At 37.3% G+C, this 56,029-nt stretch carries 57 protein-coding genes; 28 read left to right on the plus strand and 29 right to left on the minus strand.

From position 1 onward, the window contains the following. Nucleotides 1–2,311, plus strand: a 2,311-nt coding sequence (locus ASU31_RS22595) for a SusC/RagA family TonB-linked outer membrane protein (RefSeq protein ID WP_057934527.1), incomplete at its 5' end; no start/stop codon positions are given. A 12-nt stretch (nucleotides 2,312–2,323) separates the two neighbouring features. Continuing rightward, a complete protein-coding gene (locus ASU31_RS22600) occupies nucleotides 2,324–3,916 on the plus strand; it encodes a RagB/SusD family nutrient uptake outer membrane protein (protein ID WP_057934528.1) in 1,593 nt (530 codons plus the stop codon). Between the two features lie 325 nt (nucleotides 3,917–4,241). Here ASU31_RS22600 and ASU31_RS22605 read toward each other — a convergent pair whose 3' ends face one another. Next, nucleotides 4,242–4,931 carry a phosphonatase-like hydrolase gene (locus tag ASU31_RS22605; RefSeq protein WP_209435042.1) on the minus strand — a complete coding sequence of 230 codons (690 nt, stop codon included), beginning with the start codon at nucleotides 4,929–4,931 and terminating at the stop codon, nucleotides 4,242–4,244. 217 nt (nucleotides 4,932–5,148) lie between these two features. On the opposite strand from ASU31_RS22605, the gene ASU31_RS22610 reads away from it, so the two are divergent. From ASU31_RS22610 to ASU31_RS22630, 4 genes are all read left to right on the plus strand, one after another. Continuing rightward, a complete protein-coding gene (locus ASU31_RS22610) occupies nucleotides 5,149–6,231 on the plus strand; it encodes a zinc-binding dehydrogenase (RefSeq protein WP_057934529.1) in 1,083 nt (360 codons plus the stop codon). Next, on the plus strand, nucleotides 6,221–7,456 hold the full coding sequence (locus ASU31_RS22615) for an MFS transporter (RefSeq protein WP_083505491.1): 1,236 nt from the start codon (nucleotides 6,221–6,223) through the stop codon (nucleotides 7,454–7,456). Before ASU31_RS22610 ends, ASU31_RS22615 begins: the two co-directional genes overlap by 11 nt. A 101-nt stretch (nucleotides 7,457–7,557) precedes the next feature. After that, nucleotides 7,558–7,887, plus strand: coding sequence for a hypothetical protein (locus ASU31_RS22620; protein WP_057934530.1), 330 nt, complete (start codon nucleotides 7,558–7,560; stop codon nucleotides 7,885–7,887). A gap of 809 nt (nucleotides 7,888–8,696) precedes the next feature. Next, nucleotides 8,697–9,344: a hypothetical protein gene (locus tag ASU31_RS22630; RefSeq protein WP_057934532.1), complete on the plus strand. Its 648-nt coding sequence runs from the start codon at nucleotides 8,697–8,699 to the stop codon at nucleotides 9,342–9,344. Nucleotides 9,345–9,346: 2 nt separating this feature from the next. Here ASU31_RS22630 and ASU31_RS22635 read toward each other — a convergent pair whose 3' ends face one another. Next, nucleotides 9,347–9,805: a MaoC family dehydratase gene (locus tag ASU31_RS22635; protein ID WP_029274701.1), complete on the minus strand. Its 459-nt coding sequence runs from the start codon at nucleotides 9,803–9,805 to the stop codon at nucleotides 9,347–9,349. A 557-nt stretch (nucleotides 9,806–10,362) separates the two neighbouring features. On the opposite strand from ASU31_RS22635, the gene ASU31_RS22640 reads away from it, so the two are divergent. The 3 genes from ASU31_RS22640 (at nucleotide 10,363) to ASU31_RS22650 (ending at nucleotide 13,968) form a co-directional block, all read left to right on the plus strand. After that, nucleotides 10,363–12,819 (plus strand): TonB-dependent receptor, encoded by a 2,457-nt coding sequence (locus tag ASU31_RS22640; protein WP_057934533.1) that lies wholly within the window; start codon nucleotides 10,363–10,365, stop codon nucleotides 12,817–12,819. 365 nt (nucleotides 12,820–13,184) lie between these two features. After that, complete coding sequence (locus ASU31_RS22645; RefSeq protein WP_057934534.1) at nucleotides 13,185–13,625, plus strand: PaaI family thioesterase; 441 nt, start codon at nucleotides 13,185–13,187, stop codon at nucleotides 13,623–13,625. Between the two features lie 100 nt (nucleotides 13,626–13,725). Then, on the plus strand, nucleotides 13,726–13,968 hold the full coding sequence (locus tag ASU31_RS22650; RefSeq protein ID WP_057934535.1) for a hypothetical protein: 243 nt from the start codon (nucleotides 13,726–13,728) through the stop codon (nucleotides 13,966–13,968). A gap of 110 nt (nucleotides 13,969–14,078) precedes the next feature. Here the strand turns inward: ASU31_RS22650 and ASU31_RS22655 are convergent, their stop codons facing one another. The 6 genes from ASU31_RS22655 to ASU31_RS22680 form a co-directional block, all read right to left on the minus strand. Further along, nucleotides 14,079–15,350 carry a nucleoside recognition domain-containing protein gene (locus tag ASU31_RS22655; RefSeq protein WP_057934536.1) on the minus strand — a complete coding sequence of 424 codons (1,272 nt, stop codon included), beginning with the start codon at nucleotides 15,348–15,350 and terminating at the stop codon, nucleotides 14,079–14,081. A gap of 342 nt (nucleotides 15,351–15,692) precedes the next feature. Then, a complete protein-coding gene (locus ASU31_RS22660; protein ID WP_057934537.1) occupies nucleotides 15,693–18,551 on the minus strand; it encodes a S9 family peptidase in 2,859 nt (952 codons plus the stop codon). Nucleotides 18,552–18,789: 238 nt separating this feature from the next. Beyond that, nucleotides 18,790–20,583 carry a membrane protein insertase YidC gene (gene yidC / locus ASU31_RS22665; protein ID WP_057934538.1) on the minus strand — a complete coding sequence of 598 codons (1,794 nt, stop codon included), beginning with the start codon at nucleotides 20,581–20,583 and terminating at the stop codon, nucleotides 18,790–18,792. Nucleotides 20,584–20,603: 20 nt separating this feature from the next. Further along, the gene (locus ASU31_RS22670; RefSeq protein ID WP_057934539.1) at nucleotides 20,604–22,220 is read right to left on the minus strand and encodes a CTP synthase; all 1,617 of its coding nucleotides are present in this window, start codon (nucleotides 22,218–22,220) and stop codon (nucleotides 20,604–20,606) included. Nucleotides 22,221–22,666: 446 nt separating this feature from the next. Beyond that, the gene (locus ASU31_RS22675) at nucleotides 22,667–23,143 is read right to left on the minus strand and encodes a DinB family protein (protein ID WP_057934540.1); all 477 of its coding nucleotides are present in this window, start codon (nucleotides 23,141–23,143) and stop codon (nucleotides 22,667–22,669) included. A gap of 29 nt (nucleotides 23,144–23,172) precedes the next feature. Next, entirely contained in the window at nucleotides 23,173–23,715 is a 543-nt protein-coding gene (locus tag ASU31_RS22680) for a hypothetical protein (RefSeq protein WP_057934541.1), read from the minus strand. Nucleotides 23,716–23,837: 122 nt separating this feature from the next. Between ASU31_RS22680 and ASU31_RS22685 the strand changes: the two genes are divergently transcribed. After that, nucleotides 23,838–24,791 carry a bifunctional helix-turn-helix transcriptional regulator/GNAT family N-acetyltransferase gene (locus ASU31_RS22685; RefSeq protein WP_057934542.1) on the plus strand — a complete coding sequence of 318 codons (954 nt, stop codon included), beginning with the start codon at nucleotides 23,838–23,840 and terminating at the stop codon, nucleotides 24,789–24,791. Nucleotides 24,792–24,853: 62 nt separating this feature from the next. Here the strand turns inward: ASU31_RS22685 and kdsB are convergent, their stop codons facing one another. The 4 genes from kdsB to trpS form a co-directional block, all read right to left on the minus strand. Next, complete coding sequence (gene kdsB / locus ASU31_RS22690) at nucleotides 24,854–25,609, minus strand: 3-deoxy-manno-octulosonate cytidylyltransferase (protein ID WP_057934543.1); 756 nt, start codon at nucleotides 25,607–25,609, stop codon at nucleotides 24,854–24,856. Between the two features lies 1 nt (nucleotide 25,610). Further along, entirely contained in the window at nucleotides 25,611–25,859 is a 249-nt protein-coding gene (locus ASU31_RS22695; RefSeq protein WP_057934544.1) for a DUF5808 domain-containing protein, read from the minus strand. After that, entirely contained in the window at nucleotides 25,846–26,460 is a 615-nt protein-coding gene (locus ASU31_RS22700) for a deoxynucleoside kinase (protein WP_025144984.1), read from the minus strand. Before ASU31_RS22700 ends, ASU31_RS22695 begins: the two co-directional genes overlap by 14 nt. A gap of 118 nt (nucleotides 26,461–26,578) precedes the next feature. After that, on the minus strand, nucleotides 26,579–27,577 hold the full coding sequence (gene trpS / locus ASU31_RS22705; protein WP_057934545.1) for a tryptophan--tRNA ligase: 999 nt from the start codon (nucleotides 27,575–27,577) through the stop codon (nucleotides 26,579–26,581). Nucleotides 27,578–27,834: 257 nt separating this feature from the next. On the opposite strand from trpS, the gene ASU31_RS22710 reads away from it, so the two are divergent. The 6 genes from ASU31_RS22710 (at nucleotide 27,835) to ASU31_RS27630 (ending at nucleotide 30,981) form a co-directional block, all read left to right on the plus strand. Next, on the plus strand, nucleotides 27,835–28,560 hold the full coding sequence (locus ASU31_RS22710) for a lysophospholipid acyltransferase family protein (protein WP_057934546.1): 726 nt from the start codon (nucleotides 27,835–27,837) through the stop codon (nucleotides 28,558–28,560). Between the two features lie 2 nt (nucleotides 28,561–28,562). Then, complete coding sequence (gene gatC / locus ASU31_RS22715) at nucleotides 28,563–28,853, plus strand: Asp-tRNA(Asn)/Glu-tRNA(Gln) amidotransferase subunit GatC (RefSeq protein WP_057934547.1); 291 nt, start codon at nucleotides 28,563–28,565, stop codon at nucleotides 28,851–28,853. A 115-nt stretch (nucleotides 28,854–28,968) separates the two neighbouring features. After that, nucleotides 28,969–29,727, plus strand: coding sequence for an ABC transporter ATP-binding protein (locus ASU31_RS22720; RefSeq protein WP_057934548.1), 759 nt, complete (start codon nucleotides 28,969–28,971; stop codon nucleotides 29,725–29,727). A 70-nt stretch (nucleotides 29,728–29,797) separates the two neighbouring features. Continuing rightward, nucleotides 29,798–30,346, plus strand: a complete 549-nt coding sequence (locus ASU31_RS22725) for a cob(I)yrinic acid a,c-diamide adenosyltransferase (RefSeq protein ID WP_057934549.1) — start codon at nucleotides 29,798–29,800, stop codon at nucleotides 30,344–30,346. Between the two features lie 85 nt (nucleotides 30,347–30,431). Next, nucleotides 30,432–30,653: a DUF2795 domain-containing protein gene (locus tag ASU31_RS22730; RefSeq protein ID WP_010603503.1), complete on the plus strand. Its 222-nt coding sequence runs from the start codon at nucleotides 30,432–30,434 to the stop codon at nucleotides 30,651–30,653. A gap of 169 nt (nucleotides 30,654–30,822) precedes the next feature. After that, the gene (locus ASU31_RS27630) at nucleotides 30,823–30,981 is read left to right on the plus strand and encodes a lmo0937 family membrane protein (RefSeq protein ID WP_116250957.1); all 159 of its coding nucleotides are present in this window, start codon (nucleotides 30,823–30,825) and stop codon (nucleotides 30,979–30,981) included. A gap of 99 nt (nucleotides 30,982–31,080) precedes the next feature. Here ASU31_RS27630 and ASU31_RS22735 read toward each other — a convergent pair whose 3' ends face one another. Both ASU31_RS22735 and queA read right to left on the minus strand, forming a co-directional pair. Beyond that, nucleotides 31,081–31,746: a 2-C-methyl-D-erythritol 4-phosphate cytidylyltransferase gene (locus tag ASU31_RS22735; RefSeq protein ID WP_057934550.1), complete on the minus strand. Its 666-nt coding sequence runs from the start codon at nucleotides 31,744–31,746 to the stop codon at nucleotides 31,081–31,083. A gap of 74 nt (nucleotides 31,747–31,820) precedes the next feature. Further along, a complete protein-coding gene (gene queA, locus ASU31_RS22740) occupies nucleotides 31,821–32,870 on the minus strand; it encodes a tRNA preQ1(34) S-adenosylmethionine ribosyltransferase-isomerase QueA (protein ID WP_029278727.1) in 1,050 nt (349 codons plus the stop codon). 200 nt (nucleotides 32,871–33,070) lie between these two features. Here queA and ASU31_RS22745 point away from each other — a divergent pair, with 200 nt between their 5' ends. Then, nucleotides 33,071–34,315 (plus strand): ABC transporter permease, encoded by a 1,245-nt coding sequence (locus tag ASU31_RS22745; RefSeq protein ID WP_083505492.1) that lies wholly within the window; start codon nucleotides 33,071–33,073, stop codon nucleotides 34,313–34,315. Nucleotides 34,316–34,715: 400 nt separating this feature from the next. Here ASU31_RS22745 and ASU31_RS22750 read toward each other — a convergent pair whose 3' ends face one another. After that, complete coding sequence (locus ASU31_RS22750) at nucleotides 34,716–35,912, minus strand: pyridoxal phosphate-dependent aminotransferase (RefSeq protein WP_209435043.1); 1,197 nt, start codon at nucleotides 35,910–35,912, stop codon at nucleotides 34,716–34,718. A 113-nt stretch (nucleotides 35,913–36,025) separates the two neighbouring features. Between ASU31_RS22750 and ASU31_RS22755 the strand changes: the two genes are divergently transcribed. Genes ASU31_RS22755 through bioA form a run of 3 tightly spaced genes read left to right on the plus strand, consistent with a single transcriptional unit; the run spans nucleotide 36,026 to nucleotide 38,758 of the window. Beyond that, a complete protein-coding gene (locus ASU31_RS22755; RefSeq protein ID WP_083505493.1) occupies nucleotides 36,026–37,012 on the plus strand; it encodes a cation diffusion facilitator family transporter in 987 nt (328 codons plus the stop codon). Further along, entirely contained in the window at nucleotides 36,999–37,451 is a 453-nt protein-coding gene (locus ASU31_RS22760; RefSeq protein ID WP_057934552.1) for an NUDIX domain-containing protein, read from the plus strand. Before ASU31_RS22755 ends, ASU31_RS22760 begins: the two co-directional genes overlap by 14 nt. A 2-nt stretch (nucleotides 37,452–37,453) precedes the next feature. Beyond that, nucleotides 37,454–38,758: an adenosylmethionine--8-amino-7-oxononanoate transaminase gene (bioA, locus tag ASU31_RS22765; RefSeq protein ID WP_057934553.1), complete on the plus strand. Its 1,305-nt coding sequence runs from the start codon at nucleotides 37,454–37,456 to the stop codon at nucleotides 38,756–38,758. A gap of 114 nt (nucleotides 38,759–38,872) precedes the next feature. Here bioA and ASU31_RS22770 read toward each other — a convergent pair whose 3' ends face one another. From ASU31_RS22770 to ASU31_RS22815, 10 genes are all read right to left on the minus strand, one after another. Next, nucleotides 38,873–39,307, minus strand: a complete 435-nt coding sequence (locus ASU31_RS22770; protein ID WP_057934554.1) for an SRPBCC family protein — start codon at nucleotides 39,305–39,307, stop codon at nucleotides 38,873–38,875. A 2-nt stretch (nucleotides 39,308–39,309) separates the two neighbouring features. Beyond that, entirely contained in the window at nucleotides 39,310–39,627 is a 318-nt protein-coding gene (locus tag ASU31_RS22775; protein WP_057934555.1) for an ArsR/SmtB family transcription factor, read from the minus strand. 87 nt (nucleotides 39,628–39,714) lie between these two features. Continuing rightward, nucleotides 39,715–40,131: a VOC family protein gene (locus ASU31_RS22780; protein WP_057934556.1), complete on the minus strand. Its 417-nt coding sequence runs from the start codon at nucleotides 40,129–40,131 to the stop codon at nucleotides 39,715–39,717. A gap of 294 nt (nucleotides 40,132–40,425) precedes the next feature. After that, nucleotides 40,426–40,761: an MmcQ/YjbR family DNA-binding protein gene (locus ASU31_RS22785; RefSeq protein ID WP_057934557.1), complete on the minus strand. Its 336-nt coding sequence runs from the start codon at nucleotides 40,759–40,761 to the stop codon at nucleotides 40,426–40,428. A 17-nt stretch (nucleotides 40,762–40,778) separates the two neighbouring features. Continuing rightward, a complete protein-coding gene (locus ASU31_RS22790; RefSeq protein ID WP_057934558.1) occupies nucleotides 40,779–42,152 on the minus strand; it encodes an exonuclease domain-containing protein in 1,374 nt (457 codons plus the stop codon). 127 nt (nucleotides 42,153–42,279) lie between these two features. Beyond that, nucleotides 42,280–42,906, minus strand: coding sequence for a hypothetical protein (locus ASU31_RS22795; RefSeq protein WP_057934559.1), 627 nt, complete (start codon nucleotides 42,904–42,906; stop codon nucleotides 42,280–42,282). Between the two features lie 10 nt (nucleotides 42,907–42,916). Next, the gene (locus ASU31_RS22800) at nucleotides 42,917–43,270 is read right to left on the minus strand and encodes a response regulator (RefSeq protein ID WP_057934560.1); all 354 of its coding nucleotides are present in this window, start codon (nucleotides 43,268–43,270) and stop codon (nucleotides 42,917–42,919) included. A 125-nt stretch (nucleotides 43,271–43,395) separates the two neighbouring features. Continuing rightward, complete coding sequence (locus tag ASU31_RS22805) at nucleotides 43,396–44,154, minus strand: LytR/AlgR family response regulator transcription factor (protein ID WP_083505495.1); 759 nt, start codon at nucleotides 44,152–44,154, stop codon at nucleotides 43,396–43,398. Nucleotides 44,155–44,317: 163 nt separating this feature from the next. Further along, on the minus strand, nucleotides 44,318–45,400 hold the full coding sequence (locus ASU31_RS22810) for a sensor histidine kinase (RefSeq protein ID WP_057934562.1): 1,083 nt from the start codon (nucleotides 45,398–45,400) through the stop codon (nucleotides 44,318–44,320). 91 nt (nucleotides 45,401–45,491) lie between these two features. Then, complete coding sequence (locus ASU31_RS22815; RefSeq protein WP_057934563.1) at nucleotides 45,492–46,232, minus strand: LytR/AlgR family response regulator transcription factor; 741 nt, start codon at nucleotides 46,230–46,232, stop codon at nucleotides 45,492–45,494. A 290-nt stretch (nucleotides 46,233–46,522) separates the two neighbouring features. Between ASU31_RS22815 and ASU31_RS22820 the strand changes: the two genes are divergently transcribed. From ASU31_RS22820 to idi, 4 genes are all read left to right on the plus strand, one after another. Then, on the plus strand, nucleotides 46,523–46,798 hold the full coding sequence (locus ASU31_RS22820; RefSeq protein WP_057934564.1) for a hypothetical protein: 276 nt from the start codon (nucleotides 46,523–46,525) through the stop codon (nucleotides 46,796–46,798). A gap of 197 nt (nucleotides 46,799–46,995) precedes the next feature. Next, the gene (locus ASU31_RS22825; RefSeq protein ID WP_057934565.1) at nucleotides 46,996–47,898 is read left to right on the plus strand and encodes a MerR family transcriptional regulator; all 903 of its coding nucleotides are present in this window, start codon (nucleotides 46,996–46,998) and stop codon (nucleotides 47,896–47,898) included. Further along, on the plus strand, nucleotides 47,882–48,718 hold the full coding sequence (locus ASU31_RS22830; protein WP_057934566.1) for a phytoene/squalene synthase family protein: 837 nt from the start codon (nucleotides 47,882–47,884) through the stop codon (nucleotides 48,716–48,718). Before ASU31_RS22825 ends, ASU31_RS22830 begins: the two co-directional genes overlap by 17 nt. Beyond that, nucleotides 48,719–49,261 (plus strand): isopentenyl-diphosphate Delta-isomerase, encoded by a 543-nt coding sequence (gene idi, locus ASU31_RS22835; protein WP_057934567.1) that lies wholly within the window; start codon nucleotides 48,719–48,721, stop codon nucleotides 49,259–49,261. A 199-nt stretch (nucleotides 49,262–49,460) separates the two neighbouring features. Here the strand turns inward: idi and ASU31_RS22840 are convergent, their stop codons facing one another. The 3 genes from ASU31_RS22840 to ASU31_RS22850 are packed head-to-tail and all read right to left on the minus strand — an operon-like array spanning nucleotide 49,461 to nucleotide 50,830. Beyond that, on the minus strand, nucleotides 49,461–50,198 hold the full coding sequence (locus ASU31_RS22840; protein ID WP_057934568.1) for an endonuclease: 738 nt from the start codon (nucleotides 50,196–50,198) through the stop codon (nucleotides 49,461–49,463). 1 nt (nucleotide 50,199) lies between these two features. Next, nucleotides 50,200–50,403 carry a KTSC domain-containing protein gene (locus ASU31_RS22845; RefSeq protein WP_057934569.1) on the minus strand — a complete coding sequence of 68 codons (204 nt, stop codon included), beginning with the start codon at nucleotides 50,401–50,403 and terminating at the stop codon, nucleotides 50,200–50,202. Nucleotides 50,404–50,449: 46 nt separating this feature from the next. After that, complete coding sequence (locus tag ASU31_RS22850; protein WP_057934570.1) at nucleotides 50,450–50,830, minus strand: hypothetical protein; 381 nt, start codon at nucleotides 50,828–50,830, stop codon at nucleotides 50,450–50,452. 113 nt (nucleotides 50,831–50,943) lie between these two features. Between ASU31_RS22850 and ASU31_RS22855 the strand changes: the two genes are divergently transcribed. The 4 genes from ASU31_RS22855 (at nucleotide 50,944) to ASU31_RS22870 (ending at nucleotide 54,825) form a co-directional block, all read left to right on the plus strand. Continuing rightward, nucleotides 50,944–51,132 carry a hypothetical protein gene (locus tag ASU31_RS22855; RefSeq protein WP_057934571.1) on the plus strand — a complete coding sequence of 63 codons (189 nt, stop codon included), beginning with the start codon at nucleotides 50,944–50,946 and terminating at the stop codon, nucleotides 51,130–51,132. 523 nt (nucleotides 51,133–51,655) lie between these two features. Next, entirely contained in the window at nucleotides 51,656–52,468 is an 813-nt protein-coding gene (locus ASU31_RS22860; RefSeq protein WP_425339041.1) for a HipA family kinase, read from the plus strand. Continuing rightward, the gene (locus tag ASU31_RS22865) at nucleotides 52,446–52,829 is read left to right on the plus strand and encodes a DUF3037 domain-containing protein (protein ID WP_057934572.1); all 384 of its coding nucleotides are present in this window, start codon (nucleotides 52,446–52,448) and stop codon (nucleotides 52,827–52,829) included. Before ASU31_RS22860 ends, ASU31_RS22865 begins: the two co-directional genes overlap by 23 nt. An 82-nt stretch (nucleotides 52,830–52,911) precedes the next feature. Continuing rightward, nucleotides 52,912–54,825 (plus strand): AAA domain-containing protein, encoded by a 1,914-nt coding sequence (locus ASU31_RS22870; RefSeq protein WP_057934577.1) that lies wholly within the window; start codon nucleotides 52,912–52,914, stop codon nucleotides 54,823–54,825. Between the two features lie 53 nt (nucleotides 54,826–54,878). Here the strand turns inward: ASU31_RS22870 and ASU31_RS22875 are convergent. Continuing rightward, nucleotides 54,879–56,029 (minus strand): DNA topoisomerase (locus tag ASU31_RS22875; protein ID WP_245224589.1); only part of this gene is annotated, 1,151 nt, incomplete at its 5' end.

Below are 56,029 nucleotides of genomic sequence, written 5' to 3' on the forward strand. Positions count from 1 at the left end.
ATCCAGCTATGGTTCTCGTGGTGCGAACGGGGTAATCGTAGTGACCACTAAACGTGGTGTGCCTGGAAAAGTATCCTTAGTTTATGATGGCTATTACGGCGTACAACATGCCTCAGCGCTACCAGCCACGGTTGATGCGCCTACTTATATGCGCATGTATAATGAGGCAAGTTATAATAACAATCCCACCAATGCATTGCCTTTTACTCAGGAGCAGATTGATAACACCCGAAATGGGATGGATCCGGTAGCCAACAACGGAAAAGCCTTCGCCAATACCAACTGGTTGGATATGCTGATCGATGATGCAGCGCCCATTACGAGTAGCTCATTATCGCTCAGTGGAGGAAGTAGTATTGCCCGTTTTGCCCTTACAGGCAATTATACTTATCAGAAAGGCATAATTCCGCTAAGTAATATGAAGCGTTTCAATATCCGTGCAAATACCACCATTTCGCTAAGTGATAAATTTCAGGTTAACCTGGATCTGCTTGCCATCAAAAGAGACACCCAGCAGCCCAATAGAATTAGCGCAACCGGCAATACCGGAAACAGGCTTCTTGAGGATATGTACCGGGTGCCGCCAACCATTATCCCGAGATTCCCTGAAAAGGATGGAAGAACGTTCTATGGCCAATATGTTGATATCGTAAATCCACTGGCCTATGCCGAAGTGGGCGGTAAACGGGCTGCAGAGTTTGGGCAAACCAGTATTAACCTTCAGCCCAAATGGGAGATGTTCAGAAACTTTAACCTGAAAGGACAGTTTAGCTTCCGCCTGAACAGTGATGTAACACGCGATACCAGAGAGAATTTTAATCACTTCGATTATTTTACCGGCAACCTGCTGCGTACGTGGGCTTTGCAGCGGGCTACCACTATGGCAAGGACTACTTACTATTATGCTGGTTTAACAGCAGATTACACACTTGACTGGGGCGATCATAGGTTATTTGCACTCGGTGGCTATTCGCAGGAAGAAACCAATAGCGGGGCGTGGGAGGTATTCTCCATCATGTCGGGTTATGCAAAATTAAATTATTCTTACAAAGATAAGTATTTGCTGGAGGGAACAATCCGTACCGATGGCTCTTCCCGGTTTGGTCCCGGAAATAAGTTTGGTGTATTCCCTTCTGTTGCACTTGGCTGGAACCTCCACAATGAGAACTTCCTTAAAGAAAGTAGCTTGATCAATAATTTCAAGATCCGGGCCTCATACGGTAAGCTTGGTAACGATAATATAGGTTTGTACCGTTACCAAACGCTGATCAATAATTCGAGCGGAGTAGAAACAACCTATGGTAATCCGGATATTACCTGGGAATCCGTAAACATGCTTGATCTTGGTTTGGATGTAGGACTTTTTAAGAACAATAAACTCGAATTGACCTTCGATTATTATGATAAACTCACTAAAGATATCATCCTTAACCCAACCCTTCCGCTGGTTGGCGGTTTCGAGTCTGATGTTCCTGTAAATGCAGGGGAGGTAAGGAACAGTGGTTGGGAGTTATCAATGAACTACAACGACAGGCTTGGGCAGGACATTAATATTTCGTTCAGACCAGGACTATCTTATAATAAAAACGAAGTTCGCAAGCTTCAGGGTGGCGATATCATTACCACCACAACAATATCAAGAGTGGGTGGGCCTATTAATGGAATTTTTGGCTACCGTACTAACGGCTTGTTGCAGGCTAGTGATTTCGACGCCACTGGAAAACCTTTAATACCGGTTCTGCCTAATTCAAAACCAGGTGATATCCGATACCTGGATATCGACGGAGATAAGGTAATCGGTTTGGGTGATCAAGGGCTTATTGGTAACCCCGTACCCGAACTTACCTATTTTGCCAATTTCCGTATCGCCTACAAAAATTTCGATCTGGAAGCACTTGTACAAGGAACAGGAAAATCAGATGCAGTATTGTATGGTATGTTTGCCTATCCATTCGACTTTAGTGCTGATGGCGGGGTTCCAACAACTTATTATGCTGATAATTACTGGACACCACAGCATACGGATGCCCGTTTCCCGAGGCTGAACATCGCACCGGCCAACAACAAGGTATCTTCTGATTTCTGGTTCCAGAACGGTTCTTACCTAAGGGTGAAATACCTTCAGCTTGGTTATAGTTTTCAGGCTCCGCTGGTAAAAAAGCTAGGCGTAAATTCTATAAGGGCTTATTTCAATGCCCAGAACCCTTTCACCTTCACTTCTGTTAAGATTACAGATCCCGAAAGCAGGGGGTACCAATGGACCTATGGACTGGTAAAACTTTATACTATTGGACTTAGCATTAAATTCTAACTTTTAAAGGACATGAAAAAGATATATTATTTATTCTTCTCTCTTCTGCTGATCATTTTCAGTGGATGCGAAAAATTCCTTACGCACGATAATCCGACAGATGTAGATGATGAAACCTGGTGGAATACCGAAGCAAACATTACTGCAGCATTGAACTCGATATATGCCGGAATTCCCGACGGATCATCTGGCAGGCAATTGATGTTTTTAGATGCACTAAGCGATAACGCTGTAGCCAGACAGAGCCTTCGTGGTGATTATGAATCTTATGTAAAAGGTCTTCAAGGTGCCAATTGGGGTGTGGGAACAGGAATCTGGGATGACGATTACCGTGATATCAGAAGAGCAAACCGCTTTTTGGAAAATATTGATAGGGCTTATATGCCCGTTGAAAAACTAAAAAATCAATATCTGGCAGAAGCCAGGGCATTAAGAGCTTATTACCATATGGAGCTATCGATGTTTTTTGGCGGAATTACCATCATGAAACAATCGGTAACCCCTGCAGGAAGTTATCTTCCGAGGAGTACTGCCAAAGAAGTATACGACTTTGTGGTTTCTGAACTTACCGAATGCGCAAATAGCGGTGCTCTTCCTAATAAATATATAGATAACGTGGATCTTAAACGTATGTCGGCTGCCACTTGTTGGGGCTTGATATCTAAATTTGCATTATATAACAAGGACTATGAACGTGCGAAAAATGCTGCCAAAAAGATTATCGATATGGGAGATTACAGCTTGCGTAAAAGTACCACGATAAAAACCAGTTATGCAGACCTGTTCCTTTATACTGGCGAAATTAACAACGAACGCATCTTTTTTAGGGAAATTACAAGTGCAGGTAACCAATGGAATACCTTTGCACCACAGGGCACTGGTGGTAAAACAGTGGTATCACCTACTGCATCAATGGTTAACGCCTATGAAACTAAACAAGGAAAAACTTTGGCAGAGCTTGGTCCCGATTCATTAGCCATATACACCAAAGAGCCAAACTATAAAAACAATCGCGACCCTAGACTTATCGCTTCTGTTATCCTGCCTGGTAGTACTTACACTGGTGTGGTGCTGAAACCTTTTGAAGCTGGTCTCGATAAATTGGGAGATCAGAACTCTACCGCAACAGGCTATTGGATAAATAAATATCTCGATCCGAAGGATAAGACGGGCACTAGAACTTTGGATTATATGATTATGCGTTACGCTGAAGTATTGTTAAACTATGTGGAGTGTCTGGTAGAACTTAATGATTATAGTAACCCCGATGTAGTTAAATACCTCAATGAGATCAGGAATAGGGCGGGTATGCCTAATGTTAACACGGCGGTATACAATACCCAGGAAAAACTCCGGGAGTTGGTACGGAGAGAGCGGCGGGTAGAACTGGCTTTTGAAGGGGTGCGTTATTATGATATCCGCAGATGGGAAATATTCGAACAGGTAATGAACGGTCAGGTTTACGGTGCTATAGATCCTGTAACCAATCAACCCGTAAATGTAGAGGTTAGGTCTGCAAAGGCCAACCGGGATATGGTATGGCCGATTCCGCAAAAGGAATTGCTGGCTAATCCTCAGATGACCCAGAACCCTAACTATAACTAATAGGCTTTGAATTAAAAAGTGGCTGTATCATAAAGGTAAGATTTTCATCCAAAAGGGTTTAGTTTTTTAGAAAACGTTGGTGTGACGGCTACAGGCTGCGAGGTGTTATCATCTCAACCGCAGTGTTTCAAAGGAACTCCTCTGGAGGAGGGATCTTTAGACTATTCCAAAAAACATTGATATGGAAATTAGCTTTGAGGACTCAAATGATTTCTAATGTAAAGGCTTCTACTATAATGCTAGAAGCCTTTATGTTTAATTCCAATCTTTGCCGCTCATTTGTATGTGAGCATATCGGTTGTAATTATTTAATCATTTCAATTATTTAGTTCTGCTTGGTTACCAAAGTCAAGATCTCCATTAAATTGTTTATTACCGCATCAGGTTTAGCTTCTTCTAATTGTTTTTGTGTATGTGCGCCTGTGGTAATACCAATGCTTAGGCCGCAACCTGCATTTTTGCCTTCTTCAATATCAATACTTGAATCTCCAATCTTAACAACTGATTTACCATCGGTAAGACCATGGTGTCTCATTGCCAATAAAATCATATCAGGTTCAGGCCTATTCTGGCTAACTTCCGAAGCAGTAACGAGTGTATCAAATTCGGTACCTGCCTTCCAGCCCAATCTGCTCAGGATAGCCTCGGCAGTAACCCTGTCATAACCTGTATTAAGTACCGAAATTATTCCTGCTTTGCGAAGTTTTTCAAAAAGTTCAACCGAACCTGGTTGAGGTAAAATTTCCTCAGTTTCATATGCCAGTTTCAGTTTGCCAATAAATTCTTCATATATATCGAAGACCATTGATTCATCAAAAGAACCTTTGTAAGTTTTAAGTACCGATCTGATTGCTTCTTTCTTTTCCTTTCCGGCTGCAACAGCAAGAACCTGATCAAGGGTATAGGAAAAACCAGCGGCATTTATTGCATTCATTAGCGTTTTGTAAACTAGGTTGTTTTCGTTCACTGTAGTGCCAGCCATATCGAATACTACCATTTTAATTTCAGGGTACATTTGCTTTCTATTAAATTAGATAAATTAATTTTTTGAACTTTGGCGTCAAATATACTATCAGTATTTTTACTAAACAAATGTTTAGTAATAGTTAACATTTATGTTAACATTTGTTTACTTTCGCTAAACATTAAAAATCCATTTTTGCATTATTGTTTGGTCATGAGGAAAGGGTGGACCAGAATAGCTAGATGTCAATTAACAGAAAAAAATAAATATGAAAAATGCAACCCTCATTGTTTTCAATGGATCAGGAATGGCTCTTGAGGAGATAGAAATAGCTATTCCTGTACTTAATCCAGGCGAAATCCTTGTGCAAAACCTTTATACCACGATTTGCGGAAGTGATCTGCATACCTTCTGTGGGTTGAGGAGTGAAACTGTACCTACGGTTTTGGGCCACGAAATTGTGGGTGAAGTACTGGCCTTTCATCCAGAACATAACCAAAAAGATTATTTAGGAAATCCACTTGAAATCGGGGATAGGGTAACCTGGAGCATATTTGCTTCCAATGCAGATTCGGTAAGGGCAAAAGGAGGTATGCCTCAAAAGGCTGATGGTCTTTTTAAATATGGGCATGCTAAAGTTACCGAAGCAGATGCGCTTCACGGAGGACTTTCAACCCACTGTGTATTAAAGCATGGTACTGCCGTAATTAAAATCAGTAAAGAAATTCCGCTTAAAGTTGCCGCTACCATAAATTGCGCAGTGGCAACAGTTGCAGGTGCTGTCCGTCTTTCAGGTGGCCTTCAAGGAAAAAAGGTGCTAATCTCTGGCGTCGGCTTGTTGGGTTTAGTATGTGTAGCAATGTGCAGTGCCGATGGAGCAAAAGAAATCCATGTAGCGGATGTAAATGAGGGACGTTTAAAGTTAGCCGAAGCATTCGGAGCTAATGTTCAACATCTTTTAGGCCAGAATGCAGACCTTCCAACTGATATTGATGTGGCTTTCGATATGAGTGGTTCGTCTGATGCAATGGAAATGGGGCTTGCAACACTTACTGTTGGTGGAACAGCAGTTTGGATCGGAGCAGTTTTTAAAACAAGGGAGGTTCAGGTTAATGCAGAGCAAATTGTTCGTAACCTCGTTACCATCAAAGGCCTCCACAATTATAACTACGAAGACTTTGTACAAGCGGTAAAGTTTATAGAAGCCAACTATGCTAAGTTTCCGTTTGAAAAACTTGTTTCAGCAGAGTTTTCTTTGGAAGATACAGAATCAGCCTTTAATTACGCGGTGGCTGATAAGCCCATCAGAGTGGGCATAAACGTCGCCAGAAAAAACAATAATGAAGAGTAATAGCGCGAATAAACAGAAGTGGAAAATGTTATTGGTAACTATGCTGTGTTACCTCTTCTTTTACACGGGCAGGCACAACTTCGGCTGGGCTGTAAAGGGCATGGTTGCTTCGTTAAATATATCCTACAGTACCATTGGCTGGATCAGCTTTTGTATGTTAATCGGCTATGCTATAGGCCAGTTTATTAATGGTAACCTTGCCGATAAATTGAGCCCTAAACTGATGGTGGTAACAGGGGCTTATTTATCAATCATGACCAATATTGCGATAAGTTTTTCAAATACGGCCACCGTGATTATGATACTTTGGGGGCTCAACGGTTTTTTCCAGTCTATGGCTTGGGCACCAGGTGCGAAACTGATCAATAATTGGTGGGACGAGCATGAGCGGGGCAAGGCATTTGGCTTTTATACCATGGCAGCCGGATTATCTTCTGCAGTAACCTACCTTATTTCAATTGTGCTCTTGCAACAGGGAATTGAATGGCGAATGCTGTTCCGCCTACCCGTACTATTGCTATTGGTTACGGCAACCATATTTCTCATTATCGCAAAAGATCGGCCTGATACAGAAGATAATGATAGTCATAAGCCAATGGCCAAAAATAAATCAGATTGGCTCGGCCGTTATAAGGCAGCATTCAGAAATAAAAATTTTTTGCTTACCTCTTTATCTTTCGGTTTTGAGAGTATGGCCCGTTACGGACTGATATTTTGGGTTCCAGTTCATTTTTTAGGTAAAAACTGGAAAGATAACCCTGGCAATATCTGGGTTACATTTCTGTTGCCTGTTGGTATGGCCATTGGGGCATTATGTTTTGGTGTTTTATCTGATACCCTTTTTAAAGGAAACCGCTTAAAAGCCATCGTAGTTGGAATGTCGGCAAGTGCAATCCTCTCACTTCTTATTTTTATTGTGCCTACGCAACAAATCATTCTCAGTAGTATTTTAATGCTTTTAACAGGCTTCTTTGTATACGGACCACAGGCTTGTTACTGGCCTTTAAGTCCAGATATGCTGGGTAGTAGGCTTACAGGTACAGGTATAGGGATCATGAATATGTGCGGTTATCTGTTTGCAGCAATTGGTGAGCCATTTTTGGGCTATGTAATCGATATTACAGGCGATAGCAACAACATTTTTATTGTAACTGCGCTAGCCTGTGTATCGTCTGCTCTAATTGCATTTTTTGTTTCCAGATCTAAGCAAGTTAAAGTGGTATAATGTTTTAAGTTTAAAGGGCACAATAATATGCTGTTGCCCATAAAAACTGAAAGTAATTTATTACTGTCGCAATAATTTAAGATCTTTTTTTAAGAATAATTATGAGTTTGAAAGGGATAAGTAAGACTACAGTGGCCAATTTGATCGGTCTTCTTGATCAGCTTGAAGAACTGGAAAGGATGATCGGAACTGATCCTGATGGATGCGATGAAGTTAAAAAACTTAAACAGGAACTAATCGAAACCTACCAGAAATATGAATTTATGGTGCGCGAGATAACCGAGCAAATTGGTGTTTATCAGGATCTTTATGGTAAGATCAGGTTTAGGTTTGTGCCCGAAAAATTAAAATCTTTAAGGCGGATTATTCCCCAGGATAGTTACGAATTTACGTTGCTCAAAGAAAGTATCCAGAAAAGCCACTTAATTTAAGAGATTAGTGGGGGAGACGTTGATTGTAAAATCAAAAGTATTAAAATTACACAGATCGTCTTGTGTATTCGCCAGTACGATAGGCTGTTCTTAGTTCTAAAATAAATGCGCGAAAAAAAAGAAGGTACGCCTGCCTAACCAAGGTTGGGTTAGCTTGAGAATTAGAATAATTTATATGCGGATCATTAAAAATGATCTCGGCCTTTCTGGATATTGATCATGCGATAATCAGTATGGTTTGTTTTAAATTGTAAAGCTTGATATAAAAATGTTGTTCGTTTCTAAAGTGATGCACTTCTATTTTTTTTATCCGTCCCGAATATGATTCGTATGTAATATAATCACCCTCCCGGAGCGTTTGAAGCTCAGCACGGCTGGTCCATTTTTGTATTCTCATGTTTGTGATAAACTGGCTCCTATAAGAGGACCAACATTAAGGATTGCTGAAAGAGAGCGCTCTTTTTAGCAGGAAGTTTCCATCCCGTTATGTGTCAGAAATAGCTTTTATTTACTCACATAGAACATAAGTTATGCTAGTTTTACGCATACATTAAAATTGTTTGTTTGGTGCCGTAAAAATAGTTATCTAAAAAAAACATTTTTTGTAATTCGGTAAGTCAAATAACCTTATAAAAATAGAAATTGTGCTCAAATGTTTTAAATGAAGCTGATCATTAAAACAATATAATTGCAGGCAAGAATATACTTTTCTACAGCACAGCATAAAAAATTGTAAAGCAAATTGTCCATCAATTGTGAAGTGCAATAAACCGCTAATTCTATAATTTGCATTTGATTAATTGTTGAATATGAAAAATAAAAGTTTGCCGCTTTTATGGGTTGTTTTATTGATTTGTCTTAGTTGCAACCCAAATAAGAATCTGATAGTTGCACATACTATCGGTACAAGTACATCTGAGCAAATAAAGGATGGTGAAAGAATAGATGGCAACCAGTTAATTGATTCACTTTTAACCGATCGGTTTAGTTACAACAAAGCACTGATTAAAGATGGTTTTAATTCAAAAAAACAGCTTCCCAAACCCACAGCAATCATTAACAATACTCCACTCAAAACCATATCATTCAATGGGTTAAATTATTTAGTTAAGGATGGTAAAGTTGTTGACATTAAAGGGCTTAAGCTGTCAGCATCAGCACTATCTATAATAACCGAAAAGTTAGCAAACTTAGATCAGATTCAGCAGTATTGTTGTGAAAAATCAAACCTGGAATACCAACAGGAAAATCGCGATATAAATACCATTAAAACACTGGATCGTCAGTATTTTGCAGCACTGAATACCTTGAAACATGTCACTTCAAGCATAGCAACCGAAGCCAGGAAACGAAATGCGTCTATATTGTTAGAAATGTCGTTAGCCAAAATCAAGTTGCCCGATATCAAGAATCTCGGTATGAAAACTAAGCGTAATTATGTAGCCAAAATTGAATGATATCAGATGAAATGATACAAAAATACTACATCACCCACATATGCTGGTTTGGGTTGATCTTTAATTACAAGTGTAGCTTGAATCGTTACCTTGGTTATTCCCCTCAAATTGCTAATGCAATTTAATTTTGCTTTTAGCTGCACTTCGCTATCCACTAAAACTGCCTGACCAAATTTAAAACGTTCAATACCATAGTTGATTTCCATTTTAATATTGCGCACATCCGCAATCTGCTTCCATAAATATGGAATTAAGGATAAGGTTAAATATCCATGTGCTATTGTTGCCTTAAATGGCCCTTCATTTTTAGCTTTTTCAGGATCGGTGTGGATCCATTGATGATCTAAGGTTGCATCGGCAAATTTATTAATCTGCTCCTGGTCTATGGTATGCCATTGCGAAACACCTAGTTCTTTACCTAGATGCGATTCATACTCTTCGAAATTATTAATCACCAACATATATTCTGTTTATAGGATTAGCACTGTTTACAATTCCTTTAGGTACAACAATCCTTCAGGTATTATAGTTTCATTCAGTCTTTTGTATTCAATGATAATCATAATAACGGTGTATTTGCAGGATATGGTTGAAAATATTCAAAAGATTTTTCTGCCCACTTTGCATTGATTTGTGAACAGCAAGTGCAGGCTGTTTATAATCAGCTAGATAAGTATCGTCGCTGTTTATTCAAAATCGATTAAATTTTTTAAAAAAGAAGTAACCGGAAACGAAAGGTGCTAACCTGACCAATGGAATAACAAATGGCCCTGGAGGAAAGTTGTATGAGGTGGAGAACGTAAGATTGGAGATATAAAATGGATGATGGAATGTCTTCATAAATATTATTCTAATTCGGAAAAAAAACACCCTTCATTCAACATTAAGCGCTTTTGTTTTTTTTGTTTAAATGTTTTGATTTTAAGCTTGTTAAATATTATCTAAATATTTTATTTGATATATTTAAATTAAAATTTAGTTTTGTCTAAAATTATATTTAGACAAACCATTTATATTCATGAAACCCTTCTTACTATACTGCTTCTGTTTTTTTATATCGCTAAATGCCATCGCGCAAAAAGTTATGGTTAAAGGTTTGGTCACCTCCCAAAATGAACCTGTAGAAAATATCACCATTAAAATTTTAGGATCTAATGGATCCACCAAATCAAATGTTTCCGGTACCTATCAATTAAATGGTATTCCATCCGGAAATTACGACCTCATTTTTTCGGGCATAGGTTATCAATCCAAAAGAATTAAAGTAACGCTAAAAGGAGATACGACACTGGTTAACGCTGATCTGTTAAGCTTAGCATCTGATTTAGGCGATGTGGTAATTACAGGGGTTAACCGGGCCACACAGCTGCGTAAAAGCCCTGTACCTATTGCTGTGCTTTCCAAAAAATCAATGGACCAAAATGTAAATACCAACCTGATCGAAGCCATTATAAAGGGCGTTCCGGGCATTACAGCAGTTACCACGGGGCCAAATGTATCTAAACCCTTTATTAGGGGTTTGGGGTATAACCGTGTATTAACTTTGTATGATGGTTTAAGGCAGGAGGGGCAGCAATGGGGCGATGAACATGGTATCGAGGTAGATGAATATGGTATTACCAGAGCCGAAGTTGTAAAGGGGCCGGCCAGTTTAACCTATGGTTCTGATGCCTTAGCAGGTGTAATTAATATGATTCCTTACAGTCCGAATTTTGAAGATGGTAAGTTGAAAGGTGATTTTACCGCAAACTATCAAAGCAATAATGGGATGATCGGTTCGTCGATCGGACTAGCTTACATTAAAAACGATTGGAAATATACGTTTAGGGCGACCGGGAAAACAGCACATAATTACCAAAACAAAATTGACGGATTGGTTTACGGAACAGCGTTTAGAGAATACAATTTATCTGCCAGCGCCAGGGTAGATAAAGCCTGGGGTTTTTCTAAAACAGCTATTACCTATTATGATAATTTGATGGAAATTCCTGATGGTAGCAGAGATTCTTTATCGCGACGATTTACCAGGCAGGTTTTGGATGACGGAGATGATATTAAAAACAGACCTATTGTACCTGAAAGTGATCTGAATACCTACTCCATTAACCCCTTACATCAGCACATTCAACATTACCGGTTTTATAATACCAGTCAGTTTAAATTTGGAACGAGTGATTTAAATTTATTGATTGGCGGACAGCAAAGTGTAAGGAGAGAATATAATCACCCAACATTGTCAAGTCAGGCCGGGCTTTATGTAGTATTAAACACTTTTAATTATGATCTTAAATACAACCTTCCAGATTTTGCAGGTATCGAAAGTACCATCGGGGTAAATGGCATGTACCAGGGGAACAGGAGCAAGGCTGCTACCGATTTTCCCATTCCCGATTATGATCTTTTCGATATCGGTGCTTTTTATTTCGCAAAAAAATCGATGGGTAAAATCGATGTTTCAGGAGGAATCAGGATAGACAGAAGAAATATACACTGGCGTGATTTTTATGTAGGTACCGATGCAAAAACAGGTTTTGGTAAACAGGTGAGTTCAACTGATGCCACTGGAAAATTGCAATTCCCATCTTTTGATAAAAACTATTATGGCTTGTCAGGAAGTTTGGGTTTAACCTATAACATTTCTGAAAAACTGCTTATTAAGGCCAATATTGCCAGGGGATACCGTGCACCAAACATTACAGAAATCGGTTCTAATGGATTAGATCCCGGTGCGCACATTGTGTATTTGGGCAACAGGACCTTTAAACCAGAATTTAACCTTCAGGAAGATATTGGCATTATTGCTTACTTAAAAGATGCTGAAATAAGTATGGAACTGTTTAATAACAATATTCAGAACTACATTTATCAATCGCGCTTAACCGATGCCAACGGAAATCCGGTGGTTATAGTTCCTGGAAACCTAACTTATCAGTATCAGCAGTCGAAAGCAAGATTATATGGTGCAGAAATTTCGGTAAATCTACATCCTTCAGCTATGAAATGGTTAAGTTTTAACAATAGTTTGGCTTATGTGGTTGGCTTGAACCAGAATCAGGAATTATTAAATAAAAATGGTAGGGAAGCTAAATATCTGCCTTTTATTCCGCCATTGCAGGTGAGAACAGAGATCAAGACGACCGCTCAAAAGGCTATAGGTATTTTTGATAAACCTTATATTAAAGTTGATGCTGCTTTTTTCGCTGATCAGGATAAATTCTATGCTTTAGATGATACCGAAACCTTTACTCCAGGTTATACCTTAATCAATGGAGGAATAGGATCAACACTGAAAACTAAAAAAGGAAAGACCTTATGTGATATTTTTCTTCAGGCAGATAATATTTTCAATGTCGCATACCAATCCAATTTGAATAGATTAAAATACTTCGAATATTATAACCCTTCGGCCAATGGCAGATCAGGAATTTACAATATGGGCAGGAACTTAAGTTTTAAAGTTATTATTCCGATTTAAGGCCGGAAAGTGTAAGATGAAATGGTTGACGGATCATAGTTGATAGTTAATGGCTTATGATCAATAAAATATCTGCAGATAGAAATGTGGATAATGGCTACAAACTATTGACCAAAAACCATTGACCATAAGCTTCTAATAGAACTATAGCAAGGTTATATAATCATGTTTTAGGGTTAAATGTTTCGTTTAGGAAATGGGAGGTATTTATATCTTCCATTTTCTTTTTGCCATTAAACCTTTTTTCTATCAACCGTTCCATCTTATGGACTATGGACTATGGACTATGGACTATGGACTATGGACTATGGACTATGGACTATGGACTATGGACTAATAAACTATTTTACCTATTTTTACCCGATATGGAACCCTCTTTAAGCGAACAGCGTTTAGCTTTTTTAAGGCAATCAATTGGCAAGGTAATTACCGATTCGCCCTCTAACTTTATGAACTGGCTGGCCCCTGTTTTAGTTAAAGCAGAGCATGGCATATTGGTGTGCCAGTATACCATCCGTAAAGAAATGACCAATCCTTATCAAATTTTACATGGTGGTGTAACAGCAGGTATTATTGATGATTTAATTGGTGCAACTGTTTTTACGATGGGATTAAACGAACGTTATACCACTATAAATAACTATATCGATTATTTTTCCCCTGCAAGTGAAGGCGACGAAGTTGTTGCAGAAACCTCAATTGTAAAAAGAGGACGCACAATATTAAATCTGCAATGCGAGATATTTTTACCTTCAAAAAAGCGTTTAATAGCTAAAGGCTATTCGAACATGTTAAACATAGGTTAAGCCTTTCCTGCTAGTTTAAGAATTAATTATTAATTCCTTTAAATTAACGAAACATTCTCGTTTATAATTTGTTGTAAATTAACCAAAAATATAATGAGCCATGTTAGAAAATTATTCCACCCTGCAATTCATTGTTAGAGGCAAAATTTTTAAGGGATTTTGCATGCGTATTCAAGATGATTTTCACGAAACTTATGCCGTTGTTTTAGATGGCTATCACTCTTTTTGTATCTGGTTAGATAACAAAACAGAAAAGTGGTGTGCTTCCAAAAACGTAGCGATTGATCCTGATGCTATTGATGAAATCATTAACAGGATATCTATTCCGCAAACGTCTTGCTAATTCTGTGTTTCCTCAGATTTAAGCGGATAGCTGTAGATTAATCTTTTAGTTTTTTGATTACACATCCAATTCTGTGAACTTTGTATCATTGTTCACTCTGTGGTTAAAATCTACGCAAAAAACATATAACTAAGCGCTATGGCTGTACAAACCCCAACTAAATCAGCTAACAGCATCGAACCGATGGCATAACGCGTATTTTTTATTCCTACAGAACCAAAGTAAACCGCTACAACATAAAAAGTCGTATCAGAAGCACCCTGAAAAACACCTGATAATTTACTGGCAAATGAATCTGGTCCGCTAGAGATCATAGTGCTTACCATCATTCCTCGGGCAGCACCACCACTTAAAGGCCTAATTAAAGCTGTTGGCAAAGCATCAACAAATTTGGTATCGGCTCCCAAAAATACAAACACATTTTTAATCCCGCTCATGATCACATCAAAAGTTCCGCTGGTTCTCAGCATGCTTACAGCGACTAAAATTCCAACTAAATAAGGAATAATTTTCAGTGCAGTTTCAAATCCGCCTTTGGCGCCACCAATAAACGCATCAAAAACATCAATTTTTTTATATAGTGCACCCAATACAATCAATAAAAAGATCAATAAAATTATCCCACCGCTTAATAAGCCTGAAAATGATTTTATGCTTTCTGCATTTAACTTGCTTACGTACCAAACCAGTAAACCAACTACTGCCGAGATACTTAATACCCAGGTAATGATAACGGGTTGAAGTAAGTTTATTTTTTGTTTAAAGGATACAATGAGCATGGCGGCCATGGTACCAACAAAAGTTACAATCAAACAAGGGATGAAAATATCGGTTGGGTCTTGTGCATTTTGAGTTGACCTAATGGCAATTACACTAACGGGAATTAAGCATAAACCTGCGGCATGCAAACATAAAAACATAATCTGCGAATTGCTGGCAACATCCTTATTTGGATTAAGTTCCTGCAAACTTTCCATCGCCTTTATACCAAATGGAGTGGCTGCATTATCTAAGCCTAACAGGTTGGCAGAAAAATTCATGATCATGTGGCCCATAGATGGGTGTCCTTTAGGGATTTCGGGAAAGAGTTTTGAAAAGAAAGGACCAATAATTCTGGAAAGTAAACGGATACCACCTGCTTTTTCGGCGATGCTCATTAAACCCATAAATAAAGCTAGTGTTCCAATTAATTTAATACAAAGGTCAACCGCAATCCAGCAGGTTTCGATAATGCCATCTAATTTTAAAGGGTTTAACGGATCTGATGATTTACCGATTACCATCCAGTTAAAAATATCGCTATGTCCGAAAAAGAAACATTTAATACTTGCTACAACAATAGCCACGATAATAAATGCTGACCAAATTCTGCTTAATGCCATTAGGGTTGTTTAGTTTTTTGATGTGAAAATAGCTTTTTTAACCCGAATTTCATAGTAGCCTGTATTCGATTTGTATTTGTTTGTAATGACCAATTTTACCTCTTTTACCTAACTCGATCGTCATGCTGAACTTGTTTCAGCATCGTTCTTGCTGCATAGACCCTGATCCCGAAGATTCGGGACAGGGTGACGACTATAAATTAAAGATATCAATAGGAAATCTTTTAACAGTATATTATTTGAGTATCCAACCCATCAACCAAAAAAGTCCATGACCAATAGATCTACTATCAACCATGGACTTTTTTAACTTTGGACTTCTGACTCTGGACTTCCGACTAACTATGGTTTATCATCTGTTAGTTCAAAACCCCAGGTTTTTCCTTTTTCAGTTGCAGGTACTCCGCTTGTCATCCAGGCTGGAGCCTTTGCACCTTTTAAATAATAATCGAAAAACTGTTGTTCACGGATTTGAATATCCTTACGGTTCTGGCGTTGAACCAGGTTATGCGCTTCACCATTATAGTTCAGCATCCAAACTGGTTTACCTAAACGACGCAGACCGGTAAACATTTCAATACCCTGATACCAAGGCACAGCTCCATCTGCATCATTAGCCATTACTACAACAGGGGTATTTACTTTCGGGAACATAAATAGTGGTGAGTTCTCTATATATAATTCTGGTTTTTCCCAAAGTGTTGCACCGATACGGCTTTGTGTTTTTTCGTATTGGAATTGACGGTTCATACCCGTTTCCCAACGGATGCCACCATAAGCAGAAGTCATGTTAACTACAGGTGCACCGGCCCAAGCGGCAGCATACATGTTATTCTGTGTAATGAGATAAGCTACTTGATAACCACCCCAGCTTTGACCTTGAATACCGATTTTACTGCCATCTACCCAGCTATTTTTCTTCAGGCTTTCTACACCAGAATTGATAAATTCAACTGCCGATTTGCCTGGATGACCAGTTTCATAACTAATATCGGGTGCAAAAACCAGGTATCCATTACTCACGAAATAAGAAATATTTAAACGTGAAGGAGTAGGAGCTGGCGCCTGATAGGTATATAAACCATCCGTCAATTTTTCGTAGAAATAAGCAATCATCGGGTATTTCTTATTTGGATCGAAGTTTTCTGGTTTATAAAGAATACCTTCAGCTTTATAGCCTTTTGGCGTGGTCCACTTAACCAGCTCAGCTGTGCCCCAATTGTAGTTTTTTTGTTGAGGGTTAGTATTGCTTAATTTGGTTTCAGTTTTGAAATCGGTAGTGATATAAACATTTGGCGATTCTACATAATTGGCTTTATCGTAAATGTAAACATCAGCATCTTTAGCTTTTAGCAGATTTGAATATTTAAACTTAGCCATTACTACCAATTCTGGCGCTTTAGCTGAACCTACGTTGGTACGGTAAAACCCGTTTTCTTTAGTTAAATTGTTAAAACCATCTAACCAAACCGTTTCGTTCGCTTTTACAAATTTGCTATCTGCATTCCGTTCAAATCTGTTATCCTGTTGTACTCTCTCATAACGGAAAGTAAGGTTATTGGCCCTTCCAAAACCAGCCGTAATATTTTTAGGCGCCGATTTTCCATCTGGTGAGAACGACCAGATATCATATTTGTCGTAAATTAAAACAGCTTTATCACCTTCAGTCCATGTTGCTAAACCGTAAGGGGAAGGTAAATCCGGTACATCGTTTTCCTCGTCAACAAACTTTTCTGCTAATCCAGCCGTTAATACGGTTACTTTTCCAGTGGTTACACTATAAGTATTCCAGCTACCTGCTTTTCTATCAAAATATAAAACATAGTTTCCGCCAGGAGAAGCCATTGCATAACCGCTTAAATTATCAATGATTTTCTTTTTCTGGCCGTTTTTAGTATCAACCAGATAATAATCTTTTGAGGTAGAACCACTCCACTGTGATTCGATCCTGCGGCCATAGTCTGTAGATGCTAAAACCTGATTTGCATCACCTTCAGCAATCAGATTGGCATCAGGCAATTTTAAATCCGCTAATGGAATTACTTTAGGATCGCTGCTATAAACATCAATCACCGATAAATAGCTTTTTTTACTGTCTCTATCTGCATTTTTAAGCTGCATAGGCTGCAGATAATCGTCTTTGTAATTCCAAACATCAACTTTAGCCACCTCGAAATCTACGATAGTGGTGTCTTTTGGTTTTTTGATAGGGGAGATGCCGAAAAACAATTTCTTGCCATCTTTACTAAAGGTTATTTTACCATCGCCGTTAACCGACCATTTTGCAGGTAGTCCTGGCATATCAAAATCAACCAGTATCTGCGCTGTATCAATTGTTAAAGAGTTGTAATAAATATTGTAATCTTTTATTTCCTGTTTTTCCGGACTTTGCTCGCCCACAAAAGCCACATGCTCGCTTTCCTCATCAAAAGTGAAGTTTTTAAAACTTCCTTTACCTTTAATTAGGCTTTTTAATGTGCCTTTTTCTGTATTTAGCAAGAATACACCTTGTGGAGCCGTTTTGTCCTTTTTAGATCCGCTACAGGCAAAAACCAATTGTTTGCCATCTTTACTGAAATAATAATCGGTAACGAATTTATAGGTTTTATCTGTGCCTGTTAAAAGGTTTTTTACCACTAAATCAGTTCCTTCTTCGGTTTTACCTTTTCCGGCGGGTTCATCATCAGCAAAATCAGTTTCGCCATCTTTTTTCTCAGCAGATTTTACCGTTTTCTTTGCCGTATCTGGCTTTTCAGTTAAATAGGCCAGTACACCTGCACCTTCTTCAGGGAATTTGAAAGATTTTACCCTTGCTACTTTTGTAATGGCACTGGTGGTGAGGTTGGCAATGCCTAACGAATCTTTTGGTAATTCATCTGGCTTTTTCTTTTTAATTTTAGCCTGACGTAAATCTTTATTTAAGGGACGGATGTTAAAAGCAGCGAACTTAGAATCATTACTAAACTGTGAGTTCATCCCTCTTGGTATATTAATTTTCGCATTCGTTTTAATATTGGTAAGGTACAATTGTGCATCACCTTCTTGCCGTAAGATGCTGTACATGGCCCATTGCCCATTATTTGATAATTGCTTTGTTCCTACTGATTCCCAGGTATCATATACCGAATGATCTAAAGGTTTCTTTTGTGCGTAGGCAAAGCTGACAACGAAAAACAGAATAATAGTTAGTCTCTTTTGCATTTTTAAAAGTTAATTAATTTGTTGGTTGAGATTTAATCACCTAAAATTGGAATTTTTTACCTGATTAGGAAACTTGTATGCCAAATATTACAATTAAAAGCATTTAGTTGGGAAGTTACTGGTCGGAGATTAGAGGTTGTGGTGCCCAGTTTTACGCCATACGCTTATCGCTCAGCCCAAAGCAAAAACCCTCGATCGTTTTAAGCAATCGAGGGTTTTCATATCATTAAAGGCTAAACTACTTTTTAGCTTGTTGTTGCTGACGCATATAATCATCTAAACGTTGTTGGAATTTAGATTTTTTCTTTTTCTCATCAGCTGGTCTGGCTTTGTTTTGCTGAATCAAAGCGTGGATTTTATCATCATCAACCATTTTACGGATTAAGAACTGCTGTCCGAAAGTCATTAAGTTGGCCAAGAAATAATAATAGTTTAATCCGGCAGGGTAGCTGTTCAACACACCTAAGAAAATAACTGGCATAATGTAGCCGATGTATTTCATTTGACCTGTAGCTCCAGAAACCTGGTTGTTAAAATAAGTCATAATCAATGTAGAGATGGTCATCAATACACACATTAAACTTAAGTGATCGCCAATGAAAGGGATTTTTACGCCAAATTTGATAAATTCATCATAAGTAGATAAATCTTTCATCCAAAGGAAACTCTCACCACGTAACTCGAATAAGTTCGGGAAGAAGAAGAAGAAGGCCATTACCAAAGGCAACTGTAATACCATTGGCAAGCATCCTCCCAGCGGGTTTACCCCTGCTTTCTTGTATAATTTTAAATATTCCTGTTGAACCAATGTTGGGTTATCTTCACCTACTTTAGCTTTAATTTCGTCCATTTCTGGTTTCAATACCCTCATTTTAGCCATTGATAGGTATGACTTGTAAGTAAGTGGCGATAAAGCAAGTTTTAATAAAATGGTTAATACCAAAATAATTAACCCGTAATTCCAGCCAAAGCTGTTTAAGAAGTTAAATACAGGTAATACGATAAAACGGTTAATGTATTTTAAAGGCCAGTAACCCATATCAACCTGCTGCTCTAAATCATATCCCTGAGCTTTTAAGGCAGAGAATTTATTGGTTCCGAAATAGAATTCCATTTCATAAACCTGGTTGGCTGTATGTGCATAAGGCAATTGCATATTTGCATCATAAAACTTCACCTGGCCTGGAGCTGTTGGGATTTTAACTTCTAAACTTCCTTTATCGAAAGCCTGTTTTGAAATCAATGAAGCTGAGAAAAAGTGCTGTTTGAATGAGAACCATTGGATTTTACCTTTCGATAAATCTTCCTTCTCATCTTTCGAAACACTTAGGTGGTCCACATCACCATCTAAATACTTGTAATAAGGAGCAGAATAACGGTGCTCACTTTCGATCGATTTTTCTTGCTGTAATAAAGTAGTCTGCCAGTTTAAACCAATGCTATTGCCTGCAATTACTTGTTGTAAGCCAACTAAATTGATGTTGAAAGCTACTTTGTTACTTAATGCTTTTAAATCGTATACATATTCTACATATGCGTTGGTGCCATAACTGGCACGCATGGTAACTGTATTTCCGGTTTTTGTTGGTGTAAAGTATAAATCGTTGGTATTAATTACTTTGCCAGCAGCATTCAGGTTTAAACCAAATTTGTTCTGGTTACCATCAAATAAAATCAGTGGTTTACCGGTAAAGGTTTTCTGACCTTTAACTTCAACCGAGGTGATTTTACCGCCTTTATTGCTTAAAGTGATTAATAAATTCTCGTTTTCTAGAACAGTGTTGGCTTCAGTGCCAGTTATTGCGGTACCAAAAGGGCCTTTTAAGGCTAAAGAATCTACAGCCGGGTTAGCAATGGCCGCTGTTTTAGTGGTATCTTTTTGCACTGGTGTAACGCCAGCTTTTTTCAAAGAATCTAAACGCTCTGTTTCTTTGGCTTTTTTCATTTCAGCCTCGTTCGGCTTCAAAAAGTAGAATGATCCTGCCAAAATGATCATAATCAGGAACAGTCCTGTAAAGGTATTTCTATCCATTATTTATGTATGTACTGCTTTTAATTCGTTTTCTTTTTCGCAAACTCCATCGCAGCGGCGACAAATTTAACAAAAAGTGGGTGAGGATTAGCAACTGTTGATTTTAATTCTGGGTGAAACTGTCCGCCAACGAAAAATGGATGATTTTTAAGCTCCACAATTTCAACTAAATTGGTTTGCGGATTCATACCTGACGCAATCATTCCTGCATCTTCATATTGCTTTAAATAAGCATTGTTAAATTCGTAACGGTGACGGTGGCGCTCATTGATGTGCGATTTACCGTAAATAGAAAAAGCTTTTGTTCCTTTTTTAATATCACAAGGATAAGAGCCTAAACGCATCGTTCCACCTTTATTTGTTATTTTTTTCTGCTCTTCCATCATGTTAATTACCGGATTGGCAGCATTTTCTTCAATTTCTGTAGTATGTGCATCTTTCAAACCTAAAACGTTACGTCCAAATTCGATAACAGCACATTGCATGCCCAGGCAGATTCCGAAGAAAGGGATATTATTCTCGCGGACATATTTTATGGCATCAATTTTACCTTCAATGCCGCGGCTACCAAAACCCGGTGCAACTAAAACACCTTGTAAGTGACCTAATTTATCTTTTACATTATCAGGGAAAAGACCTTCAGAGTGGATATATTCTACCTTGACCTTACATTCATTTTTCGAACCCGCGTGTACAAAAGATTCTATAATTGATTTATAAGCATCAGGTAATTCTACATACTTACCGATTAAACCAATTTTAACCTCTGCCGTAGGATTTTTTAAACGGCCCAGGAAATCTTTCCAGCTTTCCATATCAGGGTCGCTTTTGGTCGGTAATTTTAATTTCGATAAAACAGTTTTATCCAATTGTTCTTTTAACATCAACAATGGCACATCATAAATAGTAGATGCATCCATCGATTCGACTACCGCATTGATGTTAACGTTACAAAATAGAGCAATTTTTTTTCTGATCTCAGGACTAATGTGGTGCTCAGTTCTGCAAACCAAAATATCCGGCTGTATTCCGTACTCCAACAAAGCTTTAACTGAGTGTTGTGTCGGCTTGGTTTTTAACTCGCCGGCAGCAGCTAAATAAGGTACCAGGGTTAAGTGGATAACAATAGCATTGGTACTGCCTTCTTCCCATTTAAACTGACGAACAGCCTCAATAAATGGTAACGATTCGATATCACCCACAGTTCCACCAAGTTCTGTAATTACAATATCATATTCACCACTATCACCTAAAATGCGCATGTTGCGTTTAATCTCATCTGTAATGTGAGGTACAACCTGAACTGTTTTGCCCAGATACTCACCTTTACGCTCTTTATTAATTACGTTCTGGTAAATACGGCCGGTAGTAATGTTATTTGCCTGTGATGTTGGAACGTTAAGGAAACGCTCATAATGACCAAGATCCAGATCGGTTTCAGCACCATCTTCAGTTACAAAGCATTCGCCATGTTCGTATGGATTTAAAGTTCCGGGATCGATATTAATGTACGGATCGAATTTTTGAATGGTTACACGGTAGCCACGTGCCTGTAAAAGTTTAGCTAAAGATGCGGAAATGATGCCCTTACCTAAAGAGGAAGTAACACCGCCCGTAACAAAAATATACTTTGTCATGATTGATAATTTGTGGAATTAACCAGGTGTTTTGAGCCTGTTTAATTGTTTTTGTACGGGATACAAAGGTACAAAAAATTATCGCTCGATTAGATACTTGCCAGAATATTTTTTCGTCATATTATATCTCTGATAGTGACTGTTTTAGGTGAGGTGGCCGCTTAAAGTACCAGCGTGTAGAGTTCTTTTTTAATATCTTCTATCTTTCTGGGGTTCTTTTTATCTTCATAACGAGCCAGGCCTAATATCATTCCAGGTAAGCCCGTAAATCCTTCAAAGCCGCTTTTTAATAAAATTTCTATCTGCCTTGGTAGGTTATGGTATCGCCCTTCATACTAATCACCTGTTTTTTGGTCTTAATTACCTTAAAAAGAAGAGGCTGAGTAGAAGTTATGCGTTTAATGAAGGCATTATAGATTGATACGCTTCACCATCAGTGGTAATATTTATTTTGTTGCCGCCAAAATCAGCTTTTTGATCAATACAATCTGCCCAAAATGGTAGTAACTGTGTTCAATCACCCCTTCTATATTCCTTAGGTAAGTGCCATACTTTTCGTTTACAAATACCTGATCTAATTTTTCATCCGGCATTTGCGCTACTTCATCGGCAAAAATTGCCGAATTTGTCAAAAAATCTTCCAGCAGTTTTTTCCAATCTGCTTCTGATTGTATTGGCGCCATGTCGAAACTATATTGATCTTTGATTTCCAAAGGTCCGCCTTTAAATACGTTTAAAATACCAAGCAGATAATAATTGATGTGATAGGTTAAAGCTGCAATTGTATTTAAATCTGCTATCTGATGCGTAGCCTGTTGCCAGGTAATACTTAATAATTGTTCCTTGTAATTGGTATTGGCAATCCAATACCCATTTAGAAAAACCTCCCTTAATCGGTTTGCAATAAATTCAGATCTTTTCATTTCTAAATTTTCTAACTTCTATTTTATCCTTAACAACAGTTATAATAAATCTTTACTTTCTGTTCTTTTTCGCTCCAGGCAATGTAAATGTTGTTCTCTTTCCCTAAACGATACTTAAAGCCGTTTAGTCCCGATTTTTTTAATTCTTCATAAAGTGCTTTGTCCGGGGTATAATTATCGGCTTTATCTTCGGGCATTACTGCTGGCTCTAGAAAATTATCATCACTAAAAAAATCATCAGCAATGGTTTTCAGGAAAATAATCTGGTCTTTTTCTTTTGAAAGATCAACATTTGGATCTGTACTGCCCAATAACTCAGTTCCTTTTATTTTGGTATTGTAAATTTCTTTTCCGTCGGCATTTTTGATCGTAAAATTCAATACCATTTCTTCAGGTTTCCGGCCAGTAAGTTCGATCTTAAAAGTATCCAAACGTTTTAAATCGGAAAAAGATTTGGCAAGGCGCTGGTTAACATTTTTAAACTCAATGGCATTAGCTTCCTTTTTGCCGTTCGAATTACAGGCAAAAAAAATAATAGCTAGCAGGAGCAATGGTATAGATTTTCTTTTCATAAGTGGTAAATCGATCTAAAATAGTAAAAATTTAAATTGAATGATTTACAGATCAAAAATTTGTGATCAAATATTAAATTTCTATATTTGCGTAACTGATTACGTAATTGATTGTTATTATTATGAATTTTTTCGAAGAAACTGGTAAAGTGGCTATAGGTAGTAGGTTAAGAATGTTAACCGATAAGGTGACTGAAGATGCTGCACAGATTTATAAGTTGTATAATATTGATATGCAGCCAAAATGGTTTCCTGTGTTTTATGCTTTGGCACAAGAGAAAGAAAAAACGATTACCGAACTGGCTAAAGATATTGGTCATTCTCATCCATCGGTGAGTAAAATCATTAGCGAAATGCTAAAAAAGGGTTACGTTAAAGAGGGAAAAGATAAAACCGACGGCCGAAGGAATGTGGTGAGCCTTTCTCTGGCAGGGATAGAGATCTCTAAAAAAATTGAAGATCAATTGATTGATGTAAATGCTGCCATTGAAGAGATTTCGGCCCAGTCACAAAATAAACTTTGGGAAGCAATAGGTGAGTGGGAGTTTTTATTGGAGCAAAAAAACTTGCTGAGAAGGGTAATGGAAAAGAAAAAAGAAAGAGATAGCTTAAAAATTGAGATTGTAGATTATCAGCCCAAATACCAGGAAATATTCAGGTCGTTAAATGTAGAGTGGATTTCACAGTATTTTACCATGGAAGAAACTGATTATAAAGCTTTGGATAATCCGCAGGGCTATATTTTAGATAATGGAGGTTTTATACTGGTTGCGCGCTACGAAGGCGAACCCTTAGGCGTTTGTGCACTAGTAAAAATGAATGATGGCGAATATGATTTTGAATTGGCCAAAATGGCGGTATCGCCAAAAGCTCAGGGAAAAAATGTAGGCTTTCTATTGGCAAATGCCATTATTGATAAGGCAAGATCGTTAGGTGCATCTAAAATTTATTTAGAGAGCAATACCATTTTAAAGCCTGCAATAAATCTTTACCATAAACTAGGTTTCCAAAAAGTGGCAGGTAAGCCCACACCGTACACGCGATGTAATATTCAGATGGAACTGTTGATTAGATAGGTTAGGGAGTGTTTAGGGTTTAGGGAGTAGCACTAACCTCTAAGCCCTAAACTTATAACCAATTATTCCAGTTTCAATGCTTTAAGCAATTTATTAAGCTTCAGTAAATCCTCTGGTGTATCTATTGCAACTGTTTCTAAGTCAGTTACTTTCGTTTGAATATAAAATCCATTTTCGATCCAGCGAAGCTGCTCTAAGCTTTCGGCAATTTCTAAAGAAGATGGTGGTAATTTGGTAATGGCTTTTAACGATTCTGTTCGGTAACCATAAATTCCGATATGCTTGTAGAACTGGTGCTTTTCTGCCCAAACACCTGGTTCTCCATTTCTGATAAAAGGAATTGGGCTACGGCTAAAATACATGGCGCGACCGTTTACATCGATTACCACTTTAGGGCTATTGGGATTGTATACACTTTCCTGACTCTGGATAGATTTGATTAATGTTGCCAGTTGTACTTTTTCTTCAGTAAAACAGCTTGCCAATAATTCAATCTGAGCAGGTTCGATAAATGGTTCATCACCCTGGATGTTGACCACAATATCGTACCCAGGTAAAGTTTCAATCACTTCAGCGCATCTGTCGGTTCCGCTTTGGTGATTAGTTGAGGTAAAGATAAACTCTCCACCAAACCGTTTTACTTCATCGGCAATCCGTACATCATCAGTGGCAATTACTACTTTCGATAAGCTTTCGGCTTTCGATGCTTGCTCGTAAACCCTTTGGATCATGGTTTTTCCGGCAATATCTACCAGAGGCTTTCCCGGAAAACGGGTAGAGGCATATCGTGCAGGAATAATTCCGATAATTTTAGACATACTATTTATTTAAAATCCGAGATAAAATACCAATGGCTATAATCAAAATCAAAACAATATAAGTTGTTCGGTGGGCAAAATTGAGTGTATAGCCCATTGCATTATTTCGTTTTGGAACAATAAACCTGTAGTCATTTTTGGCGAAATAAAAAATTCCCCATTTCCAGTTTTCAGGTTTTTCATGTTCAAAATCCTTTCCATCTTTTTTGCCCCAAAAGAAAAATGTTATTCTGTTTCTAAAATAATCCATTTATTTCAGCCTCAATAGATTGGATTACTGTACCTAAATCTTCTGGGTTGTTGGTGAAATCTAATTTATCTTTATCTAAAATCAATAATTTACCCAGGTTATAACCCTTAATCCAGGCTTCGTATTTTTCGTTCAGTTTAGACAGGTAATCGATGCGGATACCTGCCTCATACTCGCGACCACGACGTTGGATATTATTAACCAATGTAGGTACCGATGCACGCAGGTAAACCAATAAATCGGGTGGTTTAATAAAAGAGGTAATGTTATCAAAAATAGCCCTGTAATTATCATGATCGCGGGTGGTCATTAAAGCCATATCATGCAGGTTTTCTGCAAAAATATGTGCGTCCTCGTAAATGGTCCTATCCTGGATTACGTTACGTTTATTTACTTCAATGTCAGTAATTTGCTGAAAACGACTATTTAGGAAATAAATCTGAAGATTAAAGCTCCAACGTTTCATATCGCTGTAAAAATCTTCCAGATAAGGGTTATTGTCTACAGCTTCGTATAAAGCTTCCCATCCATAATTCTTGGCTAACAAACCTGTTAAGGTAGTTTTACCGGCACCTATATTTCCTACAATTGCTATGTGCATTTTCTTTAGATTGGAGATTAGAGATGTGAGAAACTAGATTCGGGATATGCGACTGAGAATTAATCTCAAATCTAATATCTCTAATCTAGTTTCTCGCTTCTCAAATCTATTAAAATTATTAAAAACTTTTAAACCCGATTAAACTGCGAACCTCTCTGATGGTTTTTTGCGCGCTTTCGCGGGCCTTTAATGCACCATGTTTAGCCACTTGCCTTAAATATGAATCATTTTTGGCAATATCCAAAATACGTTCGCGCATAGGTGCAGTCGTAATGATCATATCTTCTGCCAGTTGTTTTTTGAAATCGCCATAACGGATCTGCATTTTATTATACAAATCTTCAAAATGTGCAAGTGTATCGGCACTCGAAACCACTTTCATTAAATCAAAAAGATTCTGGATAGGTTCAGGTTTTGGTTGGTTTTCTTCCGTTGGGCCACCATCACTAACCGCTCTCATTACTTTTTTACGAATAGTTTCAGGATCATCAGATAAGTAAACTGCGTTGGCTTCGCCTTCTGATTTACCCATTTTCCCTTTACCATCTAAACCAGGTACTTTAACGAGTTTGTCAGAGTAGCTAAAAGCGTAAGGTTCAGGGAAATATTCTGTGTTGTATAACCTGTTGAAACGGTTTCCGAAAGTGCGCGCCATTTCCAAATGTTGCTCCTGATCTTTTCCAACAGGTACTTTGGTAGCTTTATGGATTAAAATATCGGCAGCCATTAATACCGGATAGGTTAATAAACCTGCATTTACGTTATCAGGGTTGGCACGTACCTTATCTTTAAAAGAAGTACTGCGCTCCAATTCACCCATGTAAGCGTTCATATTTAAGTATAGATAAAGCTCCGCAATTTCCGGAACATCACTTTGTATATAAATGGTACTATTTTCTGGATCAATTCCACTAGCCAGATATTCAACCAAAACATGTTTAATATTTCCATGTAAATCGGCTGGTGTAGGGTGTGTAGTTAAGGAGTGTAAATCGGCGATAAAAAAGTAGCAATTGTAATCGTTCTGCATTTGAACGAAGTTTTTAACTGCACCATAATAATTACCCAAATGTAATTTTCCTGTTGAGCGGATACCGCTCACCACTGTTTCTTTCATAATGGCACGAAATTAAAAATAAAATACATGCAAATCATAAATCGTTTCAATTTTAATGGCAAGATTTTTTTTGAATACTGGTAAGTCCTACAGTTTATATGTATAGTTGTCATCTCCCGTAGCGTTCCGAAGGAACTCCTTTGGAGGAGAGATCTTTAGAACGGGTTTCGCCAGTGATTGGTATTATACAACCATAATCTTAGCCCAATGCAATCAGTTGTTTGAAATATCAAACTATTTTATATTTTTGGTTATCTATGATTTATTTTCTAAGACAAGTACACCGGATATGGTTTCTATTCTGGATACTGTTTTTTTTCGCTCTGTTCTATCCAATATATTACATTACCTCACGTAATGAGAAGTATTATAGTACGCTCAATTTTTTCAGAAAAGCCAACAGTTTTTTGTGCAGTCTGTTTTCAGGTGTTTTTTTTCGTTATCAATATGAAGAAAAGTTAAATCCCAAACAAACTTATATTTATTGTGCCAACCATACCTCTAACCTGGATATCATGATTTTCTGTATCATGGGACATGGAAAATTTCACTTTATGGGAAAGGATGAATTGTTGAATAATCCCGTCTTGGGCATTTTTTTTAAAACCATCGATATTTCTGTGAACCGCGACAGTAAGATTTCGGCTTTTAAAGCCTTTAAAAAAGCTGGCGAGAACTTAGAAAAGGGGATGAGTCTGATTATTTTTCCCGAGGGTAAAATAGATGACCATTATCCTCCAAAGTTGGGCGAGTTTAAAAATGGTCCGTTCCGTTTGGCCATTGATAAAAATATACCACTGGTACCTGTAAGTATTACCAATGTTTGGAAAATTAATTGGGATGATGGAGCAAAGTATGGAAGTAAGCCAGGAATTTGCGATATTTACGTCCACAAACCTATAAATACATCAATTTTGGCTGATGTTGATTCTGATGTATTGAAAGAAAAGGTTTACAGATTGATTGATAGTAAGTTAGTATAAATATGAATTTAGACGCAAAAACCATCCATAAAATAGCCGATCTGGCCAGAATTCATATTGATGAAAAACAGGTGGATACATTAATTCCTGAAATGAACAAAATTCTGTCATTCATGGAAAAGTTAAATGAACTGGATACTTCAAACGTAAAACCATTGGTTTATATGAACGAATCGGTTAATGTTTGGAGAGAAGATGTGGTTAAGCAGGAAATAGCTACGGTTGATGGCTTGAAAAATGCAGCAAAGCATACCGACCAATTTTTTATGGTACCAAAAATTATTGAAAAATAATGGTGTATCCACCATGCTAAATTTAATTCGGCATCTTTAACATTAACATTTATATAGTAATTTTTAACCCTCTTGTAACATCTTACCCGCTACGCTTGTCTAAAAAAGAAAAAACATGGAGAAACCACTCATCACTATAAAAGAAATTGGCCGTAAATATGTTATTGGATCTGAAGTGATTCACGCTTTAAAATCAGTTTCTTTAGATATCAATAAAGGCGAATTCGTAGCATTGATGGGCCCATCCGGTTCCGGTAAATCAACCCTGATGAATATTTTAGGCTGTTTAGATACACCTTCAAGCGGAACCTATGTTTTAAATGGAACAAATGTGAGTCACATGAGTGATGATGCCCTGGCAGAAGTGCGCAACCAGGAAATCGGTTTCGTTTTTCAAACCTTTAATTTATTGCCACGTTCTACATCTTTAGATAATGTTGCCCTACCTTTAATTTATGCCGGAACAAGTAAAAAAGACAGGGATGCAAGAGCAGCTAAAGCATTGGAAAATGTAGGTCTAGGCAATCGTATGGATCATAAGCCAAACGAATTATCAGGTGGTCAACGTCAGCGTGTGGCCGTAGCCAGGGCTTTGATTAATAATCCATCTATTATTTTGGCCGATGAGCCAACAGGTAACTTAGATACCAAAACCTCAATTGAAATAATGGGCCTGCTTGAAGAAATCCACAGTAAAGGGAACACCATTATTCTGGTTACGCATGAGGAAGATATTGCGCAGCATGCTCACCGTATTGTACGTATGCGTGATGGTTTGATCGAAAACGATTATTTAAATACAGATATAAAAAATGTATCTCCACGTTTGCAAGCTTTGAAAGATACTGGCAGCGATTGGGAGAAAATCAATTGAGGTTGATGGCGTAAGGCGTAGGGCATAAGGCTTTGAAAGCCCTAAACCTTTCACCTTAAACTATTCCAATATGAAAATCTACACTAAAACCGGCGATAAGGGCCAAACATCACTCATAGGAGGTACCCGAGTACCTAAGTATCACTTACGGATAGACACCTATGGAACTGTTGACGAGTTAAATTCGTACGTAGGTTTAATTATGTGCCAGGATATTGAGGCTCACGACCAGAAACTGCTAAAAGAAATTCAGGATAGATTATTTACTATTGGCTCATCGCTTGCGGCAGACCCAGAGACTTCTAAAATGAAAATCCCCGATCTGCACGATACTGATATTACTTTGTTGGAAAATGAGATGGATCTGATGAACGAAAAGCTGCCTGCTTTAAAACATTTTATTTTACCTGGCGGAAATACTGTAGTTTCTTACTGCCATATTGCTAGATGTGTTTGTAGAAGGGCAGAACGGCTTACAGTTGAACTTGCAGAAAATAGCTTTGTAGATGAGCGCGTAACAGTTTATTTGAATCGTTTAAGCGATTATTTATTCGTTTTGGCACGAAAACTGACCGTGTATTTTAAGTCGGAAGAAAACATTTGGATTCCGCGGGTTTAATAGTGGAAAAATAAGTTTGTTTTGCTCAAAAATTTTAATATACTTTGCGCAATAATAAGAACAAGAATTTAATTGAATTGACGATATGTATTGGACATTAGAATTAGCATCGCACTTGGAAGACGCACCATGGCCTGCAACTAAAGACGAATTAATTGATTATGGTATCCGCTCTGGTGCCCCAGTAGAAGTAATTGAAAACTTACAGGCATTAGAAGATGATGGTGAACCTTATGAAACCATTGAGGAAATTTGGCCAGATTATCCAACTAAAGAAGATTTCTTCTTTAATGAGGACGAATACTAAACATTAGAAACTATAAAAAAACCTTCCAGCTAAACCGGAAGGTTTTTTTTTATGCCTTCATCTTCACGCGTATCCAGCCGCGCCGATAAAATAATTACATTTTTTAAACAAAAGTGAAAAGCCGAGTGTTAATACATCAATAATATAACATTGCTAAAAAATTAACACTATGGGAAATTTATTGTATTTAGTCGCAGTAGTATTGGTAATACTATGGGTAATAGGATTTGTGTTTCACGGCTTCGGAGACGTTGGCGGTATAATTCACGTTTTATTGGTAATCGCAGTTATTGCAATTCTGCTTAAAATAATTGGCCGGGCGGCGTAAAAAATATATCGCACCGATATTCATTGGTTTAGAAGTAGTGAATACTTTAAGTAGATGGATTAAAAAAGGAGTTTCATTTTTGAAACTCCTTTTTATATTTTAATTTTTTAACAGCAATTCGGCAAGCTCCAGATCGATTGGATAAGTGATTTTAATATTCCCTCTCTCTCCTTCGATGATATTTATCTCATAACCAATAGATTCTACCACACTTGCGTCATCTGTAAAGTGAGTATCGAACTCTTGGTTGTAAGCTTCTTTAAGAATGCTAATGCTAAAAGTTTGTGGCGTTTGTACTAAATAGATTTCATCACGTTTTAATGCCGTGGTTTTATCGTCTCTAAGCAAGCGTACGCTATCGCTTGACTGTACGGCTGCAATAACGTTTCCCTGTAGCTCAGCTTCATTAAAACAGTTGTCTATAAGAGATTTGGAAACCAGTGGACGAACAGCATCGTGAATGGCAACATAACTTTCTTCTTCGATAGCATGTATTGCATTTTTCACTGAGTGAAAACGCTCCGTGCCGCCATCGATAACCTGGTGCGGTACATGGAAATTAAATTCTTCGCATAACCTAGCCCAGTAAGCCTGTTGATCTTTATTTAGAACCAATAAAATTTTAGGTTGAGTATCACTTTGTGCAAAAGCTTTTATGGTGTGCATTAAAACCGGAAGGTTTTTGAGCAGTAGAAATTGTTTTGGGGTTTCCGTTTGCATCCGATTGCCAGAACCGCCTGCTACAATTATAGCGTAGTATTTCATATTTAAGAGATGAGATTATAGATTCGAGATATGAGACTTGAATTAACTCAAATCTCACATCTCAATACTCAAATCTATATTATTAGCATGGCATCACCATAGCTGTAAAATTTATATTTTTCTTTTACTGCAACTTCGTAAGCATTCATTACGTTTTCATATCCGCCAAATGCACTTACCATCATCAATAAAGTAGATTCAGGCGTGTGGAAATTGGTAATCATTGAGTTTGCAATACTGAAATCGTAAGGGGGGAAGATAAACTTACTGGTCCAATCGTTAGCCGATTTTAATGTTCTGTTAGCAGAAACAGCCGATTCGATAGCACGCATTGAAGTAGTACCTACCGCACAGATTTTTCTTTTTTCTTCTAAAGCCTTGTTTACAATGTTCGCATCTTTTTGCTCGATGATAAACTGCTCAGAATCCATTTTGTGCTTGGTTAAGTCTTCAACCTCAACAGTTCTGAAAGTTCCCAAACCAACGTGTAGCGTTACTTCTGCAAATTCTATACCTTTAAGTTCAAGACGTTTCATCAGCTCGCGACTGAAGTGTAAACCTGCAGTTGGAGCAGCTACGGCACCTTCGTGCTTAGCAAAAATGGTTTGATAACGTTCTTTATCTTCAGCAGTAGCTTTACGTTTAATATATTTGGGAAGTGGAGTTTCACCTAAAATTTCAACGTTTTTTCTAAATTCTTCGTCAGTGCCTTCAAATAGGAAACGGATGGTACGGCCACGTGATGTAGTGTTATCTACAACCTCAGCAACCAATAAATCGTCGTCGCCAAAATATAATTTATTACCAACACGGATTTTACGTGCCGGATCTACCAAAACATCCCATAAACGTAATTCCTTGTTTAATTCACGTAGCAAGAAAACCTCGATGGTTGCACCGGTTTTCTCTTTATTGCCATATAAACGGGCAGGAAAAACCTTAGTGTTATTTAATATCATTACGTCTTTGTCATCGAAATAACCTAAAACGTCTTTAAAAATTTTATGTTCAATCTTACCACTGTCTTTGTGTAAAACCATTAGGCGAGCTTCATCTCGTTGTTCTGCCGGATTGTTGGCTACTAATGATTCAGGTAAGTTGAATTTGAATTGTGATAATTTCATTCTTGATGAATTTTTTGAGGTGCAAAAATACGAATTTAATTTTTCTTTTTCGTATTTTATCAAACGCAATTTATGTATATTATGTTTTAATCATTTTAAATCAAATAATACAGGGCGATTAATGCATTGTAGACATAAAATTAATTAGTTTTGAAGATAAGCTGTAACCTTTTCAAAAGCTTTGCATCTAACCTTTAATTATGATAATCTTTAGGCTAATAGGCGAGAGTTTCCGTTTTGCATTTGATGCATTGCGCCAGAATAAATTACGCACCATGTTATCGCTTTTGGCTATAACAATTGGTATTTTTACCATTATTGCTGTATTTTCTGCGGTAGATACCTTCCGCGGCAAATTGCAGTCCAGTGTAGATAAACTGGGCTCTAACACCATTTATATTCAAAAATGGCCTTGGAGTTTTGGCGACAATTACCCTTGGTGGAAATATATGAACCGTCCTCAACCTTCGTTGCGCGATTTTGAGGCCCTCCGCGAGAGAATTGAAAATGCACAAGGCGTTACATTCGAAATATCGACTAACGATAGGACGATCAAATACAGAAGTAGCTCAGTAGAAGGGATTTCGGTATGGGCGGCATCACACGATTTTAATAAAACCTGGAATTTTGAGCTTCAGGACGGACGGTATTTTACCGAAAATGAGAGTAAAAACGGTTCACCTGTTTGTATTTTAGGTTCAGATATAGCCGACGGACTTTTTGATGGCGGTGCGCCCGTGGGTAAACAGGTACAGATTTTAGGAAGAAGATTAACTGTTGTTGGTGTTTTCAAAAAAGAAGGGGAGGACATGTTAGGTACTTCTCTTGATAAAAACGTAAATATTCCAATTGCTTTTGCAAAAGGTGTTTTAGATATCCAAAGTGAACGTTATGGCCCACAAATTACTGTTCGCGGTAAAGATAATGTGAGCTTGGAAGAGGTAGAAAGCGAATTAAAAGGTTTAATGCGCTCTATCCACAGGATCAGACCTGGCCAGGAAGAAGATTTTGCACTAAATAAAACTACCATTATTTCTAACCAGTTAGATTCGATGTTTAAAATGGTAAATATAGCCGGTTGGGTAATTGGTGGGTTTTCGATCCTGGTGGGTGGTTTCAGTATTGCCAATATCATGTTCGTATCGGTTAAGGAACGTACCAATATTATCGGGATCCAAAAATCGTTAGGTGCAAAAAACTATTTTATCTTGCTTCAATTCATTTTTGAATCTATTTCGCTTTGTATTTTAGGCGGTTTGCTGGGTTTATTACTGGTCTTTCTGCTCGCCCTGGGGATTGGTGCGGCCACAGATTTTCACATTATACTGGGCTTGAATAATATTGCCTTAGGTATTGGTATATCGATTATTATCGGCACTATCTCTGGTTTTTGGCCAGCATATTCAGCCTCAAGATTGGACCCGGTAGAGGCGATAAGGAGCTAGTTTTCAGTTTACAATTTCAGCGTTTGTGGTTTCAGTTGCAATCCCTTGATTCATAAACCTTATTGAAGTGGAAAGCCCGCAAGCCCGATCCTTTATCGGGCGAGGACTTGTAACGGAAAGAAGGACTGGATGCTCCGATGAAATGCTTGCTTCCATTTTCCAAACACTATATCGTCATTTCGAGCGGACCCGATAGCTATCGGGTGCAACGGAGTCGAGAACCCGAAGGCTCAGCGAAGCTAAATCTGCTGCAATAGATCTCTCCATTTCGCTTTCGATGAAAAATCGATAAGCTACAGTCTAGATGACGATTATTCAAAGAAAAACCCCTCGCTAAATTTAATTAACGAGGGGTTTCTCTTTATATGAAGTTAACTGAAAACCGCTAACTGAAAATTGATTAAGCCAATTTACCTAAAGCTTCTTTTATTCTTCTTAATGCTTCAACCAAACTCTCGTCTGATGCTGCATAAGATAAACGAATGTAGTTATTATTACCAAACGAATCGCCACCAACAGTTGCTACATGACCAACATTTAATAGATATAAAGCCAGGTCTGATGAATCTTTAATTACATTTCCATCAGCATCTTTTTTACCGAAGAAAGAACTGATTTCTGGGAAAAAGTAGAAAGCACCATCAGGAAGATTTGTTTTTACGCCAGGGATTTCGTTTAATAAATTGTAAACCAATTCTCTACGACGTAAAAATGCTTCTTTCATTTCTAAAACACTGGCTAAACCTTGCTCGTAAGCAACAATTCCTGCTCTTTGCGCGATAGAACACGTTCCAGAAGTAGTTTGCCCTTGTAATTTATCGTTAGCGGCTGCAATTTCTTTATTAGCGGCAATATAACCTAATCTCCAGCCGGTCATGGCGAAAGCCTTAGAGAAACCGTTTACAATGATGACGCGGTCTTTAATGCTATCGAATTGAGCAATAGACTCATGTTTATCAACAAAGTTAATGTGCTCATAAATCTCATCAGATAAGATGTAGATATTAGGATGTTTTTCGAAAACGGCAACCAACGCTGCTAATTCTTCTTTGCTATAAACCGAACCTGTTGGGTTACATGGCGAAGAAAACATAAATAATTTCGATTTTGGCGTAATAGCTGCTTCTAACTGAGCAGGTGTGATTTTGAAATCACTTTCAATGTCGGTATCGATAAAAACAGATTTTCCTTCTGCCAGGGTTACCATTTCTGAGTAAGAAACCCAGTAAGGAGTTGGGATGATTACCTCATCATCAGGATCAATCAAAGTTAAAATAACATTCGATAAAGATTGTTTTGCACCCGTTGAAACCACGATCTGAGAAATATCATAATCCAGATTGTTTTCTGTTTTTAGCTTGTTTACGATCGCCTGGCGCAGGTCAGGGTAGCCTGGTACTGGCGAATAACGCGTATAATTTTCATCTAATGCCTTTTTAGCAGCATTTTTTACGTGATCAGGTGTATTGAAATCGGGTTCACCAACACTTAAACTAATGATGTTAATGCCCTTAGACGCTAATTCGCGGCCAAGTTTGGTCATTTTAAGGGTTGCAGATTCAGATAGACTGTTGATTCTTTTGGATAAGGTGCTCATGGTTAATTACTTTGAGCGCAAATATATAAACCAAATATTATTCTGCACTAAAAAAGACATAGTTTTTCTCATTTAATTTATTCGATAAGCGTATTTTTGAAAAAAATATCCTGGTGTCGGTAAAAAAGAAAGCAATAATAATTTCTCTGGTGGTGAGTGTGGTGCTGATGTTGGCCAAGTTTGTCGCGTATTTTATTACAGGTTCAAATGCGATCTTAACTGATGCAGCAGAGAGTATTGTAAACGTAATAGCTGGGAGTTTCGCCTTTTATAGCATTTACCTAAGCACGCAACCACGCGACGAAAATCATCCTTATGGACATGGAAAAGTTGAGTTTTTCTCGGCCTTTGTAGAGGGGATATTGATTTTGATTGCGGGAGTGGTTATTATTTTTAAATCATCATACAACCTTATTTATCCTCATTTGGTAGGGGAACTATTAACAGGAACGCTGATTATTGGTATTACGGGCTTGATTAATCTGATTGTGGGCCTATACCTCATAAATGTAGGTAAAGATGAGCATTCGGTTACATTGCAAGCTGATGGTAAACATTTATTAACTGATACTTATACCAGCGGAGCAATTGTTATTGGCTTAATATTAATTCAGCTAACAAATATTATTTGGCTGGATAGCCTGCTTTCTTTTTTGGTAGGCTTTTATATCGTTTATTCTGGTTATAAGCTTACCCGTGGTTCGGTGGGTGGATTAATGGATGAAAGCGATTTTACACTTGTTGAAGAAGTAGTAGATGTTTTACAAAAGAACAGGCACAACCCATGGATTGATGTGCACAATCTGCGTACCCAGCAATATGGCCCTGAATTTCATATCGATTGCCATGTAACGTTGCCTTATTATTTTGACTTAAATAAAGTTCACCGCGAAATCTCGCAGATTGATGAACTGATCAATAAAAACGGCGTCCGTAAAGCAGAACTCTTTATTCATGCAGATCCATGTTTGCCTGAGTGTTGCCATTATTGCCATATGAGTGAATGTCCGGTGAGGGCAGAGGCCTTTAAAAAGGAAATTGTATGGACGCCAGAAATAGTAATCAAAAATAAAAAGCATTTCGAAAATGAGCTACTTTAACGTTAGGGTTTATGGATTGTTAATTAACCAGAATAATGAGGTTTTGATAAGTGATGAGGAAGAATATGGCTTTCGTTTCAGTAAGTTTCCAGGTGGTGGTTTAGAACTTGGCGAAGGCTTAATCGATGGATTAAAACGTGAGTTTGTGGAAGAGTGCGATGCTGAAATTGAAGTATTATCTCATTTTTATACCACAGATTTTTTTGAAAAATCTTCATTTAACGATAGCCAGGTAATTAGCGTGTATTATATCGTTAAAGAAAAAGCGCCTTTGCAGTTGGCCTTTAAAGATGTTATTTACGATTTCGATGGAGAAGGTGAAATTCTTCAGGCTTTCAGGTGGGTGAAAATTGAAGATTTAAATATTGAAGATATTACCTTTAAAACAGATAAAACCGTAGGCCAGCTTTTAAAAAATCAATATTCAGTTAAATTATAATCATGATACCCGATTCGTCCAAACTCCATACCCCAGATTCCAAACTCAATTTAACTGAACGCGATCAAAAGGTGATCTGGCATCCCTATACCCAAATGAAAAATGCACTCCCCCACATCCCAATTGTTAGGGGAGAAGGGGTGTACGTTTTTAATGAGGATGGAAAAAGGTATATCGATGCGGTTTCATCCTGGTGGGTGAATATTCATGGTCATTCACACCCTTATATTGCACAAAAAGTAGCTGAACAGCTCAGTGTGCTTGAACATGTGATTTTTGCAGGTTTTACGCACGAGCCTGCTGTACTACTTGCAGAAAGGCTTTTACCCATATTGCCTGGCAAACAAGATAAGGTTTTTTATACCGATAACGGATCAACGGCGGTAGAGGTAGCCTTAAAAATGTGCCTCCAGTACTGGGACAATAAGGGCACACCAAAAACGAAGATTTTAGCCTTTAAAAATGCCTATCATGGCGATACTTTTGGCGCCATGTCTGTTAGCGGCCGCAGTATTTTTACCGATGCTTTTAACAGTCTATTGTTCGATGTCGAGTTTATCGATCTGCCAAACGAAAATAACATCTCACATCTCATATCTCATATCTCAAATCTTAAAGATACTGCTTGTTTTATCTTCGAACCACTCATTTTAGGGTCTGGTGGAATGTTGATGTACGAAGCTAAATATTTAGATCAGCTTTTATCTGCCTGTAAAGAAGCGGCAATTTTAACCATTGCTGATGAAGTAATGACAGGTTTCGGTAGGACAGGGACTTACTTCGCTTGCGAGAAGTTAACTAACAAGCCTGATATTATTTGTTTAAGCAAAGGTTTAACTGGTGGAACAATGCCATTAGGGGTAACCACCTGTACGAATGAGATTTTTGAAGCATTCTTAAGTGACGATAAATTAAAAACACTTTACCACGGACATTCTTTTACAGCGAATCCGATTGCTTGTGTAGCTTCTTTGGCTAGTTTGGATATTTTGTTGAAAAGTGAAACACTTCAGAATATTAAGCGCGTAGAAGCTAAACATGCTGTTTTTCTTGAAGAAATTAAAATGCATCCTAAAGTTAAGGCCATTAGGCAAACAGGAACAATTATTGCAATTGAGTGGGAGACTGGAAATGAAACCTCTTATTTAAGTAATCTCCGTAATTTATTGTATGCGTATTTTTTAGATAAAGGAATCATATTAAGGCCATTGGGCAATATTATTTATATCCTCCCACCGTATGTAATCAGCGATGAAGATCTCGATTATATTTATGCAGCCATAAAATCCGCTTTAGAAGAAGTATAGGTGCTTTTAGGTCGTAGTGAGATGCTACCACGAGTATATAACTTAGTTTAAGGCGGTTGTCAGTCTGAGCGGAGTCGAAGGACAATCTTTTTTGATTCTGCATGGAACTTAATGTTATGCTACTGATTCCAGATAATTTTTAAGGGCATCATTAACAAAATAAGTCCAGCCGCCATTGAAACTTGTTTTGGCAAAATCTGGCCCGTTCTCAGCAAAGCTTTCTATGCCGCTATGTGTTAATTTTAGCCTGGTTTGCCCGCTTTGCTCAAATAACTCCCAGCTTACCACCGAATTTCCCGGATAGCCATCATATCGCCAGGTGTAGGCTAGTTTCCTTCCCTCAACAATTTCTGTTATTTCGCAGAGATGTAAATATTGAGGCCCATTATCCGGTCCACCAGAAAACTCAAACTTAAAGCCTACTTCGGGTTTAAAGTCTTCTAATTGAAAATACCACTGTTTAATTTCATTGTTATCGGTTAAAGCTTTCCAAACTTTTTCGATAGGGGCGTTATATACCCGTTCTACAATAACTGGTTCGTCTTTCATCTTTATTTTGATTTAGTGTCTTTTGATAAGTGTATTTCTAAAGCATCTAATTTGCTTGTCCAAAAAATACGGTATTGTTCTACCCATTTAGATACTTCTGCTAGCTTTTGAAATTGTATGTTACAGTACCGGTCACGGCCGCGTTGGGTAATTTCTACTAATCCACATTCTGTTAAAACTTTAATATGCTGTGAAATGGCAGGTCGGCTCATGTCGAAATTTTCGGCAATTGCATTTAAATTTAAGGTGTTATGGGCAATCAGATTAATGATTTCTCTTCGGGTAGGATCGGCAATGGCTTGAAATACATCTCTTCTCATAAAATTAATTGCGTAAGTAATTGCTTACAAATATAAATGTAAGTAATCGATTACGCAAATTTTATTTTATTTTTTTGAATGATAAAATTAACCCAAGGGCATTTTACTCATATCCATATAAAGAATACTCCATCTTTGTCCATCCAGGTCAACAAAACCACAGCCATACATCCAACCGTCTTTGTAGCCAGGCTCGGCATAAAGTGTGCCACCGGCAGCAATCACCTTTTGCGCCAGCTCATCTACTTCTTCTGGACTTTCTGCATCAAAGGAGAATAATACTTCGCCGCCCTTCCGTTTATCGGCAATATTGGTACCCGCAAAACCTTCGTACAAAGCTTCTTCAAAAAGCATAATTGCTAAATTACTTTCTCCTACTAAAAAGCAAGCAGAATCTTCGCGGGCGCCATACTGTAGGTTAAGGGTGAAACCGAGTTGCGTGAAGAATGCTTTAGACTTATTAATGTCTTTTACCGGAAGATTTATCCAAAGTGATTTTATCATGACGTTTTATATTTTGATGTAAGTAAAGATAGGTAAGCGGCAATAGAGTTACCCTTGCCAAAAAAGAAAATTTACAGGGCTGTTTGAGACAATTAGGTTATTGTAATTACTTATATTTTCTTCTATTCCTTACATGGTTAAAGTATTGCGGCAATGTTGCGCCTTATAAATCATAGTGCTTTATTAGCTTATGTTCTTATAATCTCATAGGCTTAACTAGTTAGTAAAGTTATTGTGCTGATTCTTGCCATATAAGGCATTTAAGGGAATTTCAGCTCATAATGTTAATTGTACTTAATATTTATATTTTTCGGAAAGCTTTTTAGGCGCTACGTTACAATAAGAAAGTGTAAGTGCATCGATAAGCATTTCGTCTGTTAATGCTGTTAGGTCAAAAATTGTCCAGCCTTGTTTGCCCCAGGCACCGGAAGCCGGACATATTCTGTTCGGATCAAAATCACAGAAAACAGACTGATCAATTTCCGATAATTTAAATGTTGCCTGCCTTTTCTGAATATTTAGTGTAGCAAAGATCTTTTTATTTATACGGAAAGAAGTTTTTTCGAAATGCGGTAATTCAATAACTTCATCAAAAGATAGGCAGTGAGCTATAAAAGTTGATGAATCCATGGGTGTAATGTAATAAGTTACAATTTATACAATTTATGTGGATGTTGTTCCGCGTAATTCAGAATTAAATTTAAGATATAACTGTTGGACTGATAGATAGAAAGATCATTTTTGATTGGAGCCAGACCATCAGCAAGATAATTCTTATCGGTGAAGTAACCCATTCCATAAAATTTTCCATTCTCTACAACTAAACAACTAAACTCATTGTCTTTTCTGCCCTCATCCACCAATGCGAAACTCGGTTGTTGTTTCTGGATATCGGCTAATGCTGTGTTTAATTTTTTATTATAAACACTAACAGTCTCTATTCCACTGCAGGCGCCAAAACATTGCCCATTTTCGTGTGCATAACATTTAGTGGCCGTTTTTTGCAGGTAGCAGAGCTTTGCACAAAGCTGGTACTTATCAACCAGTTGGTTTAAGAAATTATAGCCTTCCAACAGACTATTGAAACTCTGGAAGGCGTTATTGTTTTTTTTATGTTTATCTATGGCTAAACGCAAATAGCCGTTTTGATCTTCAAAAACATATAAATCATATTTATGCTCATAACGCTTCATTGCCCGGTTGTTTTCAGGCCAAAGGCGTTTAATTTCATTGGCTTCTAAAATGAGGGCCATTAATTCGGTACCACAAATTACATGGTCTACATGATGTATAGTGCGTAAAAAATCCTGGCGTTGCCGGTTAGGTGTATTGCCTGTAAAGTGACTGGTTACGCGTTTCTTAAGGTCTTTAGCTTTTCCAACATAAATAATCTTGCCCTTACTATCTTTAAAATAATATACACCAGGTTGATGAGGTAACCTCAGGATAGAAGCTTTATCTAAATGCGGCGGTAAAACCTGCTCTTTCGATGTTTTCTTCAGCATTTCTGCTATTATGCCTTCCTGATCGTATTCTAGCAATAAATTGAATAGGATACTGGTTGCATCTGCATCTCCGACTGCCCGATGTCGATTTTGAATCGGTATCTGCAAGGCTGTACAAAGTTTCCCTAAACTATAAGAAGATTTACCAGGAATTAGTTTTCTGCTCAACCTTACCGTACAAAGCTTTTTGCATTGTAAATCATATCCTGCAGCTGCCAAATGATGCTTCAAAAAGGAATAATCGAAGTTTACATTGTGCGCCACAAAAATCTTATCGTTTAATAATTGGTAAATCTGTAAAGCAACATCGTCAAAAGTTGGGGCATCCAACAACATGTTATCATCAATACCTGTAAGTGCCGTAATGTAAACGGGTATAGGCTGCTTCGGATTAATTAGGGTAGTGTAAGATTCAACTATTTCATTGCCATCATGGATGTTAATGGCAACCTCGGTAATGCCATTTGCTGAGGCATGACCGCCAGTGGTTTCGATATCTACAACTGCGTATAACATTAAATTAATTTGAAATACAAATCTATGCTAAAATAATTAGTATGAAAATAATTTTGATTATTTCTTTAGCATAAAAAAAGCGGTTATGTATTTAACGTAACCGCTCTGGTATTTTGTATGTAAATATTTAAAGTTTACTTAATAGTTTGCTTAAATTAGGTTTAATACCTATAGAAATTGGTACCGTATTAAAAGCCCTGTTCTGAATTTTACTAAAGCCATACATGTAACTGGCCTCGACAAATAAATTGGCACCTCCAATATTATATTCAATACCGGCTCCACCTTCGGCAATACCCAAACCATTTGATTTATTATCTTGGGTAACCTGCAGGGTTGTGGTATTAACGCTAGCCTGAGGCGTTAGAATAAAACCACCACCGGCACCAGCAAAACCATAAAAAGCCCATTTATTTACAATTTTACGGTACCCTAAAGCAACATTTAGCAAGTAAGTGGTTGCCCTGCCTTTTTGTAAGGTATAGGTATAACCCGCATCTGGCGTTATCTGGTTAAAAGTAAAAGCATGTAAACTTGCTTTGGGGTACAAGAACAAGCCACCCTCGCCCAAACCTAAATTTAAGCCTAATGATGTTGAGAATTTCGGTTTAAAATAATCCGAAGTTTCGCCCATTGGGAATGCAAAGCCAATTCCACTCATGGAATAGAGTTTGTCAGGTCTGCTTTGTGCTTTTACTTTGATTGATACTGTTGCGCATAACAACAGAAGAGATAATAGTAATTTTAATTTCATATCTGATTTTTTAATTTTCGGTTAAAGCACTTACTTTTTGGAGCAAATCTGCCATATTAAAGGGTTTTTCTAAATAATCGTCGGGATGATATTTTTGTGATGTAATATAATTTTCATCGTACCTGGCCGATGCCATAATAATGGGAATATGCTCTGTTTCGGGGTTTAACCTTAACTCTTTAAACACAGCACGCCCATCCATTCCATTTAACATAATGTCTAGAATAATCAGATCGGGACTAAAATCTCTTATTGTTTTAAAAATATGCCGTGGTGATAGAAGCGGATAAACTTTATAATGTTCGGTTTCTAATACATCCTGGAAAACTTCTAATACATCTGGATCATCATCCACAACCAACACTCTTTTCAAAACAGATAAATCAATTAATTAATAATAAAATAGACTATCCTAATACAAAATTTTAGGCGTAATGTTTTGATTATGCGTTAAAAATTGATTCGAAGCTGATGGCAGACTATTAAAGACTACATTATTGTGCCGGGACGTGGTTTTTCCTGAAGCAAATTGTTCTTGATAAAATTTGCGAAAAGTTCTATATATGTACCAGAAACAGTAAAGGATGTTTCGCCAGAAAGCAGTATTTTATTGCCGAGTACACTTTTGATATGCTGTTTTGCAATAACAACAGTAGGGTTAACCTGGATAAATGCCGAATGTTTTTTTAACATTTTCAAAGTCTTGGTAAAATTAGATTTAGAACTTAGAAAAGCATTTTTTGTAGTTTTAAATCGAATATCTTCCCCCATTTCTTCTATTGCAATCAATTCATTCAGATCTATTCTTACTAAATCAGCATTTTCTCCTTGTAAGGGGATGTAAAAGAAATGATCTTCGAAAACGGAAAAAGGATGTTGTGCTTTTTTTCCGGTTGGATAGAGGTTGTTTATTGTTTTGGTAAAATGTAAAATAGAGTAGGGCTTAAGCAAATAAGCATCTGCATCAACTTTAAAAGCATCAATGGCATACCTTGGGTGTGCCGTAGTAAAAACCAGGTGTTTTGTTTTTTGCCTTAATAGGGTTGCTAATTCGATTCCTGAAAGTGAAGGCATTTCGACATCCATAAAAATAATGTCGACAGGATTAGATACCGATATTTCTGCTAGAGCTTTGAGCGGTTCGGTAAATGTTTGGATAAGCTTTAAATCAGGCAGCTTCTCCATATATGCTATTAAACTCTCTAGGGAATGAGGATCATCATCAATAGCGATACAACTTATTGACATTTTTTATAGGTTTAGTTGATGCAAATTACAATTTCAACCATTAAAATGAAAAAAAAACACATTCGAAACGGATTTTTATGTATTCGGCAAGGAAAATCAGTTTTTCTTTTGAAATTATTGTGTAATTTGAAATTTTAAACTAAAATTATTAAAGTAGGTTTCCTTATTTAATTTTAATAACTAGCATTACTTTGAAATACTGGTTTGAATCAGTAAAATAGCTGAACTCAGCATTTTTGCCATAGGTGTATTCTAAACGCTTCTTTATATTTTCCATGCCAGAACTTAAGCCTGAGTTATCTTTAACTGCCTTTGTTAAGTTTGAAGTTTCTATAATAAGTTGATTATGTTCAATTCTCAAACTCACTTCGGCAGGATGTGATGCTGTAAGCAGTTCGCCATGTTTAAACATGTTCTCTACTAAAATGGTTAACACTAAAGGAATGATTTTAACATTACGTATTTCATCATCGTACCAGAAACGAAGCTGTACATGGTGATCTTTACGGAGCTGATGCAGATTGATGAGGTTCTCTACCTGATTAATCTCATCATTAAGCAAAATGAATTCTTTATCCTTATTGCCGTCAACCGAATAGCGCATCATCTCTGCCAAAGAATGAATGGCTTCTGCGGCAACTGGAGATGAATCTTTAGCGCTTTGATAAATAAAATCGAGCGTATTAAATAAGAGATGAGGTTGTATCTGTGCCTTTAAAAAAGCATTTTCTGATTTAGCTATTTGGATAATGTTATTTAACCGTTGTTTCTCCAGGTCTTCAATCTTTTTCCGTTCTTCTAGAAAATTAAGGAGAAAATAATAACTGGTAGCGAAGCACATAAAGTATATGGCACGATAAATCGGTGCAGCAAAAAAAGCTGCGTTAAATATCAGTTTAATGGGTCCATTATAATCGGTATAATTAATTACGATATAATCTAAACAAACCGTTAGTATTAAATAAACACCCAGCTCGATTAAAATAAACAGGGGTAATTTCCACCATCTTTCATTAATTTTTTTCAGGGCAAAAGCCAAAACTACATGTGCGTGGAAATAAAATGTAGCGATGTTTAAGCTATAAAAAATAACATAAGTGCTCAGTGTAGAGAATCTGCCAACAAAGATGCCGATGATTATAGCCTCATAAAATATGAATATGGTCCAACCTAAAATGTGAAGTCTTTTGTCGGAAAACCAGGTTGAAATTTTGTGTAGTTTGTTTTTTTTAGCAATAAGCGTCATTGGCTAGTTAATTGAGGAACGGCTATATATGCTAAACAATAAAACCGTAAGCGTTTAATTGTTTAGATAACGAAAATACTAAAAAATTAGTTTAAGAGCGGTTAGTTTTAATCGTTTTCTCTTTTATGTAGTCCTGTATGCTCTCACGGTAGCTATTTCCAATATTGATGATTAGATCATTGATCATTTTTAAAGTATTGCCTTCTACTTTTTCAATGTAGTTTTTAGCGATAATAAAAGAACGATGTGCTTGGGCAAAATTCTGATAATCTTTTAAAATGATTTTTATCTCTGATAGTGCAATGTATGACACGATTGTTTCGTTTAAGGTGAAAATCCGCACATAGTTTTGCAGGCTTTCTATTGCAACGATATCGGTGTACCTTACTTTAATTAAGTTGTTCTTCTCATTTTTATTCCTTACAAAGAAATAATCATCCTCTTGCTTGATACTGATATTCGGTAAGCTGGGGCTAAGGGGAAATAATCTGTTTATGGTCTCTGCAAAACGGGCAAAGGTATATGGTTTTAATAAATAAGCGCTTGCATTCATTTCAAAAGCTTCATAGGCATACTTAGAATGCGAAGTGGTAAAAATTAATTTGTCTGTTTTATGTCTTATTGCTTTTGATAATTCTAATCCCGAAATCATAGGCATATCAACATCTATAAAAACAATGTCAACATGATCTCCTGCAGTAATTTCATTTAATGCCTGTAACGGATCTGTATACGAGTTTATCAAATGAATGTTTGAGAGATGATTGATGTATGATTTTATACCGTTGACGGCGTGAATGTCGTCATCAATTACGATACATGTTAATTTCATTAGGTGTGTTTTAAGGTTAAACGAAATTATATGTTGCTTTTTAAATAAAGAAATTATTTTAGGCCTGCAACGATGTTTAGTTGGTTTTTGTAGTAAATATGATACGTATATGTTTTTTTATGCAAGGAAGATGATCAGCGAAAAATCGGTGATGAAAGGTTTTTATAAAAAGAATAAAACAAATTTATTTAATTGCTTGTATAACAATATATTGTGTTTTGAATCGTAGTTATTAATAGATATATTTAATAACCAAAATAATCATCCCTAATTACCTAAAACAATATCCCATGAAAAATAGAATCCGCACCGCCAATAGATTAAACGTGTCTATTACTAAAAAGGTTATTGAACTGCAGGAGCAAGGTTACGACTGTGATTTTCTTCTACTGGCTAACGGTAGTTTACATTGCATGCAAACTAACTTGAGCTATCCGCTAAGTACGGTCGCTATTAAACAAAGGGAACATGGCTACGATTTCTTTAGCCATTCTTATAAAAATGTGCATACCATCGAAACAGGTAATGGTGAAAGAGGTGTATTGCTAACCGAAAAGGTATTTTAACCCCATCACTTCATATTCTTCTAATTTAACCGCAATCTACGGTTCAAATTACTGTGTTCTTTAATGTACATGGATTAAATTAAACTATCAACATTGAAATACCCGACGATACATTTGCTGCACATTTAGTAAAAATAGTAAAAAACTTTTCTTTCATCTTTTTGTTTAGATTTTATTGAATATATTTAAACAAAATAATGATTTACTCTATTTCAGATCTTGAACAGCTTTCGGGCATCCATTCTCATACCATCAGGATCTGGGAGCAGCGGTACAATGCGCTGAGTCCGATGAGATCTCAAGGTAATACGCGTTTATATGATGATAAGCAGCTCCGAAGACTATTAAACATTGTAAGCTTAAATAAAAGTGGTTTAAAAATTTCTAAAATCTGCAGCCTTTCTGATGAAGCGATTGATAAACTTCTCGATCAACAGTTCTCATACCCCACGGATGACGAGCAGGCAGATTATGTTTCGCAACTTATCAGGTATGGTTTGGCTTTTGATGAGCGCTCATTTAATCATTTAATTGATCAAAGCATTGATCAGTTAGGACTTTCTGACTGCTATCGGAAAATAATGTATCCATTGTTGGTCCGTTTGGGATTAATGTGGCGAAAAGACGATATTTGCCCCGCACACGAGCATTTTTTATCAAACATTATCCGTCAAAAAATATTTACGCATATCAATAATCTTCCTTTAACAAGTCATACTGGCGTAAGTTGGCTTCTTTTTTTACCGGAAGATGAGGATCATGATATTGGGCTGCTTTTCGCCAGTTATATGCTGAGGATGTATCATCATCAAGTTATTTTCTTAGGCAGCAAAGTTCCGCTGGATTCGATTAAGCGAATATTTTCTACATTAAATGTAGGTCATGTTTTGCTTTTTATGACAAAGTCGAGATCGGAACCTGCTGCACAAAAATACATAGATCAATTGTCTGAAATATGTTCACCCGCTAAGATCCATCTTGCGGGTAATAGTGAGGTTATCGGTAAACTAACCAATATCGATCACATCAACTGGTTTAAAACGCTCGATGAATTTGAAAAAACAATACAATACCCTGTTTTACATGAAAGAAATTTTTGATCAACTATCTGCCGATTGTAGCCGGCTTACCACTAAGTTGTATAGTACCAGCTTTTCTTATGGTATTTATTTTCTTGGCAAAGAACTACGTCAACCCATACACTCCATTTATGGCTTTGTACGTTTAGCAGATGAAATTGTAGATAGTTTCCATCATTATGACAAGAATTTTTTATTAGAAAAATTTAAGGAGGATACTTTCGAAGCCATTAACCAGGGCATTAGTTTAAACCCTATTTTAAATTCATTCCAAAGGATTGTAAATCAATACCAGATAGATCAGGAACTGATTGTTCTTTTTCTGAGGAGTATGGAGATGGATCTTTCTACTCAAGAATATACGCCAGAACTTTACAACGAATATATTTTAGGCTCCGCAGAAGTGGTAGGTTTGATGTGTTTAAAGGTTTTTACCAATGGTAGCGATGTAGATTACCAACAATTGAAGCCTTACGCCATGAAATTGGGTTCTGCATTTCAGAAGGTTAATTTTTTGAGGGATGTTAAGGCTGATCATCAGTTACTTAGCCGGAATTATTTTCCAAACGTTAATTTAGCCCTATTCTGCGATTATCAAAAAAAAGAAATCGAAAAAGAAATCGAAGCAGAATTTGCACTCGCATTAACTGGTATTAAGCTACTGCCCACAGCATCCAGAAATGGCGTATATTTGTCCTATATCTATTACAAAAAGTTATTCGCTAAGATAAAGCGTTTAAGTGCTGAAAAAATCATGACTGAAAGGGTAAGAATTTCGAACACGCGTAAAATTAGTTTGATGTTTGATTCTATTATTCGTAATAAGTTAAATGTAATTTAAATGGAAGAACAAGTTATTCTGGTTGATGAGGAGGATGTGCCGAAAGGACAGATGGATAAAATGGAAGCGCACGAAAAAGGTGTATTGCACCGTGCCTTTTCTGTTTTTATTTTTAATTCTAAACGCGAACTATTACTGCAGCAGAGAGCAATGAGCAAATATCATTCTGCAGGTTTGTGGACGAATACCTGTTGCAGTCACCCGCGGATTGGAGAAAGTAATATCCACGCAGCAAAAAGGAGATTGATGGAAGAAATGGGGATGGGCTGTGAATTGAACTATCTGTTTAAATTTACATACAAAGCAATATTTGAAGATGGGTTAACAGAACACGAGGTAGATCATGTTTTTTTTGGCATGAGTGATGAATTACCAGTTGTAAATTATGATGAAGTAGAAGCCTTTAAGTATATGGATTTGGAGGCCTTAGCACAGGATATTGCAGTTAATCCAAGTGCCTATACGCCATGGTTGAGAATCTGCCTGGATAAAGTTATAACGCATGCGTCAACGGCTAAAACAAAAAACGGGCATACAGCCTAAGCCATATACCCGTATCTAAATTAACGCTCTCGAGGACAAATATAGGAACAGTTTAGGGAATTCCTAAAAGTTTAACATTTCTTTTACTTTAAGATTATAGTTCGTTGTTTTGATAAAAGTTGTACTATAATTTAAACGCTTAACATTTAGTGATTTATGTTTTTGAGTGGGGAATTTTAAGCCAAAAAATATTTTTTAGCTAGACATATAGTTTTTGGCATTTTTTACAGAAATAAGTCTGTCGATGTGTTCTGCCGAGTTCCTTTTTCTCCATCTTATGTTTAAGCGGGCACTCTTTCCGACTATATATCTCCCAATGCTTACTTAATGTATTTTCCTTTTTCCATTTTAAAAAATCAAAACTATAATTTCTGGCTTCCTTAACCATTGCCTTTAATTTTGCAGGTGGTAAATTTTCAATTTTGGTTAAGGGATGTATGCAAGTACGATATAAAACCTCGTTTTTAATAATGTTACCCACTCCACTAAAAATCTGCTGATCCAGCAATACGTCGCAAACCGCCGCCTGGGGTTTTTCTTTTAACTTTTTAATAGCTGCACTGCTGTCCCACTCATCAGCCATTACATCGTTTTCCCAGTTGTAATGTTTTTTAACATTTCCTTCCAGGAGGTCAATTTTGCAGGTATAAAAGTTTAATTCATCTTTTTTAAAGATCAGTCCCAATTTTAATGGCGCTTTTTTACGCTCATTAATTAAATAACTGCCAAATAGCATAAAATGAATACGGATTGTGAAATCGTTAAAACAGATCAGGAAATGTTTACCCCAGCTCTTAAAATCCTGGATCTTTTCATGGAGCAATCTATCCTTGTCTAAATTTTTTGCATTGCCTGCCACTTCCAGTACTTCTGGGTTACCCAAATGGAGCGCTTTGACTAAATCTTTTAATATCACTATTGATGGACCTTCGGGCATATTATTCTTCCTCGAGTTTCTGGAATTTAAATTTATCCTTAATGTTGCTGTTAAAATACCGTCCTTTTGATCCAGAGGCTTTTAACATTTTATAAACCCGCTCTGGAACATTTTTGTAGCGGTATACTATATCTGTTACGAATATGATTTTAAGTATTTTAGCAGCTGCATCATAACTAAAATAGTTGATTACTGATGATGGCATAACTTTAGGTTTACACCTTAAAAAACAGCTGCATTTAAAAATGGTTTTAATCGTTTTTAAGCTCCGATTCTTCTTTCGCTACCTTAATTTTTTCCTTTTTAAGGTCAATTCTGATGATGTTATACAAACTCATATAAACGTTGGCAATCCATACAATAGCGAAGAAGGAAATAACATAACCACGCCAATCGGGATAAATTAACTTGAATTTGGTTATGAAAAGCAAGATTGCCGTTACATAATGACTGAAACAATATTCGCAGGTAAAAACATAAAAAAACTTTCGTTTAATCAACTTATTACAATTCTTCGAACGGTCTACACAAAATTCACGTGCTTCTTTAAATATTTCTTCTTTGGTAACTGTCCATGCGATGCAAGCTACGGGTAAGGCCATTACAAAGAGATAATATATGTGTGCTTCCATGGTAATCAAATTCAGGTATAAGTACAACCTTAAAGCCTTGAAAATGTTTAGTTAAGCGATAAACATTTTGAGTATATTTATGTTAATTAAGATATATCTAATCACTTATTGTTATGGAAAGATCAGAAATTATATCTCTTTTAGAGGTAATCAATCAACAGGTTAGTTCTTCGGTTTTAGGTGGGATGGAAGAAGAGTATGAAGAATTAGAAAGCATGGGCCTGATTAAAATTAACCGCGAATCGGTACAATGGTCGTCTGCTATGACGCCTGCAGGAAATGCTTATTTGGGGCATGATTAGCAGGGATCAAAGAATTCAGCAATCTGATGGAGTTCTGTATGGAAGGTAAAAACTTTAAGACCTCATTTGAACAAAGGAGAGCGTCAAAATAAATTGATTATCTCTATGATTTGGAAAGCAATTGGAGTGGTTCTTCGCTTAAGGTAATCCCGTCCCCGTTTCTGCCCCGATGAAGAACCGGGGCATTTCACTATGGTCGGGTTTAAGTTAATTGGTCCCTGCTCTTAGCTTCGTTTTCCCTGCAGTAGCCAACTCACTTAACACCCTGACTTTGAAATAAATTACTGTTCTAGCCATATAGTCCTGATGGAAATGGACCCCGATTTTTCTTCGGGGGAATGCACAGCAGGACTGAACCCTCACTAATGGCTACTGGCTTTGCGCTTCAAAAAAATAACTGTTTATTTTTAACGATTGATCAGCAGACCTCCCATCAGAATCTTTACGACTAAACTTTGACCAATTTATTGTTGGAATTCTGCTAAATTTGCAGCAAGTTTAGAATTGTGCCTAAATAAAATAAATGGTCATTCTATCTGCAGATATGAACGATTTACAACTTAGAACGGTAAATGTAACCAGATACGTTACGCCTTTGCGCGAGGGTGGCTCTTTGCCTGCTATTGCCGAGGCGGATGATAACTTTTTATATGTACTGAAATTTAGAGGAGCCGGACAGGGGACCCGGGCTTTAATTGCCGAACTAATTGGTGGCGAAATAGCCCGCTATTTAGGTTTGCGTGTACCTGAATTGGTTTTTGCCAATTTAGATGAAGCTTTTGGGAGAACAGAACCCGATGAAGAAATCCAGGATCTGCTAAAGGCCAGCGTGGGCTTAAATTTGGCGTTACACTATTTATCTGGCGCAATAACATTCGATCCGACTGTAACTACCGTTGATGCTAAACTTGCTTCGCAGATTGTATGGCTAGATTGTTTTTTAACCAACATGGACCGTACCTGCAGAAACACCAATATGTTGCTGTGGCATAAGGAGCTTTGGTTAATCGACCATGGTGCTGCATTATATTTTCATCATTCTTGGCAAAATTGGGAAGAACAGGCTATTAAACCCTTCTTTTTGGTTAAAGATCACGTATTGTTACCGTGGGCTACTGAACTCGAAAGTGTAAATGATGAATTCAGCAAACTACTTAGCCCTGAAAAGATCAAATCTGTTATTAATTTAATCCCTGACGACTGGTTAGAAGGCGAAACGAACTTTGAAAGCAAAGCAGCACACCGTAATGCCTATACGCATTTCCTTACTACCAGGTTAACTCATTCAACTATATTCTTAAAAGAAGCACAGCATGCAAGGGAAATTCTTATTTGAGTACGCTGTGATTCGCGTAATGCCTAGGGTAGAACGTGAAGAATTTATTAATGTTGGCATTATTTTGTTCTGTGCCAAGCAAAAATTTCTAAAAAGTGTTTTTTCCCTGGATGAGACAAGGCTAAAGGCTTTTTCTGCGGAGATAGATTTAGAAGAGCTAAAAGAGAACTTATGTGCTTTTGAAAGAATAAGTATGTCTGCAAAAGGATCAGGTCCCATTGGTCAATATGACCAGGCTTCTCGTTTTAGGTGGCTTACGGCAACCAGAAGCACGGTAGTGCAATGCTCAAAAGTGCATCCTGGCTTTTGCGATGATGCCGAAGAAACGCTGTTAAGGCTGCATAAGGAGCTTGTTTTATAGTAAACAGTTTACAATTAGCAGTCTTCAGTTATCAGGCAAACAATTTAACAATCTAGAAATTCAACAATTAAGCCATTTATCCTTGCCAAAAGAATATTTCAAAAAACTCCAGGATCTGCTCGATACCGAACGCAACGAAGATTTACAATCGTATTTAAAACTTACTGAAAATACTTCGGCAGCCGATAGGAGGGCCTTGGGTTTAACCTGGTACCCTATTGCAATCAGGAATACCGAAATAGGCCGTGGCGATTATTTAACTGTAGAGTTGGAAAGGACTACCCATCAGGATTTTTCTCATCAGTTCCGTTTTGGTTCTGCTGTGGTATTATTTTCTAATCACGATGCCAAAGAAGATCGGATAGAGGGGATTATAAATCACCAAAGTGGTAGCAGGATGAAAATCAGCTTCCGTGTTGATGAACTACCAGACTGGACCAGAGATGGCAAACTCGGTGTAGACTTACTTTTTGATAATAACAGTTACGACGAAATGCAGAGTGCTCTTAAACAGGCTACGCATTTGGCAGAAAATGAATCAGAAAATAAACTGATCCGTATTTTAACGAAAGGAGAAAAACCTTCATTTCAGGGAGAAGAGAAATTTATCATTCCAAATACACTAAACGACTCGCAGCAATTAGCGGTGAATAAAATTATTGCAGCTGATCATTTGGCTGTGGTTCATGGTCCGCCAGGCACCGGAAAAACAACAACACTTGTGCATGCTATAAAATCGTTGGTTAAACACAACGATCAAAAAATTCTGGTGGTAGCACCAAGTAATACTGCTGTTGATTTACTTACTGAGAAGTTAGCTGCTGAAGGGCTAAAAGTAATCCGTGTGGGTAATCCAGCAAGGGTTTCAGAAAGATTGCTTGCTGCTACTCTTGATCATCAGATGGCCGAGCATCCGGAGATGAAAACGATTAAGGCTTTAAAAAAACAAGCCAGCGAGTATAAAAATATGGCCCACAAATACAAGCGGAGTTTTGGCAAAGCAGAACGCGATCAACGTAAGGCCTTGTTTGATGAAGCGCATAAAATTGGAAAAGAAGTAGAAAAAACAGAGCAGTACATTATGGATAATCTGTTTACTAAAGCACAGATTATTACCGCCACCCTGGTGGGAGCCAACCACTATACTGTTCGGAATTTAAAGTATAATACCATTGTAATTGATGAAGCTGGACAGGCTTTAGAACCTGCTTGTTGGATACCGATTTTAAAAGCTCAGAAAGTAATATTGGCTGGCGATCATTTTCAGCTTTCTCCAACCATAAAATCAAATGAAGCGGCCAGAAATGGTTTAAGTAATACTTTACTAGAAAAAGCAGTAAATCTTCATCCAGAGTCAGTTGTGTTGTTAAAAGAGCAATATAGAATGAACAAAGATATTATGGGGTATTCATCTCAGGTATTTTACAAAAGTGAGTTAATAGCGCATCACTCTGTTGCCGATCATTTATTGTTTACTGGCGATCAGCCGATTCAATTTATCGATACGGCAGGCTGTAGTTTTGACGAAAAATTAGATGGAACAAGTACAACCAATCCTGATGAAGCTGCATTTTTGGTCAAACATTTAACGCATTTAGTAAATAATTTGACAGATCAGTCTTTAACAGACAACTTTCCGTCTGTTGCTATTGTTTCCCCTTATAAACAGCAGGTTCAGATTTTAAATGCGTTGGTTCAGGAAAATGAAATTTTAAATCCATATCGCAATAAAATTGCAGTAAATACCATTGATAGCTTTCAGGGGCAAGAACGTGATGTGGTTTATATTAGCCTGACCCGGAGTAATGGCGATGGAAGTATCGGATTTTTATCAGATACAAGGAGAATGAATGTTGCCATGACGAGGGCGAGGAAAAAGCTGGTTATTATTGGCGATAGCGCTACATTATCGAAATCTAATTTTTATGCTGAATTTATTCAATATGCAGAACAATTGGGTGCATACCACAGCGCCTGGGAATTTATGGAGTTGTAGCCATAAATGGTTCCTTTTTATATCTGCTTCATATTATATGGCGCAAGTTGAAGCTAAACCTTTTCCAGTTTCTTTTCTTCTGTGAGTTTCCCTGATATGCTTGCTCCGGCAATCAGCAGTTCGTTCGTAATCATTTTTGTATATTCAGTGATTTCTGATTTGAAATCTTTTACGGATGAGCCTGAGCGTATTTCTTCTAACCTTTTTTCCCATTGTCCGGTAAGTTCAGCCTGTGCTATCTGTTTATCCTTAACTACTTCGTAAACAGCCAAACCTTTATTGGTAGGTACAAGATTCCGCTTTTCCCTTGTAATATATTCTCTGGTGATTAAGGTTTCGATAATGGATGCACGAGTTGCCGGAGTACCTAAACCGCTATCTTTCATGGCGTAGCGTAATTCTTCATCTTCAATCTCTTTGCCGCATGTTTCGAGCGCTTTTAATAGCGAAGCCTCATTGTACATTGGCTTTGGTTTAGTCTGCTTTTCTAAAAGAGATTTTTCCGTTATAGGCAATTGTTCTCCAACCGCAACCTTTGGTAAGGCGGCATTGTCTTCATCCTTTTTGTCATCTTCAGGGTCATTAAAAACAGCCCGCCAGCCTGCAGAGCGAATTACCGTTCCATTGGCCACAAAGGTAACTCCCGATTGAATGGTTATTTTAGTTAACTCCTTAATACATTCCTGGTGAAAAGCCTCAATCATACGACCAACAACCATATCGTATACAGCCTGTTTATCTGCGCTTAGCCCATAGGCCTGTTCGCCAGTAGGTAAAACAGCATGGTGATCGGTTACTTTTTTAGCGTTAACACTTCGCTTATTTAAAGTAATGGTTTGCAAAAACTGCGCTTGTTTTCCAAAATCAGCATGATCGGTGAATTTTGCGATCAAATCTGGAACTCCGGCAAAAACATCATCACCAATGTAGCGCGATCCGGTACGCGGGTAAGAAACCAATTTACTCTCGTACAGGTTTTGTAAAATATTAAGTGTTTGATCGGCAGTGTATCCCTTTTTTTTATTGGCCTCTTGCTGTAAACTGCTTAAGTCATGCAATAATGGAGGTGGTTCCTTTCTTGGTTTAGCTTCTACAGCCGTAATGTTTCCGCCAGTTGGAAAGCCAGAAGCCACATCCTCTACAAGCGCAAATAACTTTTCTACTTCTTCCTTTTCTTTATAATTCGAGGTTGATATAGCCTTAA

Origin of the sequence: Pedobacter ginsenosidimutans, from assembly GCF_001442625.1 — a bacterium.
Lineage (GTDB): Bacteria > Bacteroidota > Bacteroidia > Sphingobacteriales > Sphingobacteriaceae > Pedobacter > Pedobacter ginsenosidimutans.

What these genes read in the sequence shown, in the direction of transcription:
- ASU31_RS22670 (WP_057934539.1), bottom strand. Translation starts at nt 22,220, where the DNA reads ATGACAAAGTATATTTTTGTTACGGGCGGTGTTACTTCCTCTTTAGGT.
- ASU31_RS22640 (WP_057934533.1), top strand. Translation starts at nt 10,363, where the DNA reads ATGAAACCCTTCTTACTATACTGCTTCTGTTTTTTTATATCGCTAAAT.
- ASU31_RS22780 (WP_057934556.1), bottom strand. Translation starts at nt 40,131, where the DNA reads ATGATAAAATCACTTTGGATAAATCTTCCGGTAAAAGACATTAATAAG.
- ASU31_RS27630 (WP_116250957.1), top strand. Translation starts at nt 30,823, where the DNA reads ATGGGAAATTTATTGTATTTAGTCGCAGTAGTATTGGTAATACTATGG.
- ASU31_RS22710 (WP_057934546.1), top strand. Translation starts at nt 27,835, where the DNA reads ATGATTTATTTTCTAAGACAAGTACACCGGATATGGTTTCTATTCTGG.
- ASU31_RS22850 (WP_057934570.1), bottom strand. Translation starts at nt 50,830, where the DNA reads ATGGAAGCACACATATATTATCTCTTTGTAATGGCCTTACCCGTAGCT.
- ASU31_RS22860 (WP_425339041.1), top strand. Translation starts at nt 51,656, where the DNA reads ATGGTCATTCTATCTGCAGATATGAACGATTTACAACTTAGAACGGTA.
- ASU31_RS22685 (WP_057934542.1), top strand. Translation starts at nt 23,838, where the DNA reads ATGAATTTTTTCGAAGAAACTGGTAAAGTGGCTATAGGTAGTAGGTTA.
- yidC (WP_057934538.1), bottom strand. Translation starts at nt 20,583, where the DNA reads ATGGATAGAAATACCTTTACAGGACTGTTCCTGATTATGATCATTTTG.
- ASU31_RS22745 (WP_083505492.1), top strand. Translation starts at nt 33,071, where the DNA reads ATGATAATCTTTAGGCTAATAGGCGAGAGTTTCCGTTTTGCATTTGAT.
- idi (WP_057934567.1), top strand. Translation starts at nt 48,719, where the DNA reads ATGGAAGAACAAGTTATTCTGGTTGATGAGGAGGATGTGCCGAAAGGA.
- ASU31_RS22600 (WP_057934528.1), top strand. Translation starts at nt 2,324, where the DNA reads ATGAAAAAGATATATTATTTATTCTTCTCTCTTCTGCTGATCATTTTC.
- ASU31_RS22605 (WP_209435042.1), bottom strand. Translation starts at nt 4,931, where the DNA reads ATGTACCCTGAAATTAAAATGGTAGTATTCGATATGGCTGGCACTACA.
- ASU31_RS22660 (WP_057934537.1), bottom strand. Translation starts at nt 18,551, where the DNA reads ATGCAAAAGAGACTAACTATTATTCTGTTTTTCGTTGTCAGCTTTGCC.
- ASU31_RS22865 (WP_057934572.1), top strand. Translation starts at nt 52,446, where the DNA reads ATGCAAGGGAAATTCTTATTTGAGTACGCTGTGATTCGCGTAATGCCT.
- ASU31_RS22650 (WP_057934535.1), top strand. Translation starts at nt 13,726, where the DNA reads ATGTTAGAAAATTATTCCACCCTGCAATTCATTGTTAGAGGCAAAATT.
- ASU31_RS22790 (WP_057934558.1), bottom strand. Translation starts at nt 42,152, where the DNA reads ATGTTATACGCAGTTGTAGATATCGAAACCACTGGCGGTCATGCCTCA.
- ASU31_RS22825 (WP_057934565.1), top strand. Translation starts at nt 46,996, where the DNA reads ATGATTTACTCTATTTCAGATCTTGAACAGCTTTCGGGCATCCATTCT.
- ASU31_RS22615 (WP_083505491.1), top strand. Translation starts at nt 6,221, where the DNA reads ATGAAGAGTAATAGCGCGAATAAACAGAAGTGGAAAATGTTATTGGTA.
- ASU31_RS22760 (WP_057934552.1), top strand. Translation starts at nt 36,999, where the DNA reads ATGAGCTACTTTAACGTTAGGGTTTATGGATTGTTAATTAACCAGAAT.
- ASU31_RS22645 (WP_057934534.1), top strand. Translation starts at nt 13,185, where the DNA reads ATGGAACCCTCTTTAAGCGAACAGCGTTTAGCTTTTTTAAGGCAATCA.
- ASU31_RS22730 (WP_010603503.1), top strand. Translation starts at nt 30,432, where the DNA reads ATGTATTGGACATTAGAATTAGCATCGCACTTGGAAGACGCACCATGG.
- ASU31_RS22770 (WP_057934554.1), bottom strand. Translation starts at nt 39,307, where the DNA reads ATGAAAGACGAACCAGTTATTGTAGAACGGGTATATAACGCCCCTATC.
- ASU31_RS22805 (WP_083505495.1), bottom strand. Translation starts at nt 44,154, where the DNA reads ATGTCAATAAGTTGTATCGCTATTGATGATGATCCTCATTCCCTAGAG.
- ASU31_RS22635 (WP_029274701.1), bottom strand. Translation starts at nt 9,805, where the DNA reads ATGTTGGTGATTAATAATTTCGAAGAGTATGAATCGCATCTAGGTAAA.
- ASU31_RS22775 (WP_057934555.1), bottom strand. Translation starts at nt 39,627, where the DNA reads ATGAGAAGAGATGTATTTCAAGCCATTGCCGATCCTACCCGAAGAGAA.
- gatC (WP_057934547.1), top strand. Translation starts at nt 28,563, where the DNA reads ATGAATTTAGACGCAAAAACCATCCATAAAATAGCCGATCTGGCCAGA.
- ASU31_RS22795 (WP_057934559.1), bottom strand. Translation starts at nt 42,906, where the DNA reads ATGAAATTAAAATTACTATTATCTCTTCTGTTGTTATGCGCAACAGTA.
- ASU31_RS22630 (WP_057934532.1), top strand. Translation starts at nt 8,697, where the DNA reads ATGAAAAATAAAAGTTTGCCGCTTTTATGGGTTGTTTTATTGATTTGT.
- ASU31_RS22820 (WP_057934564.1), top strand. Translation starts at nt 46,523, where the DNA reads ATGAAAAATAGAATCCGCACCGCCAATAGATTAAACGTGTCTATTACT.
- bioA (WP_057934553.1), top strand. Translation starts at nt 37,454, where the DNA reads ATGATACCCGATTCGTCCAAACTCCATACCCCAGATTCCAAACTCAAT.
- ASU31_RS22700 (WP_025144984.1), bottom strand. Translation starts at nt 26,460, where the DNA reads ATGCACATAGCAATTGTAGGAAATATAGGTGCCGGTAAAACTACCTTA.
- ASU31_RS22855 (WP_057934571.1), top strand. Translation starts at nt 50,944, where the DNA reads ATGGAAAGATCAGAAATTATATCTCTTTTAGAGGTAATCAATCAACAG.
- ASU31_RS22655 (WP_057934536.1), bottom strand. Translation starts at nt 15,350, where the DNA reads ATGGCATTAAGCAGAATTTGGTCAGCATTTATTATCGTGGCTATTGTT.
- ASU31_RS22680 (WP_057934541.1), bottom strand. Translation starts at nt 23,715, where the DNA reads ATGAAAAGAAAATCTATACCATTGCTCCTGCTAGCTATTATTTTTTTT.
- trpS (WP_057934545.1), bottom strand. Translation starts at nt 27,577, where the DNA reads ATGAAAGAAACAGTGGTGAGCGGTATCCGCTCAACAGGAAAATTACAT.
- ASU31_RS22620 (WP_057934530.1), top strand. Translation starts at nt 7,558, where the DNA reads ATGAGTTTGAAAGGGATAAGTAAGACTACAGTGGCCAATTTGATCGGT.
- ASU31_RS22845 (WP_057934569.1), bottom strand. Translation starts at nt 50,403, where the DNA reads ATGCCATCATCAGTAATCAACTATTTTAGTTATGATGCAGCTGCTAAA.
- ASU31_RS22840 (WP_057934568.1), bottom strand. Translation starts at nt 50,198, where the DNA reads ATGCCCGAAGGTCCATCAATAGTGATATTAAAAGATTTAGTCAAAGCG.
- ASU31_RS22675 (WP_057934540.1), bottom strand. Translation starts at nt 23,143, where the DNA reads ATGAAAAGATCTGAATTTATTGCAAACCGATTAAGGGAGGTTTTTCTA.
- ASU31_RS22720 (WP_057934548.1), top strand. Translation starts at nt 28,969, where the DNA reads ATGGAGAAACCACTCATCACTATAAAAGAAATTGGCCGTAAATATGTT.
- ASU31_RS22695 (WP_057934544.1), bottom strand. Translation starts at nt 25,859, where the DNA reads ATGGATTATTTTAGAAACAGAATAACATTTTTCTTTTGGGGCAAAAAA.
- ASU31_RS22785 (WP_057934557.1), bottom strand. Translation starts at nt 40,761, where the DNA reads ATGGATTCATCAACTTTTATAGCTCACTGCCTATCTTTTGATGAAGTT.
- ASU31_RS22750 (WP_209435043.1), bottom strand. Translation starts at nt 35,912, where the DNA reads ATGAGCACCTTATCCAAAAGAATCAACAGTCTATCTGAATCTGCAACC.
- queA (WP_029278727.1), bottom strand. Translation starts at nt 32,870, where the DNA reads ATGAAATTATCACAATTCAAATTCAACTTACCTGAATCATTAGTAGCC.
- ASU31_RS22735 (WP_057934550.1), bottom strand. Translation starts at nt 31,746, where the DNA reads ATGAAATACTACGCTATAATTGTAGCAGGCGGTTCTGGCAATCGGATG.
- ASU31_RS22725 (WP_057934549.1), top strand. Translation starts at nt 29,798, where the DNA reads ATGAAAATCTACACTAAAACCGGCGATAAGGGCCAAACATCACTCATA.
- ASU31_RS22610 (WP_057934529.1), top strand. Translation starts at nt 5,149, where the DNA reads ATGAAAAATGCAACCCTCATTGTTTTCAATGGATCAGGAATGGCTCTT.
- ASU31_RS22815 (WP_057934563.1), bottom strand. Translation starts at nt 46,232, where the DNA reads ATGAAATTAACATGTATCGTAATTGATGACGACATTCACGCCGTCAAC.
- kdsB (WP_057934543.1), bottom strand. Translation starts at nt 25,609, where the DNA reads ATGTCTAAAATTATCGGAATTATTCCTGCACGATATGCCTCTACCCGT.
- ASU31_RS22810 (WP_057934562.1), bottom strand. Translation starts at nt 45,400, where the DNA reads ATGACGCTTATTGCTAAAAAAAACAAACTACACAAAATTTCAACCTGG.
- ASU31_RS22830 (WP_057934566.1), top strand. Translation starts at nt 47,882, where the DNA reads ATGAAAGAAATTTTTGATCAACTATCTGCCGATTGTAGCCGGCTTACC.